Origin of the sequence: Mucilaginibacter dorajii, from assembly GCF_024808255.1 — a bacterium.
GTDB lineage: Bacteria > Bacteroidota > Bacteroidia > Sphingobacteriales > Sphingobacteriaceae > Mucilaginibacter > Mucilaginibacter dorajii.
Genome location: NZ_JANTYS010000008.1, coordinates 173,015 through 230,685, shown reverse-complemented (window position 1 = coordinate 230,685; position 57,671 = coordinate 173,015). Strand labels below are relative to the sequence as shown.

The window sequence follows — 57,671 nt, the reverse complement described above, 5'->3', positions numbered from 1 at the left end:
ATGTATATCCAAAAAGGGCAAACTTTATTTAATGTGGTGAATCCGCATAAACTCTGGGCGATTATAAAAATCGATCGCTCCGCTATTGCAGGGTTAAAATCAAATCAGCGGGTTACCATTATGTTGCCGGATATGCAGGGCAAGGCCATCAGCGGGAAAGTCAACTTTATCGAACCCACATTACAGGATGGAGATAAAACCACCAGCATCAGGGTTTATTTGAACAATATGGATCACCAGCTAAAAGTAAATAGCATCGTAAAAGCTATTATACAAACTGGCACCACGGGTGGCATATGGATACCCCGGTCCGCACTGGTTGATTTGGGCCAGGCTAAAGTTGTATGGTTAAAAGATGGCGCATCTTTCCACGCTCATAAAGTAAGTTCAGGAGCTATCAGCAATAACGAAATACAAATCACAAAAGGCCTGTCCGTAACAGATAGCCTGGCATCCAATGCCCAATATTTAACAGACAGCGAAAGCTTCATTAAAACGCAAGGCCATGAATAACAGAAAGAACCATTTTGTGGTATTGAGCGCAGCAGGGCTCTTATCTTTTATAATATTGACGGCTGTACTTTTTACGGCTTGCACCCAAAAACCAAAAATTACCATTGCCAAGGCAACAAACCAAGCATATTATACCTGTTCTATGCACCCTCAGATCCACGAAGATCATCCGGGTAACTGCCCTATCTGTGGGATGAAACTGATCAAAGTGGAAATGACCGGAAATAGGATGGATATGTCCGCAAATAAGATCAGGCTAACCGCTACGCAGGTTCAGCTGGCCGGCATACAAACCGACACATTAAGAGAAGAAAATACCGGTAATGAAAAGACACTGACTGGAACAGTAACGACAGACGAAAACAAAGCTCAAGAACTGAGCGCACGGTTAGCGGGCCGGATACAGGAATTATTTATCAGAACAACCGGGGAAAAAATAATCATTGGGCAGCCTGTTTATTCCATTTATAGTGAAGACCTGCAGGAGGCGGAAAAAGAATATTTACTGGCCAAACAGCAGCAGAAAGTGCTGCACAGCCCTGATGTAGACTACCCGCAACTCATCAGTGCTGCCGAAAACAAACTACAGCTATGGGGTCTCTCGTCCGCACAGATCAAGGACATCGCAAATTCCGGAAAGGTATCTGCAACCACAACGATGCTGAGCAAAGTTGGCGGAACCGTTAGTGAGATTGCGGTGCATGAAGGTGATTATGTAACTGAAGGGATGTCTATATTAAAAACACATGCACTCAACAGTCTTTGGGTAGAAGCTCAACTTTATGCCAGTGAAGTGAACAGCTATAAAGAAAGTGATCCGGTAAGCGTGTCCTTCCCAGACCTGGGCGAACTGGTTATCAAAGGTAAAGTTGAATTTATCAATCCCGAATTATCGAATGCCTCTAAAATTAATTTGGTGAGGATCAGCATACCAAACCCACAAGGTTTGATCCGGCCGGGTATGTTGGCATATATTTCAATCGCGGGTAGTAGCAACCATGTATTAGCAGTACCTGTTTCCGCCATTTTAACTGATGGCAAGGGCAGCCGGGTATGGGTCAAAAATACAGATGGCAGTTATTCATCAAGAATAATCAAACCCGGCAGTGGTAATCAGAGTTACGTACCTGTTATTTCCGGTTTAAATATGGGAGATATTGTGGTTACCAACGGGGCTTACCTTTTAAATAGTGAGGCCATATTTAAAAATGGCGGCAATAATATGGCAGGAATGAAAATGTAAATTATGGGTAAAGAAATTCAATTAGAGTTAACCAATTATATAAATTAACTACTCAATGGCTGCTGTTCCGTATTTTTATACGTTCGGGCCCTTTAGGAAGTACCACTTGCCGTCCCTACCAGGCTCAAATCAAAATGCTCCCCAAAATTCACTTTGAAGAAATGCAACATCAAACGGCTCAAACCAGCGATTTGTACACTTATATTTACTTAGTTAATAGCGAATTATATGATAAAAAAGAAGGGCAAGCGACCATAAAACGTGCTTGCCCCATTTTGCTCCCCACAGTGGCGTTTTTTCGAACCAATTCATCGAAAAATTAAAAAGAATTGGAAATTTTGGCGAGAGCCGTCTATGATTTATTGCTTTTTGAAGTAAATTATTGGCAAAATTGTAATGGATGAATTTAGCTCATAAGTCACCATCATTTTTTAATTCATTTTCTATTTCTTCAATAGTTGGTAAACTTGACCGCAGGTTTTTCGGCAATGATCTGGTTAATTCAAATTCCGAAATTCCAATGGGTTTATTCATGTCCCTTAAAGCATATTCTGCCATAATCTTATTTTTTGTTTGGCAAAGAATAAGACCAATGGTAGGTTTATCAGTCGGATGTTTTATTAGGTCATCCACTGCAGAACAATAGAAATTCATTTTGCCCGCATATTCGGGCTTAAAGTCGCCTCTTTTTAAGTCAACGACAACAAAACATCTCATTTTAAGATGATAGAATAAGAGGTCTAAATAGAAATCCTGGTCGCCAACAACCAATTTATACTGCCGTCCAACAAAAGCGAAGCCGGCACCTAATTCTAATAGAAACTTTTCTACATGTTTTACCAGTTCAGTTTCCAACTCGCGTTCTGTAAAAGGCTGGGCAATTGTAATAAAGTCAAATATGTATGGGTCTTTTAGCGTTTCCTTTACCAAATCAGATTGTGGACTGGGCAAGGTTTTTGAAAAATTATTAATTGCTTCTCCCTGTCGAAAATGAAGATCACTCTTTATCATTAATGAAAGAACATCTCTACTCCAGCCATTTAAAAGCGTTTGTTGCGCATACCAAAGACGTATGTTTTTTTCCTTAACTTTTTGGATTAGCAAAATATTATGCCCCCAAGGAATTTGTGAAACGACTTGTTTCATAAATTCAATCTTAGCGTGATTAGAATTTTCTAATTGTGAAACAGGCCGTTTCACAATTAGATCTTCGGTATCATATTCCTTATAAAATTGAACCATAAATAAAAGATTTCGTTCAGAAAAACCCTTTACCTCCGGCAGTTCATTTTTAATATCATTGGCTAACCGTGCGACAACCGTAGCTCCCCAGCCTTGTTCGCTTTGAAGTTGCTTTACAGTTTTACCGATATCCCAATAAAGCATAATCATTTCGGCATTTACCGCAAGAGCCGCCTTAGTTTGCGCCTTGCGAATTCTTGCCTTTATGTCTGTTAACAAAGATTGATAATCTTTAATATCCATAGTAACCCAGAAATGATTTAGTGATAAACTTAAAGAATGATAAGCAAGACACCAAATTAGAAGTAGAAGATTACGATAATCAACTTAAAATAGCCGTTCCTCCAAAAGATCTTTCCAAACAATCAAACCTTTAGTGTCGTCGGAATAATCATGTACAATACGGCTAAATTGTTCGGGGTTAGTTTCAAGATATTGTTGCCGCCCTTTTATTCTTATTTGTCCAAGCAATCTATCTATCTTCTTTACACTTTGTTCAAGTTCATAAATTGATTTCCCGAGGTGCCATATATAGGTCGCTTCCTCAGTATCTAATGTTTCCCAAACCAAATGATATTGATTGATACCGGCAAGTAGAAAAACAAATGAGAAAGGTTCCAACACAAAACGAAGTTTCAATACGCTTCGTTCATGTTTTTGGGAAAGGTAACGGAGATGACGATGGTGCTTATATTGTTTAAGCGCTAAGATATTTTCCAATAAGTCTTCTTCATTCGCATAAATCAATTGTTCGCTGCCACTTTGTAGTTGCCCGGCGTCCAATAAATTTTCTTCACCTGATGGAACGCGTTTAATGATTTCTTTATTCAAAAAACGAAACTTTACACTTTCAATAACCTCGCGGTTTATTTTATCAAGGTCATTGGAGGACGCAGATTTAAACACAAACCTGTTATGTTGAAATGTTGCCCGGATATTAATCAATACCGTTGTGCTTTTTAGAAATCGGATAAAGTACGGTTTAAGTACCGTAAATTCTGGCCTGATATTTAGGTTTTCGATTTCAAACTCCACCTCTTTTCCACTAAAATCGGTAATATTATGCTTAAAAGCAATGCTGCCAAATCTGAACTCCAATTGTTCGATTGACACCTCAATTTTTTCGTTGATTTGACCGCTAACTATTTCGCTATCATCTACAGGGATTGTTAAGCCACTTTGATCGAGCTTTTTATAGTAGAGGTTTCTTTTTTGAAAAAGTCTTTCCAGGTAGCTGATCCTGTGGTCGCGATAATCATAGATAACGGGTGATATTTCAGATCGTTGTACCCTGCCGATATATTGAATCAGCTTACCTTCAAAAGCGAATGGGTAAACTAAAAACAAGCATTCTATATTTTGAATGTCGGTTCCTTCGCCAAAATATTGGCCTGTTGTAATCAGTGCCTGAAAGTCTCCTTTGTTTATGGCAGCCCATTTGGATTTTTTATTTAAGTCAGAATCTTCGCCACTTAATGCAATGGTATCATAATGCTGCTTTAAATATTGTTGAATAGAAGTAATATGCTCTTTCCGCTCTGTAATAATAACGGCTTTCTTACCAGTATTTAGCCGTGAGACCACATCATTTAAAATAAGTTGATTCCGTGCCGAATCGTGTATTAAAATCTTAAAGAGCGTTTCGAATTTGTCTGTTTTGATATTAAAGGGGACAAATAAATCTGTTTCTCTGACGATGATCTGCGTACCTGATTGATTTTTCACCTCCGGCGCTTTAACTTCATGGATGATCTCACCTAAATGAATAAATATCAATTTGCCATCATTGTACTTCCTAAATGGTGTAGCCGTAAGCCCATACATATAGTAACTATTCAGCTTCCCGACAACCCGCTGATAGGTTTCTGCCGGTATGTGATGGCATTCGTCAATGATGATGGTACCAAAAGCGTTCATTAGTTTGGTGAATTCTGATGAGCCCAACGCCTTTTCCATACTTTGGATCATAGCGACAGTAATGTGCTTGCCTGGTTTGTTCTTTCCTTGACCAATACGTCCAATCTCTTTCTTCGAAATGCCCAGGAAGGATTCAATGCGTTCCATCCACTGATCTGCCAACTGCTTACGATGAACTAAAATGAGCGCCGGTTGTTGTTTATCTTTTATAATAGCCAAACTCAAAACCGTTTTGCCCGAACCAGGCGGAGCAACAATAATTCCAAAATCTTTTTTAGTAGCAGCTTTCTGTGCTGGTATTTGATATTCCCTTAAAGTAATAGCGCCTTTAAACCTGACCGGTTCTATTTTCTTTCTTTGATCCTCGAGGGTATATTCTATTTGTTGTTCTTTACAAAAACGCAATAGCTTGCCAATAAAACCACGGGGAACAGAAATAGATTCTGATGTTTCGTTCAGTAGCTTAAAGTAACGTTTTATGCCGAATGCATTTTTATTGATATTCTTTTTTACCTGGTATTCATTGTTGGCAAAATTTAGTTCATCTTTCAGAAAAGCAATAAGAGAAGCAGGCAAACCTGCACGGCTAATATAAATTGCGTTATTTAATATAATCGTCAACTTACCAGCTATGGGCTGTTCTTTTTGAAATAAACCTGTGGAAAGTTCGTCCTGATTAGTTTGCTCTTTGTAAATGTGATTTAGTTGGTTTATGGTGATCCTGTTGATTGTTTTTAGAAATGCCCACTGATCATCAAAAGGCTGTAACGATTCAGGGTCGATAAAACAGCTATTCCCGTTATTTAAACTGGTTTTATTTAAAGGCAAAGCAATGAGGTTGCCCAAACCTTTTTTTGAATGATAATCCTGATTAGGAAAAAGCCGGTCGAAACTTGAGTTTTTATCGAACACCGAAATTAAACCTGCCTTCTGTAGCAGGGACATCATTATTTTTCTGCTTCTGAACGCTTCAAAGGGCTCTTCAAAAAATATCCACACGTGCCCCCCTTTACCCGAACGAGACCTTTCTAAATAGGTTGGAATGTCATACTCCTCACAAGCCTTTATAAATGTCCTGCATTCTTCAACCCAATCAGCTTCATCAAAATCAGCCGCGATAAACCAGGAGGTATTGTCCTGCAGCAATGGGTACAATCCAACAACCTGTTCGCCTTTGAGATGTTTGATTAAATGGTCGTCGGTTAGCGTCTGGTAAGTTTTATCAGTAAACGTTTGAAAAGTACCGCCTTTCATTTGGTGGAGCCGATATCGGTTGGGATCGAAACTATAACCGGGCATATAGCTGCTTTTGCCACCTTTCTCCCACCTTAAAGCAAACACATCTTCTCTGCCTTTGAATAGGGATTTATATAAGTTTAGTCGATCATCTTTCATTTACCACTCTGAACTCATTACATCAAGCTATTCAAATATCAGTTTATTTTAGTGTTTACAAACTATAATTTATAAATCATGAAAACTATACACGAAGACTTAAAACGATCTATTAGCACCTCGCAAATAATTACTCACTTTAAGAAAAGAGGTGTTGAATTATCTAAATCGGATGCTGAAAGATATCTTAATCTATTGTACTTTTTGGCTAAGCAAGTGGTTAAACAAAACTTTATTTCCTCCCAAAACGGGACATCGGGCGAATCCGAAAAGCTCGAACCATATATCAAGCTTAAAAACCAAAACAAACAACTATAAAACAACGAGTTAGACAAGCTAGAAAATGAAATTGAAAACTTTACCCAGTGTCCGTGGGAGAATGAGTTCGAACCCAAAATGTGCCTCTATTTGATTTAAAACGAAGACCGAAATTTCTATTAAAATAAAAATAGGCCTTAGCGGGCATGCTAAGGCCTATGGCTCCTGAGGCTGGGCTCGAACCAGCGACCCTCTGATTAACAGTCAGATGCTCTAACCAGCTGAGCTACTCAGGAATCGTTTCCGTTTTGGAGTCTGCAAAAGTAGTATTTCTGAGGAAAACTCACAATTTTTCTATCAAAAAAAATCAAATATTTTTCAAATCCCTTGTTAACTATTGATAATGTGATACTTAAATTTCTATAGATCGCCTGTTTTTTTTCATTCAAGCTCTTTTGCTACTTTATTGGGTAAAAAAATTTGGCATTTATTACCAGCCTAAGTACATTCATACCAAAACCACCGCACTCTATTGTTCAATATTCATTGATTTTCGCAATATTTGCCGATAATAAAATATAAATACTTTTACATGAGTTTGTTAGTTATTGGTACTGTAGCATTTGACGCAATTGAAACCCCCTTTGGGAAAACAGATAAAATTGTTGGAGGGTCGGCCACCTTCGCAAGCCTGGGTGCATCCTACTTTTTTGATGATATAAATATTGTTGCCGTAGTAGGCGACGACTTCCCTCAAAGCGAGATTGAAGACCTGAACAAGCACAACGTAGATACCGAAGGTTTGCAGATAAAACAAGGCGAAAAATCCTTTTTCTGGAGCGGAAAGTACCATAACGATATGAATAGCCGCGATACGCTGGTTACCGAGCTGAATGTTTTGGCAGATTTTGACCCCATCATCCCCGATTCATACCAGGACTGCGAATTTCTAATGCTGGGCAACTTATCGCCCCAGGTACAGCAAAGTGTGATCAGCCGCCTTAAAAACCGCCCAAAACTTATCGTAATGGATACCATGAATTTTTGGATGGACATAGCACTGGATGAATTGCTTAAAACCTTAACTATGATTGATGTTTTAACCATCAACGATGCCGAAGCACGTCAACTATCTGGCGAGTTTAGTTTGGTAAAGGCTGCCCGCAAAATTTTAACCATGGGACCAAAGTACCTCATTATTAAAAAAGGAGAACATGGTGCATTGCTTTTCCATGAAGATAAGATCTTCAGCGCACCTGCCCTGCCGCTTGAAGAAGTTTTTGACCCTACCGGAGCCGGCGATACCTTCGCAGGTGGTTTTATTGGCTATATGGCTAAAACCGGCACAGTGAGCTTTGATAGCATGAAAAACGCAATCATCTATGGCTCTGCCCTGGCATCCTTCTGCGTTGAAAAATTCGGATCAGAAAGACTGAGAAATCTAACACAAGAAGAAATAGCGGGTAGGATCCAAGAGTTTGTGGGGTTGGCTAAGTTTGAGATATAAGGAGCAAGCCCCACCCAAACCCTCCCCGGAAGGGAGGGCTTTAAAAACTGTCCAATTAAATATCTTTTAAGTCCCCCCTACCGGGGGAGATTTAGAGGGGGCTTAACCTTCCCACCTTCTCAAACTTTTCAAAAACAGTTTCGGTATGCGGGGCGTCGATAAGTTCGGGGGTTAGGTCCTGGCCGGCCCAGTGTTCGTAGTGTTTGCCGTTGCGCCATAGCCGGCTTTCGGTAACATCATATATATCACCTTTGTAGGCCACCCAAATCTGGGGCTTATCCTGTCCGTTACGTAAGGCCATTTGTGAGCGGGTATATTCAGGCAGGTTGTCCATTAGTCTTATTTTTTCCTTTAAAGTACTCAAAAATGCCAATATTCATCAGCAGTAAAGCCATCAGGTAAAAATGGTCTTCAACAGGGATAGTGCCTACCCTTCTGCCCATATTTTCAGTGTTATTATAAATAACTATGGGTATAGATGTCAATACACCGTTTACAATGTAAAACGGGATAAGCGCAACCAAATAAGTTATATAGAAACGATTAAGCCACGTTGCTTTAACAACATATTGCAATATGAGGATCAGCGAAAGTAACAGCCCGCAGGTAATTGCTGTATATAATTTATCGTAACAGAAGATCAATCCCAGGATGCATAGTATAGCAATTAATGCACTGACGATGCCCGTTACCCACGCCCTTACCTGCCATTTAATATAATAGTTTAAGCAGGCATGTATAAATATACAGGCAAATGGCACTGTCAAAAAGAATAATACTTCCTCTAAAGGCAACCCCAAAATGGTGATGCCCATAATATACTGTGGATTAAATGACCATACGCCTTTCATGGCAAACAACACATCCCAAAACAAAAAGAATAAGCCTGTTATGGCCATCCCCGGCCAGATGAGCCGCCAGTTTTTGTAGAAGTAAACCTTTTTATCAAATGATAGCACCACCGGAAAAAACACGGTTAATATATTGATAAGCAGATAAGCGTATCTCACTTTAATTCGGCTAAGGTTTTATTGAGCCCCTCATTTTGGGCAGGGGTGCAACGTTTGGATTGCAGCAGGAATTTGATAATAGCTACTGTTAAATCTTTATCGGCGGTGCCATAGTTCTTTTTATCCAGCTGGGTAATGATTTCGTCTCTATCGGTAACCAGGTCTTTGTTAAAACCGAGGAAACCAGGCACATTATGCTCTACCGAAAATCGCAGAAAACGGATCTCGATATTATGAGGATCGGCACTTACAGCTGTTTTATAGGTAGCCTCGGCGTTGTTAAGATGCTTTACTTTCATATAGGGGTTCCAGCTTAGCTTGGCTTTACAGGCATATAAAGTACCCAGGTATGCTGTGATCACGCCGGTGCGGTTCTTAATTGCCGCCAGGCTTTTGTACAATGAATCAGTTGTTTTACTATTGTTCATACACACTACCAACAGGCTGCGGATGTGCCTCAAATTAGGCTCATCGGCCTTAACAACCTGCCCGAAAGACAGCAATAAAACTGCTCCCAAAAATATCGCCTTACCCTTCATATCACATTTAGTTTTTGCTGGAGTACAGCTTTTATATACAAGCCCATTTTGCGGGTATCTGAAATTCTGATTCTTTTTTGCAGGATAACATTTGCCGGGGTATAGCTTATCTTTTTAAACAATTGCCGGTAATAAGTATAAGCAATATATACACCCAGGCGTGTACCGTTGGGCAACCTTTTAATACCCTCGAAAGCATCTTTAAAGTCGCGTTCAATATCCTGCTGAATACCAAACTTATCTTCTTCGGTAAAATTATTAAAATCGATGCCCGGGAAGTATGTGCGACCGCGTTCTTCCAGGTCGGCCCTAACATCGCGTAAAAAATTCACTTTTTGAAAAGCCGCGCCAAGGCTGCGGGCCTGGGGCAACAGGGCCTTGTAAAGCTCATTGTTGTTATCGGCAAAAATGCGGAGGCACATCAGGCCAACCACCTCGGCCGAGCCGTAGATGTAGGTATCATAAGCATCCTTACTATATGCCTTTTTTTCGATGTCCATTTCCATCGAACTTAAAAACGCCTCAATCTGGTTATGTTCGATATGGTAATGGTTTACCACCTGCTGAAAAGAGTGCAAAACCGGGTTCAGGCTGATCTTATCTGTAATAGCCCTAAATGTTTCCTGCCTGAAATTATTGATCAACTGTAGCTTATCATGATGGTGAAAGGTATCTACAATTTCATCGGCATAGCGCACAAAACCATACACGGCATAAACCGGGTACCTGAAAGCCTTATCAAAGGCCCTGATGCCTAAACTAAAAGAAGTGCTATATTTTTGGGTGATTAACTTACTGCATTCAAAACAGGTGTTATCGTACAGTTCCATCATTTGCAATACCGTTGTGCCCAAAAGTACAAAATAGCGGCCGGATTGTTTTTTTATCGGCACAAAAACAATTTACTTTACCGAACGAGGTTCGAGGGTCGGGTTGTGAGGGTCGAGATAAAATGCGGCAATTATCACACAGATTAAAAACTCGAACCACCAGACAGCGCAAAAAATGCATAACACAGATAAACGCAACCCGAACCTCGCGACACGAGCCTCGAACCTCAATTCAGCCCGAACCTCAAAACACATCATCGTTATAGGGGCAGGCTTCGCGGGCTTATCTGCGGCGTGCGTTTTGGCCAAGGAGGGCTACAATGTTACTGTATTGGAAAAAAACGACCAGCCCGGTGGCCGTGCAAGGGTGTGGGAACAGGATGGGTTTAAGTTTGATATGGGACCAAGCTGGTACTGGATGCCCGATGTTTTTGAAAACTTTTTTGCCTTATTTGGTAAAAAGCCTGCCGAGTATTACCAACTGGTGCGCCTTGACCCTGGTTACCGTGTTTATTTTGGCAATGATGATGTAATGGATGTGCCGGCTAATATGATTGAGTTAGAAACCCTATTTGACAGCATTGAACCGGGTAGCAGCGCTGCGCTAAAAGGATTTTTAAAACAGGCTGCTTATAAATACAAAGTTGGTATGGGCGAGTATGTTTTTCGCCCCTCGCATTCCATTACGGAGTTTATAGATTTTAATCTCATCAAAAAAAGCTTCAGCCTGCAATTGTTAGGCAGTATGAGCAAGCATGTACGCAGGTATTTTAAAAACCCTAAACTGGTTAAACTACTGGAGTTCCCGGTACTATTTCTTGGTGCTACCCCGCAAAACACGCCGGCCATGTACAGTATGATGAACTATGCCGACCTAGCCCTTGGCACCTGGTACCCACAGGGCGGCATGAACCAGATAGTAAAAGCTATGGTAAGCCTTGCCGAAGAGTTAGGTGCAACCATCAAACTAAATACCGAAGTTACTAAAATCGATTTAGCAAATAACCAGGCCGGCGACATCATTACCAACCAGGGTATTTTTAAAGCCGACTTTATAATTGCAGGTGCCGACTATGAGCACGTGGACCAGCACCTGGTAGATAAGCCCCATCAAAATTACACCCCGCAATATTGGGATAGCCGCACCATGTCACCATCGAGCCTGCTGTTTTATATCGGCACCAATAAAAAGGTGGAAGGGATACAGCACCATAACTTGTTTTTTGACGAGGATTTTGAGCTGCATGCCAAAGAAATTTATACAACACCCATGTGGCCTACTAATCCGCTATTTTATGTTTGTTGCACTTCTAAAACAGATAAGGATGCTGCACCAGAGGGTGGCGAAAATCTGTTTTTCCTGATGCCTATAGCGCCGGGCTTAAATGATGACGACAGCATCCGCGAAAAATATTTCAACTTAATGCTGGATAGGTTTCAACGCATTACCGGGCAGGATATCCGCAGTTCGATAGTAGTTAAGCGCAGCTATGCGCTTAATAATTTTAAGGCCGATTATCATTCTTTTAAAGGCAATGCCTATGGCCTGGCTAATACGCTGGCACAAACCGCCTTTTTTAAACCGGCCATGCGGGCAAAGCATATCAAAAACATGCTGTATACCGGGCAGCTCACTGTACCCGGGCCGGGTGTGCCTCCCGCTATTATTTCGGGCCAGGTAGCGGCGATGGAGGCAATTAAAGTTTTAAAAAAGGTTAAATCTTAAGCCCGAAAAACTAAAGTCGGGTTAATGTCGGCTATAAATACAGCGCTATTTATCGTACTTTGCGGGAGTAAACTTTATCATTGCTTCAGAATTTTAATGGATATGCAACAGCCAAATTTAGGTAAGAAGATTGCGAAACTCAGAAAAGCCAAAGGCCTGACCCAGGAAGAACTTGTTGAAAAATGTAACCTAAGCGTACGCACACTCCAGCGCATTGAAGCTGGCGAAGTAACGCCCAGAAGCTACACCATCAAATTGATTTTTGCTGCGCTTGGCCACAATGCCTATGAGCAAGCACCCGGCTTACCTGGCAGGCTAAAAGCAACCAGCGATGTTATGATCAATGGTTTCCTTAAGTTCTATAGGTACATCATTGATTTATTTAACTTAAAAACCGATGCAATGAAAAAATTAACCATCTTATCTATCTTCTCTTTAACTGTTTGCACAGTGATCCTTTCGGCTTGCCTTAGTACAAAGAAAGCCATATCCAGCCCAAATCCGCTTGTTGGTACCTGGCAAATTTTAAACAGTAATGGTATCCGCGATACCATGTACAGCAACCAGCAGGGGCTAACGAGGTATAAAATGATTACTACCGACAGATTTATAGTGCTTGATGTTTTATACAAACAAGGCCTGATGGCTGCGGCAATGTCTGGACCATACACTATAGATAACAATATATACACAGAAAACATTACCACCGCCGGCAACGGTTACAACAGGTTTTTAGGAGCAAAAAATGCCTTTAAATATAAAATTACCGATTCGCTGCTATATATAAACGGCATAAATAATCCTTATAATGAAGTCTGGAAAAAAGTGAAATAGGGTAGCGTTTACTTCGCAGGCGGGATTGCACAGTTCACGATTGCTTCGTTCCTACCCATGACCAGCCCACCATGTCATTGCGAGTTATAAAATCCGCGGACTGTAAAGGTGGAAATGACGTTAATAATAAAAAGAGGGCATGCTGAGCTTGTCGAAGCACGCGGTCGAAGGCCTCTACGCGCGCCCTTCGACAGGCTCAGGGTGACCGGCCCTCGCTCACACAAATCAAATACGTCATGGGTAGGAACGAAGTCATGCTGAACTTGTTTCAGGACCCCACAGGACAGGTTTCCCGCATGATGTTTACTTAGCGCGTGGGGTGCTGAAACAAGTTCAGCATGACATTGTGGTTCAAGTTGCTTTGTCATTTCCACCTTCACAGTCCGCGGATTTTATACCTACCCATGACGTTTTGTAAGAAACGTTTGTCATCCTGAACACAGTGAAGGATCTTCTTCGTTAGAAAAGTCTGCAATTAGCAGGGCGAAGAAGATCCTTCGTTCCTGCCATTGACACATTTATAACTTACTGATTATTAGAGCTATTTTTAGTGTTATCTGCAATGCCATTATTTCTGCGCAAATAAAACTTACTCAGGATGACAAATCTTTTACGTCATTTTCTCTTCACAGTCCGCGGATTTTACCACTTATAATGACGTCCATGTAAGTTATTGATTATCAAATATGTTTTTTTTGTAGAGACGCAATATTTTGCGTCTCTAGCTATACAGAGCGGATTTGCGTGGTGCATTTGCACGCGGGAGACGCAAAATGTTGCGTCTCTACACAAGCGCGTTAACGATGTCATCACTGTTTTTTTCAGGTTACCCTGATGGATACTCGCAATGACATAGCTTTATACCGTCATTCTACCTTCAGGGTCTCGCTAAATTTTACAATTCGGCATAACAGAGGGGAGAAGGCAAACTAAAAAACCCGCCTAAAAAGCGGGTTTTTCATTATATATGGTTGAGTTTATGCTCTTAGTTTTCTGCGTAAACGGGTTTTGCAATTCCGTTATCGTATGCTTTTAAACTTTTCTTTAAAAGCTTACGGGCTACGTGAATGCGGGTTTTAACTGTACCGATTGGAATATCCAGGTGATCGGCAATTTCGTGGTATTTATGGCCTTCAAAGTACATGGTGAAGGGTATATAATAATCTCCAGGCAGCCTGTCTAAAGCTCTTTTGATATCGTCCATCACAAATTTGGCTTCGCCTTGATTTTTTGTTGAGCTGAATACCAGGTTTGGAGATGAAATTTCATCGCTTTTGGTAACAAAAGTGCTCATTTTAACAAAACGGCGGTAGTTGTTGATGAATGTATTTTTCATGATGGTATATAGCCATCCTTTTAAATTTGTGCCTTCTTTAAACTTATTGTAATAAGTTATGGCTTTCAACATTGTATCCTGAACAAGGTCGTTAGCATCGTCTGCGTCATGCGTAAAGTGTAAAGCGTAAGACCTTAATGAAGTAGCTTGACGTAATACCAGGGTGTTAAACTCAATCTTTGTCATTTTATTAATGTTTTGTGTTAACAGTTAGGCAAGCATGATGCCACATACTGTATTCTTTACCACACAAATAACAGTTAAACACAAAAAATCGCGAACAAAACAATCGTGTAAAATTTACACTTTGATTACATTTAACAAACTGATAAACAAGTCATTAAATAGATATAAAAAGCGAGTTATAAAGAAGCCAAAAAGTTTGTTTGTAACAGAAATGTTATCGAAAACAGATGAAAACAAAATGAAATGTTTAGTTAAAATTTAAATTATTAACTAATAATATTCACCTCGCGTTGTAGTGTAACGCCAAATTTAGCGTACACACTGTCTATAATTTGCGACGAAAAGTTGTACACTTCCTGTCCGGTGGCCCCGCCATGGTTCACTAATACCAGCGCCTGGTTCTTCCAGGTACCTGTGTTGCCAACGGTTTTTCCTTTCCAGCCACATTGTTCAATTAACCATCCGGCAGCTAATTTTACCTTTCCATCAGCGGCGGGATAGTTTACCACATCGGGAAAGTTAGCCAGCACAGCTTCAAACTCCGGCTTACTAATCACCGGATTTTTAAAGAAACTGCCGGCATTACCAATGGTTGAAGGATCGGGCAGTTTGGATACCCGGATGTACGATACAACCTGCGATACATCTTTTATAGTAGGCGATGTAATACCACGATTGGCCAGTTCCTGCCCTATAGCACCATATTGTGTATTGATATTAGGCGTAAGCGATAAATGGAATTTTACCGATACAATAATATATTGTTCTTTTAACTCACTTTTAAAAACACTTTCACGGTAGCCAAATTTGCAATCGGCTTTGGTAAAAGTTTTAAAAGTGCCGGTAGCTATTTCAAAAGCACGACAACTTACAAAGGCATCTTTTAGCTCAACCCCGTAAGCGCCGATGTTTTGAATAGGCGATGCCCCAACCGAACCCGGGATAAGGCTCAGGTTTTCGATACCTGCGTAACCACGGGCAACACAAAAATTTACCAGATCGTTCCATACCTCACCGCCGCCGGCTTCCACAAATACATCATCATGACTGATACGATGTTCAATACCGCGAATGTTCATGCGGATTACCAGGCCGTCAAAATTGGCCACCAGCAGCATATTGCTTCCCCCTCCTAAAACCAGGCGTTGGGTTTGTTGCCATTGCTCATCTGCAAAAAGCTCCACCAGGTCATCTTCGTGGGCTATCTCTACAAAATATCTCGCTTTGGTATCAATGCCAAAAGTGTTAAAGTGTTTAAGGGATACGTTTTCCTGTATTTGCAGCATGAGGTCTTTAATTTCGGATGTCGGATTTTCGATATCGGATTTAGCGCGAATTTCGGAATTTTAATTTGGATGCGTTTATGACTTTTGAATTTGTGTGTGCACGGAGAAGAAACAGGGCGCAGACGACTCACCCCGACGAGGCTTTGCCCGTCTGCCCCTCTCTCCGACTGCGTCGCATAGAGGGGTGGGGAAATTTATTTTTTTAAGCAAAATTGCATAGGAGGGTGTAAAAACTTTTTCTTAACCCTCTATGCGGCGCAACCGGAGAGAGGGTCGCCGGCGGAGCCTGGCGGGGTGAGTCGTCTTCGCCGTACTCAACGTTTAGGGTTATTTTATTAATTTCACTTATGTCATCAATAATCGATCTATGCCGGCTATTAAGACAGCAGGAAACCCCTGCCGAAAAACTTTTATGGCAACATCTACGGAACAGAAACCTGAACAACAAAAAGTTTTTGAGACAATTTGCAATTTGTGTTCAATCAAGCATCAGAGGCAACATATATTACATTCCCGATTTTTATTGTGCCGAGCATAAATTAGTTATTGAAGCAGATGGCCCTATTCATTTATTGAAAAAAGACTATGACCAAAACCGGAACGAAGTACTGGCAGCTATGGGATTAAAAATTCTGCGGTTTAAAAACGAAGATATTTTAAACGATACAGCGTCAGTTCTGAACGGGATTGCGAAATACTTATAAGATGTTGAGTATAATGCAGACGACTCACCCCGAACATCGCTACGCTCGTTCTGCCTCTCTCTCCGGCTGCGCCGCATAGAGGGGCGGGAGAAGTCTTTAGCTTATTTTTTTAAGCCCTCTTTGCGGCATTAGCCGGAGAGAGGGCGGTCCAGCGAAGCGTAGACCGGGTGAGTCGTCCCTCGGTTAGTTTTCATCACGCCATCTCACAACAAGCAAAACTTCCCTACTTTCCCATCAACACCAAATAGTAATGCGTAAGTACCGATGCCCGTTCGTCCTCTATCAAAAAAGGAAGCGTCATATTTTCATTGGAATAATGGTCAAATGATTTTATCACCTTAAAAGAAATATGATCACGTAGCAAGGCGATCTTAACGTCCTCGTTAATCAATGTTAATACGTTTTGTTGTTTTTCGGCCTGCGCCTCATCCATAAACGTAACGGGTGCCTGCATATAAAACTCAAAAGCGTTTTTAACTTCAAATGCCGCAATCACTTTTTGATTGGGGTAGTTTTGGTTAATGTATTGGGCAGCCTGCACATCGCCTTTATATTTTACCAATATTGGGTAAACTATAAAAATAAGATAGGCATTTACAAAAATGCTTACACAGCAGGTAAATAAAAACAATGCCCTGATGCCTGCACCGTTGCTTTTGTATACGTACCACGTGCATAATACAAGCCCGACAAGCATACTTAAAAACAGCAGCCAGCCCTCGGGCTCAAAAACAAAATTCAGCACAAAAATAGTGGCTATAAGCAATGCCGCTATAGTATACTGTGTAATGCTGAAAAAACGGCTCTGGTTACTGTCTATGATCTGCTTTACAAACCTTGCCGTTATAATGGCCAAAAACGGGAACAGGATATTGGTATAAAAAGGCAGCTGAAATTTAGAGATGGAGAAAATGAGCAGCATAATAAAAGCCCCGCTAACCGTAACGTACTCTGGCATTACGACGCCTTTTATAAGGTTTTTGATGCTTTTGAAGATGCAGCAATATAATACGATACTCCAGGGTGCAAAGGCCCAAAGCAGGGTATGCAAAAAGAAAAACACATCGCCATGCGTGTTTTTAATAACGGCGGTATTACTAAAACGCCCAAACTGGCTATCCCACAAAAACCAATGAATGCCAGATACACCTGGGTGCCCAAATATTATTTTTTCTGGATGCAGATCAAACTGCACATATAGCGTATAGATCTCGGGTAGGGTAAACAACAACACCAGTACCGCGGCCAGCAACCATTTCCAGGCAAATAGGGATTTGATGTCCTTTTTAAAAATGTAATCGCCAATAATGGCAAAACCGATGGGGATAAGCAGATAGATGCCCTTGGTCATCACTGCGCAGCCTGTAAATAGTGATGCCAATAATATATCGCCCCAGTTAAAACGTTCTTTAACTTTATAAAAGTGATAAACGGCGCCCATCAGTAATCCCATAATATAAGGCTCGGCCCGGATATCGGTATTTGACATCACCACGTGTTGCGCGGTAAGCAGGATCAATATGGCGATGATAGCCGTTTCGGTACCATAAAACTTTTGAGCAAGCTTATAGGTATAAGCAACCGACATAAAGAAAAACAGCAATGCCGGTATTTTATAGGCAATAGTATTAATACCAAACACCTTAAAGCTAAGGGCCGCCATCCAAAACGGAAAATGCGGTTTATCGAGCCAATCGCCACCATGGTAAATAAGATCGGTAAAATTACTGGTTTGGGCCATGGTGCGGGCCAGCATGCTGTACAGGCTGGGATCATCTGTAAAATATTTTACGCCGATGCCCGCCACATTGATCAGTATGGCTAATACCAGTACGAATAAATAGGGCTTTTTTTGTATCGAAAACCGGGGCATTGTCAAGCTATCCGCCATAAAACATTGCGATAAAACATTTACTTTATATATTTACTAATAGCGCATGCTAAAGCAGGCTTTTTAACCCTCACCTGTCAACAATGTTTCGATAACCCTTTAACGAATGAATGGCTACCAAATTATAGATCAAATACATACTTAATTTAAAGTTATTGTTAACTAAAAATGTTTTATTTAACAATTTTCAATTTGGCAATATAATTTATCGGCTTTTTTAATTATTTTAGAAACTTCATTAACTTATTAACAATTTAACTAAAAGATATGACATCCGTCAGCATTCCCGAAAAGCCAATACAAAAAAAATCGGCCATTAACCCTATCATCATTATAGGTGCCTTATTTTTCATTTTCGGGTTTGTAACCTGGCTTAACTCGGTATTGATCCCATATTTAAAGATAGCCTGTCAGCTAAACAATTTTGAATCGTACCTGGTAACAAGCGCGTTTTACATAGCTTACCTGTTGATGGCCAAACCATCGGCATGGGTGCTTAAGCTGTGTGGCTTTAAAAACGGGATGGCTGTAGGTTTAGTAGTTATTGCATTGGGTGCCTTGATATTTATCCCGGCGGCCCTTACCCGGGTTTATTCCGTTTTCCTGGTGGGCCTATTTGTGCAGGGCACCGGGCTGGCTATATTACAATCGGCATCAAACCCTTATATTACCATTATTGGCCCGCCCGAAGGTGCTGCCAAGCGCATGAGCATCATGGGTATTTTCAATAAATGCGCTGGTGTATTGGCTCCTATAGCCCTTGGCGCGCTGGTATTAGCTAATATTGACAGCTTTAATGCAACCTTGCTGAAACTGGATGCCGCTCAAAAAGTGATAGCTTTAAACGGCTTGGCATCGCGGGTTATATTGCCTTATGTAATCATTGTAGTAGTATTAGCTGTATTAGCTGTGCTGATCTATTTTTCGGGATTACCAGAAATTGATACCGAACATGAGGATGAGGCCGTAGCGGCGGCAAACTCGGGCAAGGATAGCATTTTCCAGTTTCCGCATTTAATATTAGGCGTGTTGGCTTTGTTCTTTTACGTAGGCGCCGAAGTAATAGCCGGCGACTCGATCATCGGCTATGGCACGGCAAGCCATATCCCGCTATCAACAGCCAAATACTTTGCATCGGGCACATTGATCTGCATGGTGATTGGTTATTTTGCAGGGATCCTGTTTATTCCACGTTATATCAGTCAGCAAAAGGCATTGGTATACTCGGCCATATTGGGTGTGGTACTTACCGGTTTGGCATTGGTTACGCCAATATATGTATCTATAGGTTGCATAGCGCTTTTAGGGTTGGCAAATGCCTTGATGTGGCCTGCCATTTGGCCATTAGCCTTATCAGGCCTGGGCAGGTTTACAAAAATAGGTTCATCGCTGTTAGTAATGGGTATTGCGGGCGCGGCGGTTTTTCCGCCATTATACGGCTTATTGGTTGATAAATTATCGGCCCAGGAAGCATACATGATGCTGATCCCTATTTACCTGTTTATTCTTTATTTTTCAACCATCGGATACAAAAAAGGCAAACATGTTATAGCGGTATAAGCTATTACAGCTACCAGGGGAATCGCTTTTAAAGATTTGCATAGCAACAGGTAGCTCCTATGGAGCAAAAAAGCATAAATTAATTTTTCTACAAATAGGTAGCCGCTATGCGGCATCGAACATTTAATAAGCGGGAAGAGTGCCGCATAGCGGCTACCTGTTTGTAGTAAGAAAAAGAACCAGACAAGATGCCGCATAGCGGCTACCCATTGTGCTCATTGAATGATGTTACCTTATGCGGAACTGTTAAAAGCGATTTCCCTTTTTTATACTTCAAGTCACTTTAATAAGGCAGCGATATTGACTATATTGCTGCCTTATTAGTTTTACCTTATCCATGAAAATAAGACTGAATTACTGGCAGTTGCTGCTATTATTTTCGCCTTTTTTTGTTGCACTTGCTTACATGTGTATACCACCCGCAACGTTAGCAGTTTACCATGTTAATAGCGGAATGGTAGCCATAGCAGTATGCAGTGATGTTTTTATTGCCATATGGTACCAGGTATACCTGGTTGTGGTTTTCAATAAAAGCGTAAAGGGTTCTGTTTGGGTTACCATAAACAACATAGTAGCAGTTTTAGGAACACTTATTTTCATAATTACATTTGTTTATATGGCCTTAGAAGAATTTAGCGGTCCGCGCCGACTGGGGCCAACACATAGCAGCTACGCATCATGGGGTGTTATGTTTGTGGGAGTAGATTTATTGCATTTATTTATAACGTTCTTTTTAATCAATAACCTCTACGTATCATTCAAAACCCAAAAGATAAAAGATCCGGCTTTACTTGAAAGGATTTCAAATGACTTTGGTGAGCCTATGAAAAAGTTATTGATAACATCGTTGTTTGTAACAACAGGGAGCTTTGTTATAGCTATCGCTATAATGATTATTAAAACGAGATTTTGGCAAAGTTGATATCATTTGCTGATAATGCATATTTTCTGAATCTGATTTTTTTGAATTAAGGAATTTTTAAAACTTCAAAAAGAACACAAACTTTGCACATTCAAGCAATTCGGTTCCGGTTCAGATCCAGTTTATTATTATTTGGTATACTCTAATATATCTCCAGGCTGGCAATCCAACACTTTGCAAATGGCTTCAAGCGTACTAAAGCGCACTGCTTTTGCTTTACCGGTTTTAAGAATGGATAGATTGGCAAGCGTAAGATCTACCTTTTCTGAGAGTTCATTTAACGACATTTTTCTTTTGGCCATCATCACATCCAGGTTCACAACAATTGGCATAATTATACGGTTAGCTCGTTTTCTGATTGAATTTCAACGCCTTTTTTAAATATCTGTGCCATCACAAATACCACACCAGCCAGGAAAATAAACTCGCCCGAAACCAGATTTCCCTGCGGCCCTTCAGTTTTATTTTGCAACCACGCTGTATAGGCGTTTGAAAGCATCACCACGCCCCAAAGTACAATAATCAAATAACTAACCTTTTCCAGCAATCTTGATATCTCCATAGTAAACGGACTGGTCATTTTTATTTTAGATAGCACCTTGATTACCAGGAATGCGATATACGCCTTGATAATTAATAAAGCAGACATAAATGCAATGGTTAATGTATAGTATTCAAAACTAAATTGCATCAATGGAAGCAGGGTTGCGCCCATATATAATTTGGAGGCAATCTGCGGGTTTATGGCAGTTATGGCGTACGATACCATAATAGTACCGGCCTCTACCATTAAGCCGATATATACTATCCAACACAGTACATTCATTATGGTGAGGATTTGTTCTGTTCTTGTTTTCATTTTATCTGCAATTGAATTGACAAAACAATTATAGATAATTTTTATTGATAAACAATAAAAATAAATTAATTTTCAATAAATAAGATCAAGCTATACGCAAACAGAAAATGAATAGTTTTAGAAAGGGGACTCCTATGAAGCCTAAAAGCAAGACATACATTTTGGCTATAAACATGGTACTCTTGCTGAGTTTCAAAGATTCGGACTTTACTTCCTAAACCACTTCCTCCCCACCACCAACAACCCAAATTCCTGGGCAGGCTTTTTCTCCATTGATTTATGATGAATTTTATGTGCCCGGCGGATGGCCATTAAATAGCGGTGATTGCTTTTAAAAGCTTTGAAGCGGTTATGAATAAACCAATCGTGAAAAACAAAATAGATGTTGCCATAAATGCTGATGCCAATGCCTACCCACAGCCGGTAATCTAAAGTATAATGCCCAACCCAGATGAGCCATAAAGCAAACGCCGCAAAGCCTATGCTGAAAATATCGTTCAATTCTAAAAAACCGTGTCGTTCCTGGTGATGTGTTTTATGGATAAACCAAAGCGGGCCATGAAAGAGGTACTTGTGCATTGCCCAGGAGAGGAGTTCCATGGTGGCGATGGTGGCAATTACTGTAATTATATCGATGATAACCTGCATCGTAGTAAAATACGTCCCACTATCTAAATTGTTTAATTAATTCTAATTCCGCTTGCTCACTTTTAAAATCACCAAATCTTCTATTACCAATATTAAGATGACGATAAGTGGGATGCGTTAGAAAAACAACATTTGTTTTGAAGCCATCTACGCCGACGAAAGAAATACTTTCAAATGCTGATAGCTTTTCTTGATCTAACTTTTTGTAAGACTTTATTTTAGAGATTGCTGATAATTCGACAGATACCGTAGCCATAAATCCCAGCAAATGAAGCCCCAATACTAAAATCAACTTGGGCTTTTGTATTTCAATCTGTTTGATCAAAAAGCTCTTGCAATCACTTAGATATTCTGGATAATCAAAAGCCGGACTTTTACCTATTGCACTACCCTCACGTCTTACTCCCATTATGGCGTTTGTAAAAAAGCATTCTTCTTTTTCTATCCCATAAAAAGAAAGCATCTTACATAAATTCTTCCATGTTAAGGCGGTCATATTTTCATTACCGCGTATAATTGACAAATTGTAATCTCTTTCCGCGCCAAAGTCATGGCCTAAGATCATAATTGGTTTATTGGATATTTGCATATCATCTTTGCGCCATAATCCACGCGCACCAGGAAAAAACCCAACCCCTGAAATTTCGCATTGTACTTTTGTAAATATAGGTGGATAAGAGTTAATCTTTTCTAACTCTGATTTTAGAAGTTCAATATCAGTCATAGCTATTGGGTTTAGGATAATTTTTTAAAGGTAACAAAAAAGACAGCCACCGAAGTAGCTGTCTTAATTATTCAAAAATCCGAAATCGAAATTCCGAAATCCAAAATTAAATGTGTATCGCTCTATTCTCTGTAGCGGCCAAACAAGCCTCTCTCATGGCTTCGGTATAAGTAGGGTGAGCGTGGCTCATTCTTGAAATATCTTCGGCGCTGGCGCGGTATTCCATGGCTACAACGGCCTCGGCAATCATATCAGCAGCACGCGGACCAATCATATGCACACCCAGGATCTCGTCGGTAGTGGCATCGGCCAATACTTTTACAAAACCATCCAGATCGCCGCTGGCACGGGCACGGCCGCTGGCTTTGAACGGGAACGATCCTGTTTTATATTTTACACCCGCGGCTTTCAATTGCTCTTCGGTTTGACCAACAGCGGCAACTTCTGGCCAGGTGTAAACCACGCCCGGGATCAGGTTATAATCAATATGCGGTTTCTGACCGGCAATCAGTTCGGCAACTAAAGTACCTTCGTCTTCGGCCTTGTGGGCAAGCATAGCACCTTTAATTACGTCGCCAATAGCGTAAACACCTTTAACACTGGTTTCCAGGTGGTCATTAACAGTAATTTTGCGGCCACGTTCTTCAACCGTGATACCAATTTTATCTAAACCTAAACCATCGGTATAAGCTACACGACCAACGGCTACCAGGCAATAATCGCCTTTCAGCTCTTTGCTTTCGCCTTTAGGGGTATCAAAAGTAACCGTCACGTCTTTTCCTTTTACAGTAGCGCCGGTTACTTTATGACCCAGGTAAAACTCCATGCCCAATTTGGTCAGTACCTTTTGCAATTCTTTGCCAAGGGCTTTATCCATAGTTGGGATAATGCCATCCATAAATTCAATTACAGACACCTTGGCTCCTAAACGGGCGTAAACAGAACCCAACTCCAAACCAATAACACCACCACCAATCAGCACCAAATGCTTAGGCACTTCGGTAAGGTTTAAAGCCTCGGTTGATGTGATAATGCGTTTTTTATCGATCTTTAAAAATGGCAGTGCCGATGGTTTTGAACCGGTAGCAATAATCACGTTTTTACCGGTAATCTCGGTTTCGGTACCATCGGCCTTTTTAACGGTGATGGTGTTTTTATCTTTAAAAGAGCCAACACCAAAATGGGTATCGATTTTATTTTTTTTCATTAAATAGCTAATGCCGCTGGTATTGGCATCTACTACCTCCTGCTTGCGTTTCACCATCTGGCCAAAATCAATACCCAGGTTTTCGAGTTTAATGCCGTGCGTGGTAAAAGTATGTGCGGCATTATGGTAATGCTCGGATGAATCAAGCAGGGCCTTTGATGGGATACAGCCCACATTAAGGCAGGTACCACCAAGGGTATTATATTTTTCGACGATTGCAGTTTTTAAACCCAGTTGGGCACAACGTATAGCGGCTACATACCCCCCCGGGCCCGAACCGATAACGATAACATCATATTGCATAAGCTTTGTGTTTTATGGGGGCCAAAGTTAGTAGTAATTATTGAATTAGTGATTTAGTGAATTGCTAAAACTCACAGTACTTATTTACCCAGGCCTTAATCAAACCTACCCTGTCTTTAATAAACCGAGGACCGAAAAACGGGTTCGACCAATCATCAAAATTCTCATATTGGAACCCCAGGTAAAAAATCCAGAAACCAACGCCCAGGTACGGGATGGCTTTGAGCTCCTCGTCAGTAATCGTTCTTACTTCGCGATAGCTTTCAATAAAAAGACTAAACATCCGTTCAGCTTCAGCATCGGTTAGCTTGCCTGTATACACATGCATAAAGAAATGCACGAAGAACGATAGCAGGTCATTAACCAGGAAACCTTTGCCTGCAAAATCGAAATCAAAAAAGGTTAAACCGCCGTTTTCGTCAAAATGAAAGTTCTTGGGTAAAAAATCGTATTGGCAATAGCCGCGGCTGAATTTGGAGGTATCAAATGAGTTTAGCTTTTGAGCAACCTTAGCGGTTAAATCCTGCAGGTAAGCATATTCATCGGGCAGATCTTTAAACGCAGGTGCAAAACTTTTTAGCGGTGCAATAAGTGTAGTTTCGATATTATATTCCCTCCGGGGATGTTTTAGCTCAATTGACGATGTAATATTGTGAACTTTGGCCATCTGCCCGCCAACTGTTTTCAATTGCTCATCGCTTAAATCCATAACCGGTACACCTTCGGCATAAGAAAACAGTACACCATGGCGTGTACCTTCGGGCGCTTTAAAATTTTGCAGTTGTTCACCGTGGGTATCTTTGATGGGATAGGCTACACTCGCGCCTTTTTCTTTAAGCAGGTTCAGCAGTTCTGCCTCGCCTTTAATCTCATTTAATGAGCGGTGCTGTTCGCGATAGATCTTCAGTACATACTTAGCATCGGTAGCTTCAATAATGTAAGTATCACTAACGCCACGCAACAAATATTTGCATGAAATGAGCGTTAAACCATAGGCATCCTCAATAAATATTTTTAAAGCCGTGGCCGATAGCGTAGAATACTGCACAGGAAAATGACTCATAAACTGATGATTTTTTTAACGGGCTGCAATGATACAAAATAGCGCAAACATATGGCAGCTTAGCCCTATTTTAGCAAAAATTAGCCACTTATTAGCTCCTTAATGTAACAGTGTTGTATTTAATTATTTGTTAGCAATTATGTTGTTAAATTAGGCTGTTTATTTTGACTGAATATCGAAAACCACCATAAATGAAACTACGTTTTCTCATTATCCTGCTATCAATTGGCGCTATTACTGCCAAAGCCCAGCTCCTCAAAGAAAAAGAAACCTTTACCCATGCCGACAGCCTGCGGGGCAACCTTACACCTCTCCGTACCTGTTACGATATCAATTACTACCACCTGGATGTGAAATTCAACATCGCCCAGCGCACCATCAGCGGCAGTAACCTGTTTAAGTTTACGGCAACGGAAGATTTTACCAAACTCCAGTTTGATCTGTTTGCCAATTTAACGGTGGATAGGGTGACTTATAAAGGCAAACCCGTTCCGTTTAAAAGGGATGCCAACGCGGTATTTGTTACTTTCCCAAAAACTATAGCCAAAGGCAGTAAAGATCAGTTTACGGTATTTTACTCGGGCAAGCCAACCGTAGCTTTAAACGCGCCCTGGGACGGCGGCCTGGTTTTCAAAAAAGATTCATTGGGCAAACCCTGGGTAGTAACCGCCTGCGAGGGTGTTGGCGCCAGCATCTGGTGGCCTGATAAAGATCATTTGAGCGATGAGGTTGATAGCATGCTTATCAGCATCAGCGTACCTAAAGGACTAAAAGATGTATCAAACGGCCGCCTGCGTAAAGTTACGCCACTTACCGATGGCTATACCAGGTTTGATTGGTTTGTGGCCAACCCCATCAACAATTATGATGTGGTAGCCAACATTGGCGATTACGTTCACTTTGGAGATACCTACATGGGCGAAAAAGGCAAGCTCACCATGGACTACTGGGTACTACCCGCCAGCCTGGCAAAAGCCAAAGAACATTTCGGCATCAATGCAAGGCCCATGCTGAAAGCTTTTGAACACTGGTTTGGCCCCTATCCTTTTTATGAGGATGGCTATAAACTGGTAGAAACCCCACATTTGGGCATGGAACACCAGAGCGCCACGGCCTATGGCAACCACTTTTTAAATGGCTACCTTGGGTACGATATGTCGGGAACCGGCTGGGGTAAAAAATGGGATTACATTATTATTCACGAGAGCGGGCACGAATGGTTTGGTAATAACATCACCGGTAAAGACCTGGGCGATATGTGGATCCACGAGAGTTTTACCTGCTACTCCGAATCGTTGTTTATTGAGGATAACTGGGGCAAAGCGGCCGGGCAGGAATATAACTTTGGCCTGCGGAGTGGTATTAGCAATGATAGCCCTGTTGTTGGTCCCTACAATGTAAACAAAGAGGGATCGGGAGATATGTACCCTAAAGGCGCGGTTGTGCTTAACATGATACGCACCATTATTAACGATGATGAAAAATGGCGCGATATCCTGCGTGGCCTCAACAAAACTTTTTATCACCAAACGGTAACCTACAACCAGGTGGTTAATTACATCAACGAAAAATCGGGCAAAAACCTGCTGTCTGTATTTGACCAGTATCTACATTATAAAGATCTGCCCATATTGGAGTTTACCACGGTACGCGGCAAATTTTGCAGCCGCTGGATAGCCAATGCCAAAGATTTTACTATGCCTGTTTTGGTACGCGTAAAAGGCGGCGAATACAAATTTATTACCCCAACTACCCGCTTTACTCCTGTTGATGTAGAAGGGGCTAACAAGGATAATATTGAATTTGATAAAATGAATTTTTACGTGGGGGAGCTAATCGATTAAAGCCTCACCCTGCCCTCTCCAAAGGAGAGGGTTCTTAAAAGCAGGCTGCTTTGCGGAACGTACATTCACTGAATAACATATGAACATGAAAACTAAATATCTATACAAATTATCAATGAGCCTTTTACTGGCGGGCGGCGCTTTTATGTCCGCGCAGGCGCAATTGGGTACGGTGAAAGAGAAATTTACACGGGCTGATACGCTACGCGGATCGTTAACTACGCCTTTACGTACCTGTTATGATATCAACTATTATCACCTGGATGTGAAGTTTGATATCGATAAAAAATTCATCAGTGGCAGCGTGCTGTTTAAGTTTACTGCCGATGCTGATTTTGATAAATTACAATTCGATTTGTGGAATAACCTTACCATCGAAAAAGTAGTTTACAAAGGCAAGGAGTTAAAATATACCCGCGAGTCTAACGCCGTGTTTTTAAGCTTCCCTAAAAACATTACCAAAGGCAGCAAGGACGAGTTTACCGTTTATTACTCGGGCAACCCAACCATTGCCAAACGTGCGCCATGGGATGGCGGTGTTGAGTATAATACCGACTCCTTAGGTCACGCATGGGTTTCAACAGCCTGCCAGGGCATGGGTGCCAGCGTATGGTGGCCAACTAAAGATCAGCAGGCCGATGAGGTTGATAGCGCCCTGATCAGTATCAGCGTGCCAACCGGCTTAAAAGATGTATCAAACGGTAGGTTACGTAAGGTAACCGATTTGAAAAATGGTTACACCAAATTCGACTGGTTTGTATCAAACCCTATCAACAACTACGATATCGAAGCAAACATTGGCGATTATACCCACTACGAAGGCGTGTATGATGGCGAAAAAGGCAAACTAACCATGGATTTTTGGCCGCTGAGCTATAACCTGAACAAAGCCAAAGCCCAATGGGGACTTGATGCTCCCCGCATGCTTAAAGCTTTTGAACACTGGTTTGGCCCCTACCCTTTTTATGAAGATGGTTACAAATTAATTGAAAGCCATCACCTGGGGATGGAACACCAAAGCGGTACCGCTTACGGTAACCATTATCAAAATGGCTATCTCGGTCGTGATTTGTCTGGCACAGGCTGGGGTTTAAAATGGGATTTTATTGTGGTTCACGAAAGCGGGCACGAATGGTTTGGCAACAACATCACCTCTAAAGACCTTGCCGATATGTGGATACACGAAAGCTTTACCAATTACTCGGAGTCGTTATTTGTAGAAACCTTTTATGGCAAACAGGCCGGGCAGGAATACGTACACGGTACCCGCATGGCTATTGTTAACGACAGGCCAATTATCGGCAGCTATGGGGTAAACAAAGAAGGATCGGGCGATATGTATTACAAAGGCGGCAACATGCTCAACATGATCCGCACCATTATCAATGATGATGAAAAGTGGCGTGGCATCCTGCGTGGTTTAAACAAAACATTCTATCACCAAACCGTTACTTACAACCAGGTTGTTGACTACATCTGTAAAGAAGCGGGCATGAATTTAGCGCCGGTATTTGACCAATACCTGCACTACAAAACCCTGCCTATACTGGAACTGTTAGTGCGCGATGGCAAAACCCTTGCCCGCTGGACCAGCACCGATGCCAAAGACTTTGCCATGCCGGTTAAAGTGCGCATTAAAGGCGGCGACTATAAATTTATCACCCCAACAACCCGCTTTAAACCTGTTGACCTTGCCGGTGCAACCAAGGATAATATTGAGGTTGATACTTTTAATTATTATATTGGGGTGCTGGTTAATTGAGAAGCCCCACCCAAACCCTCCCCTTCAGGGGAGGGCTTAAAAACAGGGTTTAAAATAAAAAGTCTCCCCTTTAGGGGAGATTTAGAGGGGCTGTAGCTTTTATTTTCACCACCCATGCAACCTTTATTTATAACCTGGGTCTTATAGGTACAAAACGATATAATTATGAAGTGTTTAAGTAAAGTATTATTGGTTGCAGCGCTGGCAACCGGTAGCGCACAATATACTATTGCAAAAGCGCCTGTTGCTAAAATTGTTGCCGATGACGACCAAAGCAATACCGAAGACCGTCACCTTTCCGGCTTTAGTTCGGTGAATGTTTCGGGATCTTTTGATGTGGTAATTACCCAGGGATCAACCGAATCTGTTAAGGTAACCGCACCGGCCGATGTGATCAAACGCATCATTACCGAGGTTGAAGGCGGTGTACTAAAAATATACACCAAAAGCGATAACGACTGGCACTGGTTTGATGGTGGGCATAAAAAGATCATCATCTATGTATCGGCTAAGCAACTTGATGGAGTTACCCTTTCTGGATCAGGCGATGTATCCTTTAAAGAAGGCCTGCGTGCCAATTCATTTAAATTAAAGCTGACAGGCTCGGGCGATTTAACCGGCAAGCTGGACGTTAAAAACCTGGATTGTGTATTGGCTGGTTCCGGTGATATCAGCATCAGCGGCAGCGCCGAAAATTCAAACGTAAGTGTAGCCGGTTCCGGCGATTACTCAGCAACCCGTTTTATAACTAATACCGCCGCCGTACGTGTAGCAGGCTCTGGCGATGTTAAGATCAACGTAAGTTCAAAATTAGATGCCTCAGTAGTTGGCTCGGGTGATATTCATTATACCGGCAGTGTTAAAAGTGTGAGTACTTCTAAGATTGGCAGTGGAGATGTGAGCAGGATGTAGAAGGCCTCACCCTGCCCTCTCCAAAAGGAGAGGGTTCTTGATATTAAAACAGTAAAAGCGATGATGACTCATCGCTTTTACTGTTTTAATATCCTGTTTATATAATCATGTCATTGCGAGGTACGAAGCAATCGCGAACATTACAGAGCAGATTTGCATGCGTGCGGTTGCTTCGTACCTCGCAATGACATGGGATAAAGCGGCAAATCAAAAGTCCTCTCCTTTGGAGAGGATTATTCGTATTTTAATTTGTTCTTGGCATTCATGATAGCTTCGCTGTTTAGGTGAGGCTCTTAAAACCTTGTATAAAACGCCAACTGCGCAACGTGGTTCAAGGTATAACTCTCAGCCTGTTTAATGTATTGGTTCAAATACCCTGTTTCTACATCAATCATTTTATTGATGCGGTAACCAATGGCTACATAGGCACGGTTTTGGTCAAAAAAATGTTTGTTTACTTTTTGTTTGTTGTGGATGTTTACAAATACCTCGTTCTGTAAGGCTACAAATGGCCCCTTATTAAATACTACCGAATCGTTCCCTATGGGTACTACCGCCCGGGCAAAGTAACGCATGCGCTGGGCAAAGTAATGATCATTTTTTGTAGCGGCAGTGTTGCCCAGGTAACGCTGCTCTAACCGGAAACGGTGCTGCATGGCTACATCTTTACCAATTTTATGCGAGTAGATGAATTGCTCCCAGGTGCGGTGCTCGGGGCGAAAGGTTTGATCTCCGGCCGGGGTACGGCCATAGGTGGCAATATAGGCATAGCCCAAAGCCCCAACCTTGTTTTTGGCAAAGTAATAGTTAACTGATGGGCGCAGCAGGATGTGCTTTAAATAACTGATCTCATCATGAGATCGTAACTGGCCGTCAAACGAGTATCCCCAACGGTTTGATAGCTTCTGGGTATGAAACAGGGCTCCCCAGGCCGAAAACTGATTGTCCTGCGCGCGTAGTTTTGCAGGAACTACAAATAACAGGATAGCTGCAAGAGCTAATTGTTTTTTTAGGTGCATAAGGTATATGTATTAATTAAAAATTCAATTTAGTCTTTTAACCTTGCCAGTACACGCCTGCCCAGGTCAAAAGTAATTCTAAACGCTTCCTGGTTACTCATCTGGTATCCGGGGGTTTGATGAAAGCTCAGGATAAACTGCCCCTTAAACCTGTTGTATAAAAAAGGTGTCCAGATAATGTCCATGCGGTTATACGTTTTCTTTTCATAAAACGCGTCGCCGTACATAATATGATGGCCTTCGCCTTTATAAAATTCATCATACAAAGCAAAACGGTGATAACCAAAGTAAGCATTAGCTACAAAGCCGGCAGGTTTCTGAAAACCGTCCAAACCACGTACCCGTTCTAATGACATCATACCACCTGCTTCTACTGTCAATGAGTCTAAAAAAGTTTTGTGCCCAAAGTCGAGCCCTAACCTGATCTGGCCCCCGCCATTGTCCCTGATATTGTCATTAGGTACGGCAATAGCAGCACCGGCATCATGCTCTAACATAAAATAATGCGATACATAAAACATACCATTAACAACCGGTTTGTATTTACCCGAGAAGCCGAAGATAAACTGTTCCCTATCGGTATTGGTTTGGCGGCTTACCCAGTCAATCCAACCGGTTTCAACAAAATGATCGTTATGTACCCGTGCCAAAAGACCTTCAATATTGGGGCGATAGTAACGCAGGGTATCATTTAATAAAGCGCGGGGATAATCGCTTATTAAACCTTCACGCGGGAACGCGCCTGCGTTAAACAGCCAGCTTTTGCCGGTAAAGCTGTAATAGGCAACCGGGTTTACCTTTAAAAAATAAGGCTGGGCACCAAACTCGTGAATACCGTTAGCACCAAAAATGAAGTGGTTAAGGCTATCAACGTTAAAACCAAAATCAAGCTCGGTACGAATACCATTGTAAGTATGGGAACGCAGCACAAAAGGTTTGTACTCGCGGTTATCCATAAAGCCCAACGCGCTAAAATGCACGTCGATGGTTTCCTGGGCCATTGCAGCGGTGCAGCTTATTATTGTAAAGATGGCAAATAGGTATATTTTTTTGATCATGGGTAATTGTATTATTTAACTGTTAATTTTATGATGCCGCTATTCCTGCTGCCCGTAAAAGGGTCTGTTCGGAGCGAAAAGTAAAGCTGGTATAATCCTTTTTTAGCCGGTACTTTAAACGGAAATTGATAATGAGCCTCTTGCCCCGGTTTTATTGTAATGTTATAAAAGTCGGGGGTGCCTTTTTGGGTATCAACCTGCTGCGTTCCTAAAAACAGGCAAGCCTCTAAACTTAGCTGGTGGGTTATGTCTTCATTGCTGAAGCTGATGGCAAAAGGATAGGGGTTGGTGATATCCAGGTCGATAGTTTGTATACTGCCTGTAGTTCCCGTTAAGATATAAGATGTCGGCTTAAATACCACTTTCTGATATGTACGGGTATCGGTAATCCAGCCGCCATACCATTTCCCTAAGTTATTAATGCTATCTGTAGTTACGCCCGGTATTTTACTATCAGTAAGAAAATACACCTTTTTGTGCTGCATCTCGTCCTCAAAAGGCCACATATCAAACTGCGTGGTGCGGTAATATTTTGAATCGTACCCAAAGCCTTTTAACGAATTGGTATAAAAATCATATTTAGATGGATTTTGATATTCGTCGCGCATCACCACATATGCGTCGCCGGCTTTGGCGTGTACTTCATCGGCCCATTTATGAAAGCCATAATAGGTAGATAACTGCGGGGCGTGCTGCAAAAAGTCGAACCCGATGATGGTACAAATCCTAAAAACAACAAACAGCGCTATGTTGGCCATGCTTAGTTTATAAAACCAGGCGGGCGGATTTTTACCATCCTGCTTAAAATGAATTAAAGTAAGCATCACCAACGGTACAAAGCCTATGAGGGTGTAATGCGGCTGTACATCTACCTTAAACGTATTAAGGTAAAAAAACACGAAGATGCCTATCGCATTTACCAGCATGGTGCGCATAAAAACGTCCTGCACTTTGGTGGTAAATCCTTTATAAAATAAAAACCAACTGGTAAAAGCCCCGCCAAGCAACAGTTGCATACCCAGGTAAGTAAAGCCAAAAGTAAAGTTTATGGTATCATCCCGCTCAAACAAGTTGACATTAAGCGCCGGGAAACCATGGTGGTATTGCCACAAAATATGCGGCACATATAAGCCGATGGCCAGCAATACGATGAGGTAAAAAGAAGGCCGCTTTAATAACTTTAAATTGGCAAGCAAAGTAAAAGTCACCAACAGTATCCCATGATATTTGCTATACATCAAACAGGCCACTACCACACCTAATATCAACGCTAAAAGCCAGCTATCTTTATCCAGGTATCGCTGGTAAAAAAAGTAAAACAGTACTGCAAAGAAAAGTAAGGGTGAATCGGGCGTGGCTATAAAACCGTAAATATGAAAAACCCAGATGCCTGATATCAGCACAATAAACCATTTGGCGCTTACCTGATATCTTTTAAGCATCAGCCACATAAGGTATATGGCACAGGTACTTGCCAGTATAGTCGCCAACCTCACGCCAAGCTCGTTATGCATCAGCATATCGCCCATACGGATAAATACGGCTACCATGGGCGGATGGTAGTAAAAGCCCCAATCCATCATGCGCGAGTAAACCCAGTAATAGGCCTCATCGGCATGAAGTTCAAGCGCGCAGGATTGCAGGATGTTTAAGGCTGTCCAAACCAGCAGAAAATAAAGAATGGGCGTATTGTACCTGGTTTGGGCCGGCGTATTGTTTATGGCGGTATCCTGCATTTAGCCTTTATTGAAAATTAAGCTGCAAAGGTATGATAAAAGCCCAAATCCTTAAACAGGTAGCTATCATGATTAAGTAATTTGATCAAATAATACCCCAAATCTTCATACTTTAGTCGCACTAAATCAACACTTAAAATGCTCAAATCAATTGAAATTGTACGTAAACCAAGGGAATTTATATTGGAACGGATCAAAGACCTCAGTGTGGACCAGCTTAACCACATCCCTTCCGGTTTCAATAATAACATCATCTGGAACCTTGCACATATGATATCGGCACAGCAAGGCATCTGCTATACCCGTGCAGGGGTGCCCATCATTACCGACGATAAATACTATACCCCATACCGTCCCGATACCAAACCCGACGGCTTTATAGACGCCGATGAAGTGACGATCATTAAGGATCTGTTCCTGTCAACAATTGATCAATTAGAAGTTGATCTCAACAAAGGCATTTTTACCAATTACCCTACCTGGAATACCCGTTACGGCGTGGTAATGGATTCTATCGAAACAGCAATAGCGTTTTTACCTTTTCATGAAGGTTTGCATTCGGGGTGTATTACGGCACTGATGAAGCTGGTTGTTTTGTAAGGAAAGTCAACAGGGCTGCTTTCTACACTGTTGTGCTGAGTTGTAAAATTTCGCGGACTGTGCAATATAAAGGCTATGTCATTGCGAGGTACGAAGCAATCGCGAACTGTGCAGATCCGCCCTGTAGAGCATGAGATTGCTTCGTGCCTTGCAATGACATAGTGGATTTGTCATACTGAAGCACGAAGCATATACTCGCGAACCTTGCAGGGCAAAGAAACACGGCGCAGATTAGATTCTTCACTACGTTCAGAATGACAGTTCACGGCCTAAAAACTTTACAAAAAAAAGGCCCCCTTTTGCAAGGGGGCCTGTATAAAATAAGTTTGTAAAAGGCTTAGTTACCGCCTAAAGCTGCCGCGCCGCTTACAATTTCGGTAAGTTCGGTGGTGATGGCTGCCTGGCGGGCCTGGTTGTATGAAAGTTTTAAGGCTTTCAACAGTTCGCCGGCATTTTCAGTCGCTTTATCCATCGCTGTCATACGTGCACCATGCTCAGATGCATTTGAATCTAATACGGCACGGTATAACTGGATCTTGATATTTTTAGGGATCAGTTCATCAACTATTTCCCGCTGAGAAGGCTCAAGGATGTAATCAACATTAGCTGTTTTTACTTCCTCTTTTTTCTCCGCCTTAGGTACAGGTAATAATTGTTCTGCAACCAAATACTGCACTGCCGCGTTACGGAAGTGGTTATACACTAACTCAACACGGTCGTATTCACCTTTAATAAAACCAGCCATAATGCTCTCGGTAATTTTTGAAGCATTTTCAAAGTTAAGAGCAAGGTACAAATCGTTGTTGTTACCAATTACGTTGTATTTGCGCCTCTCGTAAAACTCCTGGCTTTTTTTACCGATAGCTATAATCGATACATTGCCTGCTGCTAATTGCTTGCTGTATTTTTCGGCAATAAGGTTATTAGCCGTTTTAATTACGTTGGCATTGAAGGCACCTGCCAAACCACGGTTTGACGATACAACAACAACTAAAACACGTACTGGTTCGCGTTCCTTCAAAAATGGCGACGAACCTTCCTCCAAACTCTGAGAAAGATTTGCCAGCAACTCGTTCAGTTTGGTAGCATAAGGACGCAACTGAATAATTGCATTTGTAGCACGCTTTAGCTTAGCCGCCGAAACCATTTTCATGGCCTTGGTGATTTGCTGTGTTGACGATACAGACTTTATCCTGTTTCTTACTTCTTTTAAATTAGCCATCTTATTTGGGTATCAAGTAGCTAGTATCAAGTATCAAGACTTGTTTAGCCACTCGATTAATGCTTTTTTTAAGTATCAAGTAGTTAGTATTAAGTATCAAGTATATATCTTTCTCTTTACTTTTTACTACAGTTATTCTTTTAGAGCAAGTAGTTAGTACCAGTTTTGTCTTGCTACTTGATACTAACTACTTGCTACTAATTTAGTATTTTCCTGCCAGTTCTTTAGCTACTGTTTCCAGTACACCTGTTATCTGATCGTCGAATTTACCTGCTTTAAGGGCAGCTAATACTTCAGGGTGACGAACTTCCAGTTGGCTGGTGTATTCTAATTCAAACTTCCTGATATCTTTTACAGGTACGCTACGCATCAGGTTTTTGGTACCTAAGTAAATGATAGCCACTTGTTTTTCTACAGATACCGGTGAGTATTGACCTTGTTTAAGGATCTCTACGTTACGGATACCTTTATCCAATACGCTTTTGGTAGATGCATCTAAATCCGAACCGAATTTAGAGAAAGCCTCTAACTCGCGGTATTGAGCCTGGTCAAGTTTCAAAGTACCGGCTACCTTTTTCATTGATTTGATCTGCGCGTTACCACCCACACGTGATACCGAGATACCTACGTTGATGGCCGGACGAACACCTGCGTTGAATAAGTTAGACTCTAAGAAGATCTGACCATCAGTAATAGAAATTACGTTGGTTGGGATGTAAGCAGATACGTCACCGGCTTGTGTTTCGATGATAGGCAAAGCGGTTAATGAACCACCACCCTTTACGATACCACGGATTGACTCTGGCAAATCATTCATCGCCTGGGCGATAGAATCATTGGAGTTAACCTTAGCGGCACGCTCTAATAAACGGCTATGCAGGTAAAATACATCACCAGGGTAAGCCTCACGGCCCGGTGGGCGACGTAATAACAGTGATACCTCACGGTAAGCAACAGCTTGTTTTGACAAGTCATCATAAACGATCAAAGCCGGTCTTCCGGTATCGCGGAAATACTCGCCGATAGCAGCACCCGCGAAAGGAGCAAAGAACTGCATGGTAGCAGAGTCAGAAGCATTTGCAGCAACGATGATAGAATAAGGCATAGCACCATTTTCTTCCAACGTGCGTACAATGTTTGCAACTGTTGATGCTTTTTGACCGCAGGCAACATATATACAGATAACCGGTTTGCCGGCATCATAAAATTCTTTTTGATTGATGATGGTATCGATACAAACCGCTGTTTTACCAGTTTGGCGGTCACCAATAACCAACTCACGCTGGCCACGGCCAATAGGGATCATCGCGTCGATAGCTTTGATACCTGTTTGCAAAGGCTCGGTAACCGGCTGACGGTAGATAACCCCTGGCGCTTTACGCTCCAAAGGCATTTCGTAAGTTTGACCTAATATTGGTCCTTTACCATCAATTGGTGTACCCAAAGTATCAACAACACGGCCAAGCATACCTTCGCCAACGTTGATTGATGCAATACGGTTGGTGCGTTTTACAGTATCACCTTCTTTAATATCGTCAGATTTACCTAACAATACCACACCCACGTTATCTTCTTCAAGGTTAAGTACGATACCTTGCAATCCTGTGCCAAATTCAACAAGCTCACCTGATTGTACTTTTGTTAGTCCATAAACGCGTGCAATACCGTCGCCCACCTGGAGTACAGTACCCACTTCTTCTAATTCAGATTCTGACTTAAAGCCTGCCAATTGCTGACGCAAAATTGCCGATACTTCGTCTGGTCTTACCTCTACCATTGTTTAAATTTATTTAGAGTTTTATGTTTAATATTATATAACCCCGCTTTGGGTAAATTCTTTTTGTAATTTTTTAAGGCTGCTGCTTACGCTGGTATCCAATTGCTGACCGCCAACGGTAAGCACAAAACCGCCTATTAACGCTGCATCAACTTTAGCGCTTAACTGAATAGTGCCACCAATAGAAGCCTGTAATTCTTTAATAATTACCTGCTTGTTGGCTTCAGATAATGGAGTAGCCGAAACAACACGCGCTTTAGTGATATTCTTTTTGATATTGTACAGGTTAATGTATTCGTAACCTGTTGTCATTAAAACCTCACCACGGCCTTTATTGATCATTAGTTTAAAAAAAGCAAGCGTAAGTTTGCTAACCTTACTACCAAATATAAGATCAAGGATGCTTAATTTTTTGCTGTGTGATACTACCGGATTTGCCAGCACCGCGCTAAGCTGCGGATTTGCTTTCAACGTATGCACAAAAAGTTCCATATCGCTTTTAGCAGCTTCAACACCATTTTGCTCTTGTGCAAGATCAATAAGTGATTTGGCGTACCTGGCTGCTACTGTTAATTCTGACATATTTTATGTATTTCGGATTTCGAATTTTCGATATCGGAATTTTTTATTTTGAATTTTCTGGAGATTGGTTTTGGATACTCAAGGAAATAAATCCGAAATTGAACATCCCAAATCCGAAATCCTTACAATTTCACTTCCTTTAATAACTGGCTTACCAACTCATCCTGTTTTTTCTGATCTTCTAACTGGCCTTGTAAAATCTTCTCGGCAATCTGGATAGATAATACAGCAACCTGGTTTTTAACATCAGCCATTGCAACCGCTTTTTGATTATTTATTTCAACACGGGCAAGCTCAATCATACGTGCGCCTTCTTTATGAGCAATTTCTTTGGCATCACTTATCATCTGATCTTTTACTTTTTTGGCATCAGATAAGATCTGGTCGCGCTCGGCACGGGCTTGTTTAATCAACGCCTCGTTTTCATGAACTAAACGCTCCATTTCTTCTTTAGCGGCTTCTGCTTTAAGCAATGCTTTTTCTATCGAAGCTTCACGGTCGCCAATGGCAGCCATAATTGGTTTCCAGGCAAATTTGGCCAATATAAAAAACAGGAAAGCAAACGCTACTGTTGTCCAAACTACTAATCCTAAATCCGGTGTTACTAATGGATTCATCTTTTATATATTCTATTTTTAAATGAACATTTTAATTAAAAGCCGGGCTGGTGCCAATCGCGCCAGGCACGGCTTTTATTTTTTAACCGGGTTTCTTATTTAAGACCCAGGAATGATACAACTATACCAAACAGAGCAGCACCTTCAATAAGAGCCGCAGCGATGATCATAGCAGTTTGGATTTTTGAAGCAGCTTCTGGCTGACGTGATATACCTTCCATGGCTTTACCACCAACCTGACCGATACCAATGCCGGCACCGATTACCGCTAAACCTGCACCTAATGCAGCAATACTTCCAATCATGATTTAAAATTTAAATGTTAATATATATTATAGTTATTTACGATTAATGGTGATGCTCTTCAATTGCACTACCGATAAACAATGATGTAAGCAGGGTAAAAATAAACGCCTGCAGCAATGCTACCAGTAACTCCAATATATCCATGAACACCACAAACGCAACAGATACCGGCGCAATAGCTACTGATTTAAAAACAAAGATCAGTGATATTAAACTAAGCACAATAATGTGCCCCGCGGTAATGTTGGCAAACAAACGAATCATGAGGGCGAATGGCCTTGAAAAAATCCCAAGTAATTCAACCACCCACCAAAGCGGCCAAAGCCAGATTGGCACAGTACCCGGGAAAAATATGTGACCCCAGTAATGTTTATTACCGTTAAGATTTACAACCAGCAAAGTAATAACCGAAAGCACCAGCGTTACCGCGATATTACCGGTTAAATTTGAACCACCCGGAAAGAAAGGGATTAAACCTATCAGGTTGTTGATCAATATAAAAAAGAATACAGTTAACAACAACGGCATAAAGCGCGCGTATTTGTAACCAATGTTTGGCAAGGCCACATCATCCCTTATAAAAAGGATAACCGGCTCCAGGAAAGATTGCAAACCTTTTGGCGCTTTACCAACGCGTTTTTTATAGCTTGACGCCACGCTCAGGAAAATGATAAGCAGCAAAATAACCGACATCCACAACGACGCCACGTTGCGGGTTATCGACAGGTCAAAAACCGAGGCTGTAGCATCAATAGTTTTATCATCGCCGGTTACAGCTTTCACTTTATCATGTACCAAGGCATATTTGTAATATTTACCCTGGTGAATTTCTTCGCCTTCATGACCAAATACTGATGACATAAATATTTCTACACCTTTGTTGGTATATAATATTACAGGCAAAGGAAATGCGATACCGCCACCCACATGATAAAAATGCGAGTCGCCAATATGTTCCATAATGGTTTCTGTAGGGTCAAACTTTTCTTCAGTTTTTGTTTCCTGGCCGTTTTCAGGGGCTTTTTGCTCTTGGGCGTAAAGCCTGCCAAAGGAAAGTAGCGTTAAAAAAACGCCCAAAACTACGCTGGTGGTTATTTTTCTTGAGTTCAAAATGTGGCTAAAATCCATTAATTGCGAGATTCTTACTATAAATTTTGGTTGCGCAAGTTACATAACAAAGTGTAGATTTCAAAGCCCATATTTAAGATATATATATAAGCAAAATTTGCCATGAAAACATACCGGTCAATTGGTGTTTTGGTTACCAATATCAATACAAAGAGCAAGCTGAAAAGTATTTTAACAGTGGTTGCTATTAAAAAGGTTTGGGCATATAACTCAGGTTTTATTTGCCCTATAACCAACACCAGCATTACGGTTAAAAAAGTAAATATGCCTATAAAAGCAAACAACACCCAAAACTTTTGAATAAGCCAGTTTTGATGACCATTATGGCTTGCCAACGCCGGCAAAGCTCCTATTATTATAACAAATACAAGGTACCCAAAGGCAGGTTTAAGCAGTTTCAATTTTTTACAGATCTGATTACTAAAAACAACGAGCCAAAAACTCCCAACAAAGCCAGTAAGGCGGTTACCCATTTAGTTTGATGATTTGCGGCTTCATCAATTTTGTATCCGGCAAAAGTACAAATACCAATAATTACCAGCATCTGGAATGCTATGCCCATATATTTGGCGTAGCTGTTTGCCTCGTTGCTGCCGTTACCATCACTTTGTTCATTTTGGGCCATGCGCAAATTTATTAAACCTATTGTATAATCTTTAGTATTTTAGCAATGCTTTTAATTATAAATATTTATGAAGATCTTGTTAGGCAAAAATGACGACAAAGCTGTCTTTGTAAAAACACTTTTAAAAAAGCATACCAAAACTAAACCTAATACCGAGGCTAACCATGTATTTTTAACAGAATTATTATACGCCGTAGAAGAAATCAAACTGATAAAAACCGGACAGCTAAAGGGAAGACCCGCTGAAGAGTTGCTAAAAGAGCTTCCTTAAATTCTACGTTAGAAATAGCACATGGCAATAAAAGATTTATTAAAGCTTATTTACCAAAACAAAAACCTTTGAGGCGCAATTCTAACTACATCATTATAAAGCAAGTCAGTTTTGCGCTGTTTGCATTCATGCTATTCCTGGCAGGTTGCTCGCTCGAAAAAGAAAGCGGCTTTAACCGCAATATGCAAAATCTTACCGCGCATTATAACATACTATTTAACGCCAACGAGATACTCCGCATTAAACAGGAAAGCTATGCCACCGGCTTCGTTGACTCCTACAACGAACTACTAAACGTTTATCCCGATACTACGGCCCAAGGCGGTACGGCCGATAAAGACCTGGAGCTGGCTATCAGCAAAGCCAATAAAATCATCAATATTAAAGAACAAAGCCATTACCTGGGCGATGCCTACCTGGTGCTGGGTAAGTCCCGCTTTTTGGAGGGAAATTATTTTGATGCCGTAGAGTACTTTAACTATGTTGTTTTATCATACGGTAAACAGGCCAATTTAAAACAGGAAGCATTGATCTGGAAGGCAAGGGCTTTGCTATACCTTAATAACCCATCCGAGGCCAAAGTGGCTATTGACACCGCCATTAACAACATCAACCCTAAAAAAAGCATACCGGCAGGCATTTACGCGGCAAAACTGCAGCATGACATTGATGTTGAAGAATACCCTGCCGCCGAAGAGAGCGCGAAAACAGCGCTGCAATATTGCCATGATGGCAACCTTAAATTAAGGTGGACCTTTATTTTGGCCCAGCTGCAGGAGCTTAATCAAAAACCAGACGCGGCCATTGTTAATTATACCAGTATTGTAAAAAGCAACGCATCGTTCGAGATGGCTTTTAACGCCAATCTTAATCGTATCCGTTTACAGGATATGGAAAGCGGCATCAAGCTAAACAAAACTGAACGCCTGCGTAAGCTGCTCCGGAACCAAAACAACAAGGAATTTACAGATCAGATCTATTACCAGATAGCCCAGCAATTTTATACCGCCGGCGATATTGATAACGCCATCAAAAACTATAAGCTATCGGTACGCAACAGCACCAAAAACCAAAGTCAGAAAGGGTTGAGCTATTTACGCATTGCCGATATCGACTTTAAAAACAAAGCAGATTATGCCGGGGCCAAACTATATTACGATAGCACCCTCACTTACCTGCCCCCTACCTATCCGGGCTACCAGATCATCCGTAAAAAAGCCAATAACCTGCAGATACTAACCGGGCTGCTACAAACTATATCGCATGAGGATACCCTGCAAATGCTGGCCGCGCTTGATGAGAAAACCCGCGCCGCACGTATCGAGGCGATGGTTAACCGCAAAATTTTACAAGATAAAGTAGTTCAGCAGGCTGCGGATAATAATGCCGGTCAGTTAGAAAACAACCGGAACACCGCAGGCTTAAACAACCAGCAGGCCAACAAAATTGGCGGCAGCACATTTTACTTTTATAATCCGGCAGCGTTAAGCGCGGGGGTAAATGATTTTAAACGACAATGGGGTAACCGCAAACTGGAAGATAACTGGCGCCGCAGCAAACGGTCAAACAGTACCCTTGCCCAAACCGTTAATTCCCCAGGTAGCCAAAGTGATGATCCGTTTGCCCCATCGCCGCAAGATGCTGCCAACGCATTAAAAGGCGATGCGGGTGCTTACCGGCAGGACCTGATTAAAAACGTACCACTCACACCCGATCTGCTCAACCGGTCAAACATCAGGGTTTATAATGCCTACATGGATATGGCCAATTTTTACCGCGATATTTTGGGCGATAAAAAAGAAGCCATAGCAACCTATGAGGCTTTATTACTGCGTTTCCCTAAAAGCAGCGATAAGGCAGCCGTATATTATAACCTGTACCGCTTATATGCCGATGTGGATGTAAAAAAATCTGAGGATTATAAAAACAGGATCCTGGCAGAATTCCCCGAATCCGTTTTTGCCAAAGTAATTCTTGACCCTAATTACGCCAAACGCCTGGACGATGCCAATGCCGAGTTTAACGGGTATTATAACAAAGTGTATGACTTGTATAGCCAAAGGAAATACACTGATGTAATTACGCAGGCCAATGACCTGCTAAGCCGCTATCCAGATAATAAATTTGCAGCACAACTGTACTATTTAAAAACGATAGCCGCAGCCCACCAGGAAAAACTGCAGCCATTTTTAACAGACCTGCAATTGATTGTAGCTAAATACCCTAACGACAGGCTGGTAACTCCATTAGCACAACAACATCTTACCTATATCGATTCAAACAAAACGGAGATGGCGACCCGATCTGTTGTTTTATCTGATAATGATTTAAACGAAATTCCATTTACGCCGCCGGTAGCCTATCAAAAAAAAACAGAATACCGCCCGGTTTATCATCCATCGGCCGATGTACAGGTTGCACAAGTAAGGCAGGAGCCTAAAGTGACGCCGCCAATAAAGCCCAAGGCCGAGCCCCCGGTACAGGCACCGCCAAAACCTGTTGAACAGGTTAAACCACCTGTTGTAGCGGTTGTAACTCATAAAGATTCGGTTAAAACGATTGTTGAACCACCTAAGCAGCCGGTAAATGCTAACGCGGCACCTACTGTTGATTCGGTACGCAAGCTCCTTGATCAGTTTGCCGCGGCCAAACAGGCCCAGCAACAACAGTCGCCTGCAGCTGCCCCACCAGTAATAACGGCGACTCCGGTAACTTATATATTTAACTTAAGGGATAGCACCAACTATTACTTTGTTATAAATGTTGCCACAGGTACAACTAACCTTGCTTCTTCACGTTTTGGAGTAGGGCAGTTTAACCGTATCCATTTTGCAAATAGCGCCATTAAGCACGACCTGAAACCCATAGGGGCCGATGACCAGGTAATATTTGTAGGTCGCTTTTACAGCCTGGACGATGTTAAAAATTACGCGCGTGGCATTGTGCCTTTATTGCCCGAGATTATGAAGGTACCTAAGGATAAATACAGTTTTTTTATCATTACGAAGGAAAATCTGGATAAATTAGCCGACCAAAAAACATTAGATAGTTATATTGATTACTATCAGAAATTCTATTGAAAAAAATGAAGACCACCTATAATAAGAAACCAACACTTAGCTCGCAGGATATAAGGCACTATAACTGGTACATATGGCGTAGCGTTATCGCGCTTTTTGTGTTGGTTGCCATCATGTTCACGCTCACCATTTTTGATGTATTTGGTCAGCTGCCATCATTTCGCGACCTTGAAAATCCCAAAAGTAACCTTGCGTCAGAGGTGATTTCATCAGATAAACAGGTGCTGGGAACTTATTATGTTCAAAACCGATCAAACGTTACCTATAAAGAATTATCGCCTAATGTGATTAACGCGCTTATCGCCACAGAGGATAAAAGATTTTACGACCACTCAGGCATCGATTTTGGCCGCAGCTTTACCATTTTCCTGCATTTACTTATCGGTCAAAAACAGGGTGGCAGTACCATTACCCAACAGTTGGCAAAAAACCTATTTACCGAAAAATCAAATAACCCCTTTGTAAGGATCACCCAAAAGCTACAGGAGTGGATAACCGCTGTTAAGCTGGAGCGCCATTACACCAAGCAGGAAATCCTGACCATGTACTTAAACAAGGTTGATTTTGGTGCCTATAACACATACGGCATAAAATCGGCCGCGCGCACTTACTTTAACACCACGCCAGATAAGTTAACGCCAGACCAGGCAGCTTTATTAATAGGCATGGTAAACGGGCCGGGCATCTATTCGCCTATCAGGCACCCTAAAAACGCTATTAACCGCCGTAACCTGGTACTTAACCGCATGGCAGAGCAAGGTTCGTTAAGTGAAGGCCAAGCGGCAGAATTAAAGCAAAAACCATTGGGTTTAGATTTTCACCTTAATACCCATATAGATGGCCCTGCTCCTTATTTCAGATCGGTATTGAAAAAGGAGGTACAAAAGATTTTTAAAGAACAAAACCTTAACCGTCCCGACGGCACGCCCTATGATCTTGATCGCGATGGCTTAAAGATATATACCACCATTGATGCCACCATGCAACAATATGCCGAAGAGGCACAGCTGGAGTACATGAAAAACCTGCAAGTGCAGTTTAATGACCACTGGCGTGGGCAAAACCTTGCAAAAAGCATCCATAACTTTAAGTTTTTGGTTAACCAGGGAATGCTTAAAAGCGACAGGTATAAACAACTAAAGGCGCAAGGTTTAGATGATGAGGATATTAAAACCAATTTTAACACGCCTGATACCGTTAACCTGTTTACCTGGCATGGCAACATCGATACACTGATGAAGCCTATCGACTCTATTGTATATAGCAAAATGTTATTGCGTAATGCCCTGATGAGTATGGACCCAACTACCGGCTACGTTAAAGCCTGGGTTGGCGGCACCAACTTTGAACATTTTAAGTACGACCAGGTAAAGAACGGTACACGGCAGGTAGGCTCAACGGCCAAACCGTTTACCTACGCGGTAGCTATTGATAATGGCTATTCGCCTTGTATGAAAATCAATAATGTGCCGGATACTATTCGCGGTTATGGCGATCCATGGTGCCCGCGGTCTTCCCCGTCAGAAACTTTGCCAGGCTTTATCACCCTGCGCCAGGCTTTGGCCCATTCGCAAAACTGGGTAACTGCCCATGTGATGAGCGAGGTGAAGCCAGAGCCGGTTGTTGAGCTGATTAAAAAAATGGGTATCACCAGCGCGGTACCACCCTACCCTTCTATCTGCCTGGGCACATTTGATGCCTCGGTATTTGAAATGACCGCGGCTTACTCGGTATTTGCCAACCACGGTTTATGGACAGAGCCAACTTATATACTACGCATTGAAGACAAAAACGGTAACGTTTTATATACCCATACCCCAAAAGTAGTACAGGCCATGAACCCGCAAACCGCGTATGTAATGACTTATATGCTTAAAGGCGTTATTGAAGAGGGTACTGGCGCAAGGCTTGGCTACAAATATGGCTTACACAACCCTATAGGTGGCAAAACCGGTACCACTCAAAACAACTCCGATGGTTGGTTTATAGGGATTACCCCTCAACTGGTTACCGGGCTGTGGACGGGTTGCGAAGACCGAGATATTGCCTTTCAGTCAACAAGATTAGGTGAAGGTGCTAACAGTGCCCTCCCAATATTTGCCATATATATGAAAAAGGTATATGCTAACCCCGCTCTCGGCATCAAAAAAACAGTTGATTTCGATGCACCCAAAAACGGCGTAAGTATAGTACTTGATTGCGGACAATACACTCAGCAGCAGCAGGGGACTAATGAGGTAGATAAGAAACTGGATTTTTAAGAAGTTAAAATAGTAAAAGCCCCCGTCATTGCGAGTTTTAAAAATCGCGGCCGCCGAATGGGTGAAATGGCAAAAATGATTTGTCATCCTGAGTTGTAAAATTTCGCGAAATTCTGAAGGTGGAATGACAACATAAAGCTATGTCATTGCGAGGCACGAAGCAATCGCGAACTATGCAGATCCGCCCTGTAGAGCATGCGATTGCTTCGTGCCTCGCCATGACATGGTGGACTTGTCATGGGTAGCAACGAAGCAATCGCGAACTATACAAATCCGCTCTGTAGAGCATGAGATTGCTTCGTTCCTCGCAATGACATAGGCGGCGAGACAAAGCCAAACAATCATTGACGATTGAGCTATGAGTGAGAAATTTGATTATAGAGAAGCGCTGAAAAACATCCCCCACAAACCTGGGGTTTACCAGTATTGGGATGTGGAGAATGAACTCATCTATATTGGTAAGGCTAAAGATCTGCGTAACCGGGTAGGTTCGTATTTTAATAAGGATGCACATATCAATGCCAAAACCAGGGTGCTGGTATCCAAAATCCGTAATATAACTTTTACTATAGTTGATACCGAGGTGGATGCCTGGCTGTTGGAAAACGCCATGATCAAAAAGCATCAGCCGCGCTATAATGTAATGCTCAAGGACGATAAGACCTATCCCTGGATCATTATCAAAAACGAAAACTTTCCCCGCATTTTCTGGACCAGGCGTATTGTTAAAGATGGATCAAAGTATTTAGGTCCCTATGCATCGGTAAGTATGATGCACAACATTTTGGGGCTTATCAAAGAAACCTATCCCCTGCGTACCTGTAACCTGGCGCTCACCCGCGAAAATATTGATAAGGGCAAATTTAAAGTTTGCCTGGAGTACCAGTTGGGCAATTGCAAAGGCCCTTGCCAAAACTATCAAACCGAAGATGATTACGATAACAGCATCGGCGAGATCACCGATATCCTGAATGGGAAGATTGGCGCCATATTGCGCCGCCTTAAGGGCGAAATGGAGGCTGCTGTGGCCGACTATAATTATGAGCTGGCCCATCGTCTTAAACGTAAGTTTGATCTGCTGGATAACTACCAGAGCAAATCAACCATTGTTAACTCATCTATTACCGATGTGGATGTATTTAACATCGCATCTGAAGAGAAATTGGCCTTTGTGAACTACTTAAAGGTAATGAACGGCACCATCATTCAAACGCAAACCATCGAGCTTAAAAAGCGCCTGGACGAGAGCGATGAAGACCTGCTTACGCTGGCCATCATTGAATTCAGGAGCAGGTACAACAGCACTTCCAAAGAGGTGATTGTTCCGTTTAAGATAGATGTGGAAGATGTGCCTGGCATTAAGTTTACCGTGCCCCAATTAGGCGAAAAACGTAAACTACTTGATTTATCCCAAAAGAACGTTCAGTTTTTCAAAAAAGAAAAAATAGACCAGTACGAAAAGCTAAACCCCGAAATCCGTACCGAGCGTTTACTTACGCAGATGATGAAGGATTTGCGCATGAATCAGCTGCCAAGGCATATTGAGTGTTTTGATAACTCCAACTTCCAGGGCAAGTACCCGGTTTCGGCCATTGTGGTATTCAGGGATGGGAAACCGTTTAAAAAGGACTATCGCCACTTTCATGTAAAAACGGTTGAAGGCCCCAATGACTTTGCCACCATGGAAGAGGCTGTACACCGCCGTTACCGCCGCATGCTTGATGAAGGGACGGAGTTACCTCAGCTAATCATTATCGACGGTGGCAAAGGACAGCTATCATCTGCCATGCATAGTTTAAAGTTATTAGGGATTGATAAGCAGGTAACGGTTATAGGCATCGCCAAACGCCTGGAAGAACTGTATTACCCGCACGATCAGTACCCGATGTATCTTGATAAAAAATCCGAAACGTTAAAAGTTATTCAACACCTGCGCGACGAGGCCCACCGGTTTGGCATTACCTTTCACCGCAAGATACGTGATAAAGGTACGCTGGCTACAGAACTGGAACTCATAGAAGGTATTGGCAAAACAACAGCCGAAAAGTTATTAAAATATTTCAAATCAGTTAAAAAGATTCGGGAAGCCAGTGAAGAGATGTTGTTGGAGGTAGTGAATTTGAAACAGGCCAAGGCGATAAGGAGTTATTTTAGTACGGAGGAGATGAGTTAACTGCTTAATGATAATATAGCGCTATGTCATTGGGAGTTTTAAATTCCGGGGGACTGTGAAGGTGGAATGACAATATAAATCTATGTCATTGCGAGGAACGAAGCAATCGCGAATTGTGCAGATCCGCCCTGTAGAGCATTGAGATTGCTTCGTGCCTCGCCATGACATAGTGAACTTGTGATGGGTAGATTGTAGAAGCTCGCGGGCAAGGCCTCAGTGCACGAGTCTTCGACAGACTTACCTACCTCAAAATGCAATACGCCTGGGTAAGAACGAAGCATTCCGTCGTCATGCATACTCGCCCTGTAAAGCGACGAGATTGCCGCGCTTCGCTCGCGATGACATAGCTTATATTACTCGTTTGCCCGTTAGATCTCCCTTAAAAGCAAAAAGTCAAAACCATAACAGTTTTGACTTTTTACTTTTGAATTTTGACTTAGCAATTAGTATTGCCAAAGGTTAAGTTCCCAATCCATTAGGTTTTTCTTGATCTTTTCGGCTTCGTAGAGCTTATCAATGCCCTGGGCGTAGTCTTTTATACGTTCGTCCTTATCGTTACTTTGTTTCACAATATAACTGGTAAAAATCCTTTTCATGAAAGCATCATCAAAGCTTAAACCCGTTGCATCACTATTGCGGCTCACTACCTCTTTGGTTGATAAAACCTGACGCGCATCAGGGAAATAGATCCAAAACGCAGGTAGGTAATCAACATCGGCAGTGCCTAATCCTTTTGGTTTAATAAGCGGCGCTATGCCAACAATGCGGGGCTCAAATATTGAACGTTGCTTGTCAAATATCCAATCTTCTTTAATGCGGAATTTAAGAACACTATCGGGGTTAAACTCGCTGGCCACCATTGATGAGCCTACGATGTTTCCATCTTTATCTACCTTATTTACCACGCTGCTATCGGCACCAGCCAAACGGCCTTTTGCAGCCGCTGGAGTTAACGGGGTAGAAAAGCTATCACCATTAACATCATCCTTTTTACCCGGTGTCGGATCGTAAGCAGTTAACTCGCCACTCATCACAGCCGCAAGCAACACATCAATTAAACGGCATTTTGGCGATGCCAGGTAATTGTTCATTTTTTCGCGTACGTCAATTTCCCGCCATACTCTTTTTTGAAATGCCACATCACTCTCACGCAAGCTGGGATAAGGCGTTACCTTTGCGCTTAAAATATTGTTCTTTTTAAAATATCCGTCAAGCGGCCTTTCAAAAGGCTTGGCAGGGGTCTTTTTTGTTGTATCAACAGGTGGCGCGCTTACAACACTATTTGCCTGAGGATTTACCTGGCGCTGCCTGCTTGCTGTGGTAGCAGCAGGTTTTTTACCACGGGTACTTGTTTTTTTCTTTTTTGTTTGCGCAAATGCACTTACACAAGCCAAACAAAGTACGATTAACAAAATTCTCTTTTTCATACGCGTTTAATTAGCGGATAATACAATAGCGTCAAGTGCGCGCGGTGAACCATCAGGACCAACAGCTACAACATCTTTAAATACCACTGTTGTACCAGGTGTAACACTATTCATCGCCGATTTCATGGCACCGGTAAGTTCGCTACTGGTACCAGAATATATAATTGGGTCCTGGCGCGGTTTAATTATAAATAAAGTAAAACGGGTTACGTTAAATTTTGCATCAAAATCAAAGCCTTCAAGTTTGGCAAATAGCCTGTCTTGCGCCCTTAAGTTGGCCGCACTTGTTGCACCACCGCTTTTGCCACCAAACTGTGCTTTAGGATCGGGAATACGTTTTATACGAAACGCAGAAGCACCTAACACCATGCCCTTTTCGCCGGTAACAGTGATCTTAGCATCACCAATGCTGCTCACTTTAACTGTATAATGACCCGCAGAGCCGCTGATAGAACCACCGCTCATGCTTACATTTAAAGCAGATGTTGGCACACCAGGCGCAGAAACAGTAACCGGGTTTGGTACACCTATGTATAAAACGTTCATCTTATCTGGTGATACTACTGCCGATGGGCGGGCTACCATATAAGTTTGCGATATAGGATAATGTTTATCCGGGCCACCATCAACAGATTTAACTGCCAGGTCACCTGTCCAGGTATGAACACCTTCACCGCTTGCAGTGGTGGTATAAGTACCAACACCATTTGAAGTAGGTACAGATGAACCTCCTACTGTAATAGTAGGGTTGGTATGCGAGTCGTAAGCAGTTAGATAGATATCCGCTTTGTATTGCTGACCAGCTAATACGTAGCTGCTTGGCGCTACGGCTACAGCTTTGAATGAGTTAAGCGTAACTTCTGCTTTATCAACGTTTGCGTATAATTTTTTAACAACTTCGTTCTCGGCATTTTTAGTATCAGCCTGAATTTTAGCAAGCGTGGTTATCGTAGCTCCCAAAGGGATACCTTCACCAAAATAAGCATCCTGCCATGATTTATCCTGTATACCCGGACGTGACGCAGGAGGATTTGTGTTTAAAGAGAAGTTCATCCCCACACTATCCTTGCCTAACAACTGAAGTAATTTAGCTCTTGTAGCATCAATTTTTTCTTTCAGTGCATCTGCCCTCTTTCCGTTGATCATGATCTCTGACGAAATATCCAGGTTATCCCTGGCTGTAATGTCATCAATCTCAGGATTAATACCACCACCAGCATCAGTTAATTTGGCTTTAATCTCTTCAATGTAACTGTTCAATTCGGCGGTTTCCTTCTTTGCTTCATTGGCAGCATCTAAATATTTCCGTTTATCAGGTTGGGCTTTCACCTTGGCTTCAAAAGAGCTATAAGTATTTTGTAAGCTTGTATTTACGTTTTTAGTAGATGCATCTAAGCTCCTGGTAATATTTTTAAAAGCATCTAACAGGTTCTCTGGTACGTTTAGGGCAATTAAGCCTAAAAGCACCAGGTACAGAATACCTATCATTCGCTGTCTTGGGGTTTCCTTACCTCCGGCCATGTATTATAAATCTTAGCTTTTAAAAAAATCTATTAATAATTAACTAACACGCGTGTGGTTCATCGCGGTAAGCATATTGCCATAAATAGCATTTAACGCGCCCAGATTTTTAGCTAACCGTCCAACCTCTTCCTTAAACTGCTTTGAATCATCTAACGACTCATTAAAGTTGTTCATGGTTAAAGCAAGGTTTTGATAAAACTTGTTCATTGATTTTAAATGCGCGCTTGAGTCCTGTAATTCCAGTTCATAAACAGCATTCAATGAACCCAGGTTTTTAGCCAGTTTGTTTACCTGGTCATGGTACGCTTTTGAGTCAACATTTGAAGCGGCCATTTCAGATAAATTTTCTGATGCTTTTTCAAAGGCAATACTTAAGTTATCATAGCTTGCTGTAGCAGCCTTTACCTTTGAGGTGAAAGCGATGGTAGCTTCACCCGCATCGGTTACCCTTGATATCGCGGCAACTTTATCGCCAAATGTTCTTAGACCATCACCCAAGCTGCGTACCAACTCGGGACCAATTTTAGCATCATCCAGCATTTTATCTAATGCCGCGGTACTGTTTGAAGCGCCGATAGCTACCGGATGTGATGATGATTTTGGTAATTCGCCCTGGAAATCCTCATTAAGCTCAGGATATACACGTACCCAGTCAACGTCCTTGTCTTCGCGCTGTAAACCTAATATAAAGAAAAGCACAGCTTCGGTACCTAAACCTGCGGTAATGAATTCTGATGCGAATTTCCAGTGCTGTATTTTAAATAACAACCCGATGATAACAACCGTTGCACCGATTGAAATTATGTTTCCTATCCCGAATGGTTTTTTCTTTCCTGCCATAATAATCAGAAATAACTTTGTTTTTGAGTGTAGTGTTTATGTGTTTTGTTAGTGTTTGTCCCTAATATCACGCCCCAGGTAGCTGGTTACGCAACGGAAACCGATATACGATTTGGCGGTATCCTGATATTCATAAGTACGGGTTGAATTTTGTAGAAAATAGCCAATATCTTTCCACGAGCCGCCGCGAACAACTTTACGTTTGATCACTTCGGGATCAGTAGATTTGGCTTCAACCGCGAATGTTGGATTTAAATCATGTACAAATGTTGATGCAGATTCGTCAAACGCCGATGATGTCCATTCGGCAACGTTGCCTGCCATATTGTATAAACCGTAGTCGTTAGGAAAATAGGAACGTACGTTTACGGTATAAGCGCCGCCGTCATCGGTATAATTACCGCGGCCCGGTTTAAAGTTTGCTAATAAGCAGCCTTTGGCATTTTTAATGTAAGGACCACCCCATGGATAATCTGTACCTAACCTGCCACCACGGGCGGCATATTCAAATTCGCCCTCGTTTGGTAAGCGGTAATCTGCACGTGGCGGCAAATGATGCGCGTCTTTGTAAGCGGTATTATAACGCGTACGCCAAACAGTGAAGGCCCTTGCCTGCCTCCAGGTAACTCCTACTACAGGATAGTTACGAAAAGCAGGATGCGAAAAGTATGCCTCAACCATGGGCTCATTGGCGGCATATGAAAAATCACTTAACCAAACCAAAGTATCGGGGTAAACATTTACCGTATCACGTAAAATGAAATCAGAACGCCTTGATTTTGGATCGTTCCTATGATTGGCTGCATCGCGCAGCACCATTAAAGCATAGTTATATTTTAACAGGCGTACGTCAAGCTCGTCACGGTCAAATACGCGGTCTTCATTTTGGTAAAACATACCCTGAAGTTTTGATTTGTTGCTTGCAGCTCCTTTTTTATTACCCCAAACAGGATTTTTCTGTACATAAGCCCAGTTAATGTATCTTTTACCGCTTGCGCTTGCTGGTTTGCCTTTTGTTTGAATGTAGTATTTATTGTCGTTAACGTAGTTGGTGATAGCGATAGAGTCACGTACCCAGAATACGAATTTTTTGTATTGACTGTTGGTGATCTCGGTTTGATCCATGAAGAATGGAGATTCGGTAACCTGTTTTGGCTGCGCTGTTTGCGCAAAGGTCACATCCTGGTCTGTTTGGCCCATCATAAATGAACCACCGGGGATATACACCATTCCATAAGGTACTTCGGCCTTAAATGATCTTTGTGGAACGCCGGTTAACTCGCCTCTGTCGCCGCCACCGCCGCAACCGCTTAACAATCCACCAGCTAAAACAACTATTAAAAAGTATATCTGCTTCATTTTTAAATCAAAATTCCGTTATAAAAACTATAACATTATGAGACCCCCGAATATATCAAATTTGCACTACCGTGCCAAAAAACATTTAATTAAAGGCATAAAACGGCCTTTTAAATGCATTCAGCATTATTTTAACGGCAAAGTACCATATAAAACATAACGATCTGATAACCCACAGCAGTGTTAATCAGATGCCATTAATACGCTATTACAAGCTGTAAAGTTGCAATATGGTTAAATAAATTTCTAATTATTATTTATTTACCAGTTTGCAGTACTGCTCAATAGCCATGGTCATGGATGGGGCACCAGGAGTTGGGGCCGGAATATCCAGGATCAAACCAGCCTCAAGTACCGCTTTGTGCGTAGTTGCTCCAAAAGCAGCTATGCGCGTATTGTTCTGTTTAAAATCGGGAAAGTTTTTGTAAAGGGACTGAATGCTTGAGGGACTAAAGAATGCTATAACATCGTAAAACACCTCTGCCAGATCTGAAAGATCGCTGCAAACCGTGCGAAAAAGCACGGCAGGTGTAAAGTTATAACCATTCTCTAACAGGAAACGCTGGGTTTCTTCGGCAGCCACATCAGAGCATGGGTAAAGGAATTTCTCGGCAGAGTGTTTTTTAAGCACCTCGGCCAGGTCGGCCGCGGTTTGTTTGCCAAAAAAGATCTTGCGTTTACGGTATTGAATATACTTTTGCAGGTATAAGGCAATAGTTTCTGAAAGGCAGAAATATTTCATTTCAACCGGCACCTCAAAACGCATCTCTTCACAAATACGGAAGAAATGATCGGCAGAGTTGCGGCTGGTAAAAATAACCGCGGTAAAATCAGCCAGGTTAATCTTTTCCTTTCTGAAATCCTTGGCAGGCACACCCTCAACATGAATAAATGATCTGAAATCAATTTTCAGGTTAAGTTTTTTGGCCAGCTCGGCGTACGGATTTTTATCGTTTTCGGGCTTTGATAAAGTAACTAATATACTTTTAACCTTTTTCTTTCTGTCTTCCAAGTCTATTATTTTAACTACCTAAATCCTAATATTCAATGCCTTTATCAAAATCAAAATAGGGCAAATTTCGAGGGCACAAAGATACGTAAATAAATAAAACTTATGAAATCTGAATGTAGAAATTATATTTACGCTGCTCCTGACGTATTGCCATATAAAAATTATAATAATAATGATGAGTGTAAACCAAAGCAACACATGAATATACTGTGCCGCCAACAGGCTAAAACATATCACCACCGGTAAAAACACAAACGCTATATTAAAATAAGTGAGATGTAATATATTAAGGTATTCGCTTACCAGGCGGTTAATATCAAATATGAATCCAAGCACCTTAAGTACAATGAATTTCAAGGCGAACAGGGCTATAACCCCCACCGTAAGCAGCACAAAAAGCCGGGTGCCGCTTGACGAATAATAAACGCCCTTATATGCCGCCAATTGGTATAAAAATAAACCCAGTGTTAAACAGAACAATAAAAACAAGCCTAAAAAAGCCCAGGTACTTACTACTGCATCATCCTTACCGGCCTGTGATAGCACGCGCTTGCTGTAAAATGACTGTAACACAAACGTTACATCGTTATTAAGGGCCATATTTAGCAAAGCGGTATAAAGCAATAACCCAATGATGATCATGATAACCCAGGGATCGCGCAGCGTGCGGGTAAGGCCATCCTTAACTTTACTTTTATTTTTTAAATGAAGATCTAAAAAACCATATCCTTTATATACAGTATGGTCAATTAAGCTATCAAGATAGGCGCTGTTGTGAGTAGTAGAATCGGGCATGCGAATGTATTGCATGGCAATGGAGTCTGATACAAAGGCTTTGCGGGCCTGCATAGCATTGGCTACAGAATCGAGCAAAGAATTACCGCCTATTGCCATGCGCCTGTATTTAGGAGCCGCCGGCTTACCTGCAGTATCCTGCTGCGCAACAGCAACCGTTGCACCCCATAGAATCATTAGCAAGCAGCAGACAAAAAATCGCATCTAAAAATTAACCTCTTTTAATTTGGCTGCAAAATTACGGTAATAATTGGTTGTTTTGATAGATGGTTCTTAATTCTCGCCCGGCCCTGGCCACTTTTTATTAACACCGCCACCTTGCAAAGGCTTACGAACAGCCTGCACACCGGTTGCCGACCAAAACATTAAAAATCCAGGTTTAGTTTTGCTCACACTTACCCGTATCAGGATCCGTTTTGGATCGGGGTGAATATTGAGCAGATCAATATTATGATGATCCTTTTCTGTCATCACATCGTTTTTACCCCATTTGGCGAGGTCATGAACCAGGTAGCCAAAGTTTGCATCCGTAGCGGGAATATCATTATAATAATCGGGCAGGGTAAAGTTTTTTGTCTCGGCGCCATCCAGGTAAACCAATTCAACCTTCAGTTGTGATGCGCCTTCAGAACTGGTAAGCCCTAAATACATACCACTATATTTTCTGCGTGGTACGTTGAATGCAAAGCTGCCTTCGCCGGCCATGTACCGTGCCTGATTGTTCCAGTTATCGGTATTATTATAATGTAGTTTAATTGCCGGATGAGTAGCAGTCGCTGCAATTAATGAACCATCTGGCAAGGCATGCGGTGTTTTATCACCATGAAACAATGCTGCTGCCATGGAGAGGTATCCATCGCCATCACCGCCGCCATCTATACCTTTCGTCCAGCTGGTTAGTTTGCCATCAGTGAATGTTGTAACAGGGCGTGCATTGAGCAAAGTATCGATGTCAACCTGCACCGTTTTACCTTTTTGCTGGGCGTTACTAATGGTTGCTGCCAAAAGGCAGGGAATTAAAACGGCGGTAAGTTTAAAGCTCATGTTAATTGGTTGGCATAAAGGTATGCAAACCAGCGAAAGACTTACGAAGTTTCAGAAATTTCGCAAGTCAAAACATCTGCAAAACTTTTACTGCGATACCGGTACATCCGCAATACCCCAGTTGGTATTGGGTTTATCGCCCATTTTTAACACCAGGCTGCCGCCTTTTAAAAGTTCGGAGGCGGGAAAACTGAACGACTGCCATTCTTTACCATTCAAGGTAGCGCTTTGGATGTATTTGTTATTGCGTGATACGTTCACTGCTTCAATAGTAAAGCTCTGGCCCCTGCCGTATTGCCCGTTCAAGTGAATGGTCACTTTAGGAAATATCGGACTGCCTATTTCATATACAGGCTTGGTACTCGCGCCGCCATCTGTTTGAAACAGCCCCAGTGCATTCATCACAAACCACGAGCTCATTTGCCCCTGGTCTTCATCGCCCAGGTAGGCGTTTGATTCGCCAAAGCCGTAAAAACGATCAACAATGGCGCGGCTCCAGCGCTGGGTAAGCCATGACCTTTTAACCCAGTTAAACAGGAACGCGAAATGCATTGACTGCTGGTTACCCTGAATCACCGGGAAATCCCAATACTGATCGCCGGGGGCGTTAAAACGCAGCTTGTCGCTTTCGCTAAAGCCCCATTCCAACCGTTTAATAAATTTATCAACCCCAATGGCCTTAGCCAAACCGGGCACGTCCTGCGGTACAAAGTAAGTAAGCTGCCATGCGTTACCTTCTACATAATGCTCATTAGCACCAGATTTAAAAGGATCAAAATTGGGGAACCAGGTTCCGTCGGATTTTTTCAAGCGGGCATAACCGCTTTCGGGGTCTATGATGTTTTTCCAGTAGCCGGAGCGTTCGTGAAAAATATCAAACTCCTTTTGCTTACCTAATGATTTGGCCAGCTGCGATACTGTCCAATCGTCATACGCATATTCCAGCGTGTTTGAAAACCTGCCAAGGTCATAAGGCACATACTTATATTTAAGA

The 57,671-nt window shown here is 41.9% G+C and carries 51 protein-coding genes and 1 tRNA gene (2 of these 52 running past the window's edge); 18 read left to right on the top strand and 34 right to left on the bottom strand.

Going from position 1 to position 57,671, the window contains the following annotated elements; genetic code table 11:
- Positions 1 to 513: the end of a heavy metal-binding domain-containing protein gene (locus tag FHS10_RS13265; RefSeq protein ID WP_259091380.1), read on the top strand. 744 nt of this gene lie to the left of the window's left edge; only the last 513 of its 1,257 coding nucleotides appear in the window; its start codon lies off the left edge, out of view; the stop codon is at positions 511 to 513.
- Positions 506 to 1,756, top strand: coding sequence for an efflux RND transporter periplasmic adaptor subunit (locus FHS10_RS13260; protein WP_259091378.1), 1,251 nt, complete (start codon positions 506 to 508; stop codon positions 1,754 to 1,756). The genes FHS10_RS13265 and FHS10_RS13260 overlap by 8 nt, the downstream gene beginning before the upstream one ends.
- Positions 1,757 to 2,167: 411 nt before the next feature.
- On the opposite strand, the gene FHS10_RS13255 is transcribed toward FHS10_RS13260, so the two are convergent.
- Complete coding sequence (locus tag FHS10_RS13255) at positions 2,168 to 3,241, bottom strand: PDDEXK nuclease domain-containing protein (RefSeq protein ID WP_259091376.1); 1,074 nt, start codon at positions 3,239 to 3,241, stop codon at positions 2,168 to 2,170.
- 84 nt (positions 3,242 to 3,325) lie between these two features.
- Positions 3,326 to 6,310 carry a TOTE conflict system archaeo-eukaryotic primase domain-containing protein gene (locus tag FHS10_RS13250; RefSeq protein ID WP_374759827.1) on the bottom strand — a complete coding sequence of 995 codons (2,985 nt, stop codon included), beginning with the start codon at positions 6,308 to 6,310 and terminating at the stop codon, positions 3,326 to 3,328.
- A 78-nt stretch (positions 6,311 to 6,388) separates the two neighbouring features.
- Between FHS10_RS13250 and FHS10_RS13245 the strand changes: the two genes are divergently transcribed.
- Positions 6,389 to 6,628, top strand: coding sequence for a hypothetical protein (locus FHS10_RS13245; RefSeq protein WP_259091373.1), 240 nt, complete (start codon positions 6,389 to 6,391; stop codon positions 6,626 to 6,628).
- A 159-nt stretch (positions 6,629 to 6,787) separates the two neighbouring features.
- On the opposite strand, the gene FHS10_RS13240 is transcribed toward FHS10_RS13245, so the two are convergent.
- Positions 6,788 to 6,864, bottom strand: a tRNA-Asn gene (locus FHS10_RS13240).
- A gap of 296 nt (positions 6,865 to 7,160) precedes the next feature.
- Between FHS10_RS13240 and FHS10_RS13235 the strand changes: the two genes are divergently transcribed.
- Positions 7,161 to 8,075, top strand: coding sequence for a PfkB family carbohydrate kinase (locus tag FHS10_RS13235; protein ID WP_259091372.1), 915 nt, complete (start codon positions 7,161 to 7,163; stop codon positions 8,073 to 8,075).
- Between the two features lie 91 nt (positions 8,076 to 8,166).
- On the opposite strand, the gene FHS10_RS13230 is transcribed toward FHS10_RS13235, so the two are convergent.
- From FHS10_RS13230 to FHS10_RS13215, 4 genes are read right to left on the bottom strand one after another with little or no spacing between them, the layout of a single operon-like run.
- Entirely contained in the window at positions 8,167 to 8,409 is a 243-nt protein-coding gene (locus FHS10_RS13230) for a cytochrome b5 domain-containing protein (protein WP_259091371.1), read from the bottom strand.
- Entirely contained in the window at positions 8,393 to 9,085 is a 693-nt protein-coding gene (locus FHS10_RS13225; RefSeq protein ID WP_259091369.1) for a lycopene cyclase domain-containing protein, read from the bottom strand. The genes FHS10_RS13230 and FHS10_RS13225 overlap by 17 nt, the downstream gene beginning before the upstream one ends.
- Entirely contained in the window at positions 9,082 to 9,624 is a 543-nt protein-coding gene (locus FHS10_RS13220; RefSeq protein WP_259091368.1) for a hypothetical protein, read from the bottom strand. The genes FHS10_RS13225 and FHS10_RS13220 overlap by 4 nt, the downstream gene beginning before the upstream one ends.
- The gene (locus tag FHS10_RS13215; protein WP_310504184.1) at positions 9,621 to 10,517 is read right to left on the bottom strand and encodes a phytoene/squalene synthase family protein; all 897 of its coding nucleotides are present in this window, start codon (positions 10,515 to 10,517) and stop codon (positions 9,621 to 9,623) included. The genes FHS10_RS13220 and FHS10_RS13215 overlap by 4 nt, the downstream gene beginning before the upstream one ends.
- A 112-nt stretch (positions 10,518 to 10,629) precedes the next feature.
- Between FHS10_RS13215 and crtID the strand changes: the two genes are divergently transcribed.
- Together crtID and FHS10_RS13205 are read left to right on the top strand one after the other, a co-directional pair.
- Entirely contained in the window at positions 10,630 to 12,180 is a 1,551-nt protein-coding gene (gene crtID, locus FHS10_RS13210) for a bifunctional phytoene desaturase/3,4-desaturase (protein WP_259091366.1), read from the top strand.
- 102 nt (positions 12,181 to 12,282) lie between these two features.
- Positions 12,283 to 13,014 carry a helix-turn-helix domain-containing protein gene (locus tag FHS10_RS13205; RefSeq protein WP_259091365.1) on the top strand — a complete coding sequence of 244 codons (732 nt, stop codon included), beginning with the start codon at positions 12,283 to 12,285 and terminating at the stop codon, positions 13,012 to 13,014.
- 985 nt (positions 13,015 to 13,999) lie between these two features.
- Here the strand turns inward: FHS10_RS13205 and FHS10_RS13200 are convergent.
- Both FHS10_RS13200 and murB read right to left on the bottom strand, forming a co-directional pair.
- Positions 14,000 to 14,536, bottom strand: a complete 537-nt coding sequence (locus FHS10_RS13200) for an RNA polymerase sigma factor (RefSeq protein ID WP_259091364.1) — start codon at positions 14,534 to 14,536, stop codon at positions 14,000 to 14,002.
- Between the two features lie 266 nt (positions 14,537 to 14,802).
- Positions 14,803 to 15,822 carry a UDP-N-acetylmuramate dehydrogenase gene (gene murB, locus FHS10_RS13195; RefSeq protein ID WP_259091362.1) on the bottom strand — a complete coding sequence of 340 codons (1,020 nt, stop codon included), beginning with the start codon at positions 15,820 to 15,822 and terminating at the stop codon, positions 14,803 to 14,805.
- A gap of 347 nt (positions 15,823 to 16,169) precedes the next feature.
- On the opposite strand from murB, the gene FHS10_RS13190 reads away from it, so the two are divergent.
- Positions 16,170 to 16,526, top strand: coding sequence for an endonuclease domain-containing protein (locus FHS10_RS13190; protein WP_259091358.1), 357 nt, complete (start codon positions 16,170 to 16,172; stop codon positions 16,524 to 16,526).
- 223 nt (positions 16,527 to 16,749) lie between these two features.
- Here the strand turns inward: FHS10_RS13190 and FHS10_RS13185 are convergent, their stop codons facing one another.
- A complete protein-coding gene (locus FHS10_RS13185; RefSeq protein ID WP_259091356.1) occupies positions 16,750 to 18,417 on the bottom strand; it encodes a glycosyltransferase family 39 protein in 1,668 nt (555 codons plus the stop codon).
- A 267-nt stretch (positions 18,418 to 18,684) separates the two neighbouring features.
- Here FHS10_RS13185 and FHS10_RS13180 point away from each other — a divergent pair, with 267 nt between their 5' ends.
- Complete coding sequence (locus FHS10_RS13180; protein WP_259091355.1) at positions 18,685 to 19,977, top strand: sugar MFS transporter; 1,293 nt, start codon at positions 18,685 to 18,687, stop codon at positions 19,975 to 19,977.
- Between the two features lie 337 nt (positions 19,978 to 20,314).
- Positions 20,315 to 20,899, top strand: a complete 585-nt coding sequence (locus tag FHS10_RS13175; RefSeq protein ID WP_259091353.1) for a hypothetical protein — start codon at positions 20,315 to 20,317, stop codon at positions 20,897 to 20,899.
- A 128-nt stretch (positions 20,900 to 21,027) separates the two neighbouring features.
- Here the strand turns inward: FHS10_RS13175 and FHS10_RS13170 are convergent, their stop codons facing one another.
- The 6 genes from FHS10_RS13170 to FHS10_RS13145 all read right to left on the bottom strand — a co-directional run bounded on the left by FHS10_RS13170 (position 21,028) and on the right by FHS10_RS13145 (position 25,703).
- Positions 21,028 to 21,231 carry a helix-turn-helix domain-containing protein gene (locus FHS10_RS13170; protein WP_259091352.1) on the bottom strand — a complete coding sequence of 68 codons (204 nt, stop codon included), beginning with the start codon at positions 21,229 to 21,231 and terminating at the stop codon, positions 21,028 to 21,030.
- Positions 21,232 to 21,233: 2 nt separating this feature from the next.
- Complete coding sequence (locus FHS10_RS13165) at positions 21,234 to 21,758, bottom strand: DUF2975 domain-containing protein (protein ID WP_259091350.1); 525 nt, start codon at positions 21,756 to 21,758, stop codon at positions 21,234 to 21,236.
- 207 nt (positions 21,759 to 21,965) lie between these two features.
- Entirely contained in the window at positions 21,966 to 22,406 is a 441-nt protein-coding gene (locus FHS10_RS13160) for a sterol desaturase family protein (protein ID WP_259091349.1), read from the bottom strand.
- A 19-nt stretch (positions 22,407 to 22,425) separates the two neighbouring features.
- On the bottom strand, positions 22,426 to 23,130 hold the full coding sequence (locus tag FHS10_RS13155; RefSeq protein ID WP_259091344.1) for a uracil-DNA glycosylase family protein: 705 nt from the start codon (positions 23,128 to 23,130) through the stop codon (positions 22,426 to 22,428).
- 106 nt (positions 23,131 to 23,236) lie between these two features.
- Positions 23,237 to 24,640, bottom strand: coding sequence for a dihydrolipoyl dehydrogenase (lpdA, locus tag FHS10_RS13150; RefSeq protein WP_259091342.1), 1,404 nt, complete (start codon positions 24,638 to 24,640; stop codon positions 23,237 to 23,239).
- A 64-nt stretch (positions 24,641 to 24,704) separates the two neighbouring features.
- Positions 24,705 to 25,703, bottom strand: a complete 999-nt coding sequence (locus FHS10_RS13145) for a phosphotransferase enzyme family protein (protein WP_259091340.1) — start codon at positions 25,701 to 25,703, stop codon at positions 24,705 to 24,707.
- A gap of 191 nt (positions 25,704 to 25,894) precedes the next feature.
- Here FHS10_RS13145 and FHS10_RS13140 point away from each other — a divergent pair, with 191 nt between their 5' ends.
- The 3 genes from FHS10_RS13140 to FHS10_RS13130 all read left to right on the top strand — a co-directional run bounded on the left by FHS10_RS13140 (position 25,895) and on the right by FHS10_RS13130 (position 30,221).
- Entirely contained in the window at positions 25,895 to 27,547 is a 1,653-nt protein-coding gene (locus FHS10_RS13140) for a M1 family metallopeptidase (protein ID WP_259091339.1), read from the top strand.
- An 85-nt stretch (positions 27,548 to 27,632) separates the two neighbouring features.
- A complete protein-coding gene (locus FHS10_RS13135; protein WP_259091337.1) occupies positions 27,633 to 29,309 on the top strand; it encodes a M1 family metallopeptidase in 1,677 nt (558 codons plus the stop codon).
- A gap of 165 nt (positions 29,310 to 29,474) precedes the next feature.
- Positions 29,475 to 30,221 carry a head GIN domain-containing protein gene (locus FHS10_RS13130; protein ID WP_259091335.1) on the top strand — a complete coding sequence of 249 codons (747 nt, stop codon included), beginning with the start codon at positions 29,475 to 29,477 and terminating at the stop codon, positions 30,219 to 30,221.
- A 293-nt stretch (positions 30,222 to 30,514) separates the two neighbouring features.
- Here the strand turns inward: FHS10_RS13130 and FHS10_RS13125 are convergent, their stop codons facing one another.
- Genes FHS10_RS13125 through FHS10_RS13115 form a run of 3 tightly spaced genes read right to left on the bottom strand, consistent with a single transcriptional unit; the run spans position 30,515 to position 34,034 of the window.
- Entirely contained in the window at positions 30,515 to 31,240 is a 726-nt protein-coding gene (locus tag FHS10_RS13125) for a DUF2490 domain-containing protein (protein ID WP_259091334.1), read from the bottom strand.
- Between the two features lie 29 nt (positions 31,241 to 31,269).
- Complete coding sequence (locus FHS10_RS13120; protein ID WP_259091333.1) at positions 31,270 to 32,298, bottom strand: lipid A deacylase; 1,029 nt, start codon at positions 32,296 to 32,298, stop codon at positions 31,270 to 31,272.
- Between the two features lie 11 nt (positions 32,299 to 32,309).
- On the bottom strand, positions 32,310 to 34,034 hold the full coding sequence (locus FHS10_RS13115) for an ArnT family glycosyltransferase (protein WP_259091331.1): 1,725 nt from the start codon (positions 34,032 to 34,034) through the stop codon (positions 32,310 to 32,312).
- 138 nt (positions 34,035 to 34,172) lie between these two features.
- Between FHS10_RS13115 and FHS10_RS13110 the strand changes: the two genes are divergently transcribed.
- The gene (locus FHS10_RS13110; RefSeq protein WP_259091330.1) at positions 34,173 to 34,634 is read left to right on the top strand and encodes a DinB family protein; all 462 of its coding nucleotides are present in this window, start codon (positions 34,173 to 34,175) and stop codon (positions 34,632 to 34,634) included.
- 337 nt (positions 34,635 to 34,971) lie between these two features.
- Here FHS10_RS13110 and atpG read toward each other — a convergent pair whose 3' ends face one another.
- The 6 genes from atpG to atpB all read right to left on the bottom strand — a co-directional run bounded on the left by atpG (position 34,972) and on the right by atpB (position 40,266).
- On the bottom strand, positions 34,972 to 35,856 hold the full coding sequence (atpG, locus tag FHS10_RS13105) for an ATP synthase F1 subunit gamma (RefSeq protein WP_259091329.1): 885 nt from the start codon (positions 35,854 to 35,856) through the stop codon (positions 34,972 to 34,974).
- Positions 35,857 to 36,058: 202 nt separating this feature from the next.
- Positions 36,059 to 37,633, bottom strand: a complete 1,575-nt coding sequence (gene atpA / locus FHS10_RS13100; RefSeq protein ID WP_259091322.1) for a F0F1 ATP synthase subunit alpha — start codon at positions 37,631 to 37,633, stop codon at positions 36,059 to 36,061.
- 33 nt (positions 37,634 to 37,666) lie between these two features.
- Positions 37,667 to 38,215, bottom strand: coding sequence for an ATP synthase F1 subunit delta (gene atpH / locus FHS10_RS13095; RefSeq protein WP_259091320.1), 549 nt, complete (start codon positions 38,213 to 38,215; stop codon positions 37,667 to 37,669).
- Between the two features lie 122 nt (positions 38,216 to 38,337).
- The gene (atpF, locus tag FHS10_RS13090) at positions 38,338 to 38,832 is read right to left on the bottom strand and encodes a F0F1 ATP synthase subunit B (protein WP_259091318.1); all 495 of its coding nucleotides are present in this window, start codon (positions 38,830 to 38,832) and stop codon (positions 38,338 to 38,340) included.
- Between the two features lie 95 nt (positions 38,833 to 38,927).
- Positions 38,928 to 39,137, bottom strand: coding sequence for an ATP synthase F0 subunit C (gene atpE / locus FHS10_RS13085; RefSeq protein ID WP_259091316.1), 210 nt, complete (start codon positions 39,135 to 39,137; stop codon positions 38,928 to 38,930).
- Positions 39,138 to 39,180: 43 nt separating this feature from the next.
- Positions 39,181 to 40,266 carry a F0F1 ATP synthase subunit A gene (gene atpB, locus FHS10_RS13080; protein ID WP_259091314.1) on the bottom strand — a complete coding sequence of 362 codons (1,086 nt, stop codon included), beginning with the start codon at positions 40,264 to 40,266 and terminating at the stop codon, positions 39,181 to 39,183.
- 102 nt (positions 40,267 to 40,368) lie between these two features.
- Between atpB and FHS10_RS13075 the strand changes: the two genes are divergently transcribed.
- Positions 40,369 to 40,566, top strand: coding sequence for a hypothetical protein (locus FHS10_RS13075; RefSeq protein ID WP_259091313.1), 198 nt, complete (start codon positions 40,369 to 40,371; stop codon positions 40,564 to 40,566).
- 97 nt (positions 40,567 to 40,663) lie between these two features.
- Here FHS10_RS13075 and FHS10_RS13070 read toward each other — a convergent pair whose 3' ends face one another.
- Positions 40,664 to 40,891, bottom strand: coding sequence for an AtpZ/AtpI family protein (locus tag FHS10_RS13070; protein ID WP_259091312.1), 228 nt, complete (start codon positions 40,889 to 40,891; stop codon positions 40,664 to 40,666).
- Positions 40,892 to 40,958: 67 nt separating this feature from the next.
- Between FHS10_RS13070 and FHS10_RS13065 the strand changes: the two genes are divergently transcribed.
- The 4 genes from FHS10_RS13065 to uvrC all read left to right on the top strand — a co-directional run bounded on the left by FHS10_RS13065 (position 40,959) and on the right by uvrC (position 48,676).
- Positions 40,959 to 41,162, top strand: coding sequence for a hypothetical protein (locus FHS10_RS13065; protein WP_259091310.1), 204 nt, complete (start codon positions 40,959 to 40,961; stop codon positions 41,160 to 41,162).
- A gap of 68 nt (positions 41,163 to 41,230) precedes the next feature.
- Positions 41,231 to 44,242 (top strand): type IX secretion system periplasmic lipoprotein PorW/SprE, encoded by a 3,012-nt coding sequence (gene porW / locus FHS10_RS13060; protein WP_259091308.1) that lies wholly within the window; start codon positions 41,231 to 41,233, stop codon positions 44,240 to 44,242.
- Between the two features lie 5 nt (positions 44,243 to 44,247).
- Positions 44,248 to 46,503: a penicillin-binding protein 1A gene (locus tag FHS10_RS13055; protein ID WP_259091301.1), complete on the top strand. Its 2,256-nt coding sequence runs from the start codon at positions 44,248 to 44,250 to the stop codon at positions 46,501 to 46,503.
- 358 nt (positions 46,504 to 46,861) lie between these two features.
- Positions 46,862 to 48,676: an excinuclease ABC subunit UvrC gene (gene uvrC, locus FHS10_RS13050; protein WP_259091300.1), complete on the top strand. Its 1,815-nt coding sequence runs from the start codon at positions 46,862 to 46,864 to the stop codon at positions 48,674 to 48,676.
- 443 nt (positions 48,677 to 49,119) lie between these two features.
- On the opposite strand, the gene porN is transcribed toward uvrC, so the two are convergent.
- The 8 genes from porN to FHS10_RS13010 form a co-directional block, all read right to left on the bottom strand.
- Positions 49,120 to 50,103 (bottom strand): type IX secretion system ring subunit PorN/GldN, encoded by a 984-nt coding sequence (gene porN, locus FHS10_RS13045; RefSeq protein WP_259091299.1) that lies wholly within the window; start codon positions 50,101 to 50,103, stop codon positions 49,120 to 49,122.
- Positions 50,104 to 50,109: 6 nt separating this feature from the next.
- Positions 50,110 to 51,624 (bottom strand): type IX secretion system motor protein PorM/GldM, encoded by a 1,515-nt coding sequence (gene porM / locus FHS10_RS13040; protein WP_259091297.1) that lies wholly within the window; start codon positions 51,622 to 51,624, stop codon positions 50,110 to 50,112.
- A 39-nt stretch (positions 51,625 to 51,663) separates the two neighbouring features.
- A complete protein-coding gene (gene porL, locus FHS10_RS13035; RefSeq protein WP_259091296.1) occupies positions 51,664 to 52,467 on the bottom strand; it encodes a type IX secretion system motor protein PorL/GldL in 804 nt (267 codons plus the stop codon).
- A 48-nt stretch (positions 52,468 to 52,515) separates the two neighbouring features.
- The gene (gene porK, locus FHS10_RS13030) at positions 52,516 to 53,826 is read right to left on the bottom strand and encodes a T9SS ring complex lipoprotein PorK/GldK (protein WP_259091294.1); all 1,311 of its coding nucleotides are present in this window, start codon (positions 53,824 to 53,826) and stop codon (positions 52,516 to 52,518) included.
- Positions 53,827 to 54,079: 253 nt separating this feature from the next.
- On the bottom strand, positions 54,080 to 54,844 hold the full coding sequence (locus FHS10_RS13025) for a uroporphyrinogen-III synthase (RefSeq protein WP_259091503.1): 765 nt from the start codon (positions 54,842 to 54,844) through the stop codon (positions 54,080 to 54,082).
- A 12-nt stretch (positions 54,845 to 54,856) separates the two neighbouring features.
- Positions 54,857 to 55,810 carry a DUF4271 domain-containing protein gene (locus FHS10_RS13020; RefSeq protein WP_259091289.1) on the bottom strand — a complete coding sequence of 318 codons (954 nt, stop codon included), beginning with the start codon at positions 55,808 to 55,810 and terminating at the stop codon, positions 54,857 to 54,859.
- A 96-nt stretch (positions 55,811 to 55,906) separates the two neighbouring features.
- Positions 55,907 to 56,677, bottom strand: a complete 771-nt coding sequence (locus FHS10_RS13015; protein ID WP_259091288.1) for a hypothetical protein — start codon at positions 56,675 to 56,677, stop codon at positions 55,907 to 55,909.
- 87 nt (positions 56,678 to 56,764) lie between these two features.
- A protein-coding gene (locus tag FHS10_RS13010) for a glycoside hydrolase family 92 protein (protein WP_259091286.1) crosses the window boundary here: on the bottom strand, positions 56,765 to 57,671 show its final stretch. Its footprint extends 2,246 nt past the window's final position; only the last 907 of its 3,153 coding nucleotides appear in the window; its start codon lies off the right edge, out of view; the stop codon is at positions 56,765 to 56,767.

Bases quoted from the DNA above. Each gene is read 5' to 3' on its own strand.
- FHS10_RS13260 (WP_259091378.1), top strand. From the start codon at position 506: ATGAATAACAGAAAGAACCATTTTGTGGTATTGAGCGCAGCAGGGCTC.
- FHS10_RS13255 (WP_259091376.1), bottom strand. From the start codon at position 3,241: ATGGATATTAAAGATTATCAATCTTTGTTAACAGACATAAAGGCAAGA.
- FHS10_RS13250 (WP_374759827.1), bottom strand. From the start codon at position 6,310: ATGAAAGATGATCGACTAAACTTATATAAATCCCTATTCAAAGGCAGA.
- FHS10_RS13245 (WP_259091373.1), top strand. From the start codon at position 6,389: ATGAAAACTATACACGAAGACTTAAAACGATCTATTAGCACCTCGCAA.
- FHS10_RS13235 (WP_259091372.1), top strand. From the start codon at position 7,161: ATGAGTTTGTTAGTTATTGGTACTGTAGCATTTGACGCAATTGAAACC.
- FHS10_RS13230 (WP_259091371.1), bottom strand. From the start codon at position 8,409: ATGGACAACCTGCCTGAATATACCCGCTCACAAATGGCCTTACGTAAC.
- FHS10_RS13220 (WP_259091368.1), bottom strand. From the start codon at position 9,624: ATGAAGGGTAAGGCGATATTTTTGGGAGCAGTTTTATTGCTGTCTTTC.
- crtID (WP_259091366.1), top strand. From the start codon at position 10,630: ATGCATAACACAGATAAACGCAACCCGAACCTCGCGACACGAGCCTCG.
- FHS10_RS13205 (WP_259091365.1), top strand. From the start codon at position 12,283: ATGCAACAGCCAAATTTAGGTAAGAAGATTGCGAAACTCAGAAAAGCC.
- FHS10_RS13200 (WP_259091364.1), bottom strand. From the start codon at position 14,536: ATGACAAAGATTGAGTTTAACACCCTGGTATTACGTCAAGCTACTTCA.
- murB (WP_259091362.1), bottom strand. From the start codon at position 15,822: ATGCTGCAAATACAGGAAAACGTATCCCTTAAACACTTTAACACTTTT.
- FHS10_RS13190 (WP_259091358.1), top strand. From the start codon at position 16,170: ATGTCATCAATAATCGATCTATGCCGGCTATTAAGACAGCAGGAAACC.
- FHS10_RS13185 (WP_259091356.1), bottom strand. From the start codon at position 18,417: ATGGCGGATAGCTTGACAATGCCCCGGTTTTCGATACAAAAAAAGCCC.
- FHS10_RS13180 (WP_259091355.1), top strand. From the start codon at position 18,685: ATGACATCCGTCAGCATTCCCGAAAAGCCAATACAAAAAAAATCGGCC.
- FHS10_RS13175 (WP_259091353.1), top strand. From the start codon at position 20,315: ATGAAAATAAGACTGAATTACTGGCAGTTGCTGCTATTATTTTCGCCT.
- FHS10_RS13170 (WP_259091352.1), bottom strand. From the start codon at position 21,231: ATGCCAATTGTTGTGAACCTGGATGTGATGATGGCCAAAAGAAAAATG.
- FHS10_RS13165 (WP_259091350.1), bottom strand. From the start codon at position 21,758: ATGAAAACAAGAACAGAACAAATCCTCACCATAATGAATGTACTGTGT.
- FHS10_RS13160 (WP_259091349.1), bottom strand. From the start codon at position 22,406: ATGCAGGTTATCATCGATATAATTACAGTAATTGCCACCATCGCCACC.
- FHS10_RS13155 (WP_259091344.1), bottom strand. From the start codon at position 23,130: ATGACTGATATTGAACTTCTAAAATCAGAGTTAGAAAAGATTAACTCT.
- lpdA (WP_259091342.1), bottom strand. From the start codon at position 24,640: ATGCAATATGATGTTATCGTTATCGGTTCGGGCCCGGGGGGGTATGTA.
- FHS10_RS13145 (WP_259091340.1), bottom strand. From the start codon at position 25,703: ATGAGTCATTTTCCTGTGCAGTATTCTACGCTATCGGCCACGGCTTTA.
- FHS10_RS13140 (WP_259091339.1), top strand. From the start codon at position 25,895: ATGAAACTACGTTTTCTCATTATCCTGCTATCAATTGGCGCTATTACT.
- FHS10_RS13135 (WP_259091337.1), top strand. From the start codon at position 27,633: ATGAAAACTAAATATCTATACAAATTATCAATGAGCCTTTTACTGGCG.
- FHS10_RS13130 (WP_259091335.1), top strand. From the start codon at position 29,475: ATGAAGTGTTTAAGTAAAGTATTATTGGTTGCAGCGCTGGCAACCGGT.
- FHS10_RS13125 (WP_259091334.1), bottom strand. From the start codon at position 31,240: ATGCACCTAAAAAAACAATTAGCTCTTGCAGCTATCCTGTTATTTGTA.
- FHS10_RS13120 (WP_259091333.1), bottom strand. From the start codon at position 32,298: ATGATCAAAAAAATATACCTATTTGCCATCTTTACAATAATAAGCTGC.
- FHS10_RS13115 (WP_259091331.1), bottom strand. From the start codon at position 34,034: ATGCAGGATACCGCCATAAACAATACGCCGGCCCAAACCAGGTACAAT.
- FHS10_RS13110 (WP_259091330.1), top strand. From the start codon at position 34,173: ATGCTCAAATCAATTGAAATTGTACGTAAACCAAGGGAATTTATATTG.
- atpG (WP_259091329.1), bottom strand. From the start codon at position 35,856: ATGGCTAATTTAAAAGAAGTAAGAAACAGGATAAAGTCTGTATCGTCA.
- atpA (WP_259091322.1), bottom strand. From the start codon at position 37,633: ATGGTAGAGGTAAGACCAGACGAAGTATCGGCAATTTTGCGTCAGCAA.
- atpH (WP_259091320.1), bottom strand. From the start codon at position 38,215: ATGTCAGAATTAACAGTAGCAGCCAGGTACGCCAAATCACTTATTGAT.
- atpF (WP_259091318.1), bottom strand. From the start codon at position 38,832: ATGAATCCATTAGTAACACCGGATTTAGGATTAGTAGTTTGGACAACA.
- atpE (WP_259091316.1), bottom strand. From the start codon at position 39,137: ATGATTGGAAGTATTGCTGCATTAGGTGCAGGTTTAGCGGTAATCGGT.
- atpB (WP_259091314.1), bottom strand. From the start codon at position 40,266: ATGGATTTTAGCCACATTTTGAACTCAAGAAAAATAACCACCAGCGTA.
- FHS10_RS13075 (WP_259091313.1), top strand. From the start codon at position 40,369: ATGAAAACATACCGGTCAATTGGTGTTTTGGTTACCAATATCAATACA.
- FHS10_RS13070 (WP_259091312.1), bottom strand. From the start codon at position 40,891: ATGGCCCAAAATGAACAAAGTGATGGTAACGGCAGCAACGAGGCAAAC.
- FHS10_RS13065 (WP_259091310.1), top strand. From the start codon at position 40,959: ATGAAGATCTTGTTAGGCAAAAATGACGACAAAGCTGTCTTTGTAAAA.
- FHS10_RS13055 (WP_259091301.1), top strand. From the start codon at position 44,248: ATGAAGACCACCTATAATAAGAAACCAACACTTAGCTCGCAGGATATA.
- uvrC (WP_259091300.1), top strand. From the start codon at position 46,862: ATGAGTGAGAAATTTGATTATAGAGAAGCGCTGAAAAACATCCCCCAC.
- porN (WP_259091299.1), bottom strand. From the start codon at position 50,103: ATGAAAAAGAGAATTTTGTTAATCGTACTTTGTTTGGCTTGTGTAAGT.
- porM (WP_259091297.1), bottom strand. From the start codon at position 51,624: ATGGCCGGAGGTAAGGAAACCCCAAGACAGCGAATGATAGGTATTCTG.
- porL (WP_259091296.1), bottom strand. From the start codon at position 52,467: ATGGCAGGAAAGAAAAAACCATTCGGGATAGGAAACATAATTTCAATC.
- porK (WP_259091294.1), bottom strand. From the start codon at position 53,826: ATGAAGCAGATATACTTTTTAATAGTTGTTTTAGCTGGTGGATTGTTA.
- FHS10_RS13020 (WP_259091289.1), bottom strand. From the start codon at position 55,810: ATGATTCTATGGGGTGCAACGGTTGCTGTTGCGCAGCAGGATACTGCA.
- FHS10_RS13015 (WP_259091288.1), bottom strand. From the start codon at position 56,677: ATGAGCTTTAAACTTACCGCCGTTTTAATTCCCTGCCTTTTGGCAGCA.